The following is a 57,671-nucleotide window of genomic DNA, read 5'->3' on the forward strand; positions in this document are numbered from 1 at the left end:
TTGCTATACTTGCTATACTAAAGTAAGTTTGTCCCTTAGTTTTATCTGCCTACGGAGATAGCAGCTGGCATGCGTTTGGGCCTTCAGGTAAGTAATTTCACATGGCCCATTGAACAGGGTGCTCTTGGCGATACGTTTGCCCTGATTGCAGAACGAGCCGAGCGCGCCGGCCTCTCCAGTCTCTGGGTCATGGACCACTTCTTTCAGATTCCGGTGATGGGGCCAGCCGAGCATGAGATGCTGGAAGGCTGGTCGGCTCTGGCTTTCGCCGCCGGTCGGACAAACCGCATTCGCCTGGGGACGTTGGTCACCGGCGTAACCTACCGCCATCCCGGCCTTTTGGTGAAGACGGCTACGACGCTGGATGTGCTTTCGCACGGGCGCAGCTACTTCGGGATTGGCGCCGCCTGGAATGAGGAGGAGCATCGCGGCCTGGGGGTGCCTTTCCCACCACTGGCCGAGCGCTTCGAGCGCCTGGAAGAGACGCTGCAGATCGCGCTCCAGATGTGGGCCGGCGATGAGCGTCCTTTTCAGGGCAAGCACTACCAGCTCGAACGCCCCTTGAATTCGCCGCTCCCAGTCCAGCAGCCTCATCCGCCAATCTTGATCGGCGGCAGCGGCGAGCGCAAGACGCTGCGCCTGGTAGCTCGCTACGCCGATGCTTGCAATCTGTTCACGCATGGCGGCAGGGAGCAGCTGCAGCATAAGCTGGAGGTGCTGCGCGAGCACTGCGAGGCCATTGGCCGCCCTTATGAGCAGATCGAGAAGACGACGCTGAGCAGCCTGCGCCTGTCCCGTGATGGGCGCGCCGGCTCGCTGTCTCCCGCCGCTGCCGTGGACTTCTTCGGCGGCCTGGCCGAGCTGGGCATCGATCAGGCCATCTTTATGCTGCCCAATGACTACGAGCTGGAGCCTTTTGAGCTGCTGGCCACCGAGATTGTGCCCCAGGTAGAGAAAATTGCGGTGGCTGGTCGCTGACGGCAGGTCGGCGTGAGCTGGGGCAGATGGACCCGCTGTCGATGCTGAGCGAATAATAGAGGAGATTGCAAACGGCCAGAGGAGAGAGGGAGCGCTCTATGAGCAAGCGCACCGTGCTGACTGAAGAGGAACAGCGCTTTGTGCTCGGGCAGCGGGTGGCGCGCCTGGCTACAGCAGATGTGGAGGGCCATCCCCACCTCGTGCCGGTCTGCTACGCCTTCGATGGACGATGCTTCTATACGCCGCTCGATGAGAAGCCGAAGCGGGTGGCCGTGACGGAGCTGCGTCGGGTGCGCAATATCGAGGCGCGGCACGAGGCAGCTCTCTTAATCGATCACTACGAGGAGGACTGGTCACGCCTTGGGTACGTGCTGGTAGAGGGGGAGGCTCAGCTGTTGCCGCCGGGTGACGAGCGGCAGCAACAGGCTGTGGCCCTGTTGCGCGCGCGCTATCCCCAGTATCAGCGCATGGCGCTAGAGCGGTTGCCGCTGATTATGCTGACGCCACGGGCGGTGACTTCCTGGGGGCCGGCGCTGGCCCTGGCCCGCAGCTCTCCCAAGTCAGAGCAATCCTGAGCTGGTGATAGGCTACCCGCCCGCGCTCAGGAAGTGCGACGGTCGGCATGAGCAACCGGCAGCGTGAAAAAGAAGGTGCTGCCCTGGCCGACCGTGCTCTCGGCAAAGATGCGTCCGCCGTGGGCCTCGACGATGTGGCGAGCAATAGCCAGACCCAGGCCGCTCCCTCCCCCACCGGCTCCAATATGGTCGAATTTAGAGCGTGAGCGATCGACTTTGTAGAAGCGCTCAAAGATGCGCGGCAGGTCTTCGGGGCGGATGCCAACCCCTGTATCGCGCACAAAGAAGCGCTGGCTATGCCCGTCCGGCTCGGCAAAGGTTCCGACCACGACCTCGCCTCCGGAGGGCGTGAATTTGATGGCGTTGTGAATGAGGTTAACGAGCACACGCCCAATCTGCTTACTGTCGGCAGCGACCAACACCTGCCCATCGCGAATCTCGGTCCTCAGTCTGACCCGATGGCGCTGGGCTTGAGGCAGCAGACGGGCCATGCCTTCGCGTACCAGCTGCTGGGCCTCGACCGGCTCGATGACCATTGGCAGCTGACCCGACTCGATGCGCGATAGCTCCAGGAGCTCGGAGACGAGCGAGGTCAAATACTGGACCTCTTTCTCGATGCGCTCGACAAAGACCTGCGCCTGCTCGGGGTCCGTTTCAATAGTGTCCTCCAGGGTCTCGGCCAGCAGCCGCACGGAAGCAAGCGGGGTGCGCAGCTCGTGCGAGATGTTGGCGACGAAGTCGCGGCGGACGCGCTCCAGGCGCCGCAGCTCGGTGAGGTCCTCGATGGCCACGGCAAAGTAGTGGTACTCAGGCTGCCGCTCCAGACTCGCCGACGGCTTGTGATGCTCCAGGGGCGTGACCGAGACTCTCCAACAGGGACCAGAGGGACCTTCGTTGAATTCCGCGCTCTGAGGCCGCTGGTTGGCTATGCTCTCGCGCACCAGCTGGATCATGGCGACACTGCCGATGAGCTGATCAAGCTTGACCTTCTGCAGCGGCCCCGTGACTCCAAAGAGGCTGCCGACATGGCGGTTGTAATAGCGGATGGTCAGCGCGCGATCGATGACGAGCACCGGCCAGGGTGCCGCCTCTAGCAGCTGCAGGAAGAAGTGACGATAGTTGATGCTTGTTGTCTTCTCGGCTGTTGTGCGCTCTGTCAAGGCTGTTTCCTCGCTTCGCAGCATCACCAAACCAATCAGCCACCAGGGATGACTGGGCTGTGGGCCTTGTCGCTCTTGCCCTTCTCGTCCGCCTGCCCGTCTCTACTCCGGGTCCCCTGGCGCCCCAGCCCGTCTTACACGGAAGGCTGATCGGCTCCGTCCGCGCCCGTCCCGTTCTCGCTCGCAGGGGCCGGCTTGGTGGCAACGTGCACGGCTACAATGCCGCCGTTCAGGCGATGAAAGCGCACCTCGCTCCAGCCCACCTCTTCCATAATGGCCTTGAGCGTCGGCGCGTCGGGGAAGTGCGTCAGCGAGCGCGGCAGATAGCGATACTCTTCGGCAGCTTTGCCAATGATAGCGCCGAAGAGGGGCGCGATACGATAAAAGTACAGGTGAAAGAGCAAGCCAAGCAGCCTGCCAGGTGGATGGCTGATCTCCAGGCAGACCATGTGCCCACCAGGTCGCACGACGCGCAGCATCTCGCGCAGCGCCTGGCGTAGATCGGTGACGTTACGCATCATGAAGGCCGAGCAGCAGCCATCGACGCTGTTGTCCGGCAGATCGATATGCTCGGCATCGCCCACGCGCAGCTCGATGCGATCCTGTAATCCCAGGCGCTCCAGCTTACGCCGTCCCAGGTCGAGCATTTCGGGCGTGATATCCATGCCGATCATGCGCGCCCCCGGCCCGGCCTGCCGGATGACGGCAATGGCGAGATCTGCTGTGCCCGCCCCCAGGTCTAGCCCAATCTCGCCCGGTCCCAACGCCAAACAGCGAGCAGCAAAGGCTCGCCAGCGGCGGTCGAGTCCCAGGCTCATAAGGCGGTTGAGAAGATCGTAGACGCGGGCAATGCGCGCAAAGAGGCGCTGGACATAGGTGCGTTTTCCTCCAGCGCGCCTGAAGGACTCTTCCAGAACAGTATCCCCCGTGATAGGTTTTTCCATGCCTTCCTCATCTCCAATCCAGGGCGGCAGCAGCTACCCCGTCTTCCTTCGCTCCGACCTCAACTTAGAGACCAAGCGGGCGCAGCAACGCTGCGGCGGCAATCCCCAGGGCCAGCAGCAGGCCAAACTGCAGATGCAAAGCGGCGGTGCGCTTGAAACCAACAATAAAGGCGGCGCGTTCGCGCGCGCTGAGTACGGAGCGGACGTTGATAAAGGCCAGCGGGAAGCTGATCCAGACGATCAGCGTGTGTAGCGGCAGCAGGCCGGCCAGCGCGAAGAGGCTCACGGCCAGATAGCTGCCAATAACGAGCGCGGCATGATAGCGGCGGGCAAAGGTCTGGCCCAGACGCACGGGCAGAGTCAGCTTGCGCACGGCTCGATCTTCTTCGTAATCACGAATGTTGTTCATGTTGAGAATGGCCGTGACCAGAAAGCCCACCGGCACGCTGGCGGCAAAAGCCACCCACGACCAGCGCGGGATTTGTACATAGTAGGCGCCCCAGGTCATCAGCAAGCCCATCGCGATGTAGACCAGCGGATCACCCAGGCCACGCGCCGCCAGCTGGAACGGTCTGGCGCTGTAAAAATAGGCGATGACCATGCCAATGAGACCAAAGAGCAAGATAGCCGGCCCACAGAGCACAACCAGCACCAGACCGAGCAGCGCGGCCAGCACAAAGCAGGCAATCGCTCCACCCAAGACCTGGCCCGCTGTCATCTCGCCGCGAAAGATGACGGTACTGGCCCCGAGCGATTGCGGACTATCGAGGCCATAGCGATAATCGAAATACTCGTTAAAGTAGTTCGTACCGATCTGGAGAAAAAGGCTCGCCAGCAGGGCCAGGGCGAACGGCCCAGGGCGAAAGGTTCCCTCATAAGCGGCCACCGCCGTGCCGACGAACAGCGGACTGACAGTAGCCGTCAGCGAAAAAGGGCGGGCGTTCTTCACCCAGATCTTCCAGTCTTTCCAGGAGGCTGGCACGTCGTCTTTTCCCCCCTCGTAGCACGCTCTGCCTGGCTGCCTCCGTACTTCCTCTTCACCCTCCTCACCTCTCCTTCGTTCCTTCCTTTCCGCTCCCCCCGGTTCCAGCTCGGCCAAGGAAGCGAGAGCGGTGGTGGTGTGGCCAGGCCAGCCACCAGCAGCTAGACCTGGAGAGGCGCTGAGAGAGCGAGGCAGAGGCAGGCTGCTTTCTTCATCTCATTATCGTCATACATAAGGATAGTGCGCCAGCGGGAAAACGTCAAACAGATTCCAGCCGAGATGAAGCAGGATAGGGCGAGGTCGCCAAGAAGGCGCTGCCGAGGGCCGAGGGAGAAGAGCAGGTCAAAGCCGGTCAGGGGCAGGTCAGGCAGCATTGTGGTCGCGGGGAAGCTGTCACCAGCATGACCCCGCGACCTATCAAGCACTCAGGCGCGTCTCTTCGGCGGCGAGCTGGCGCTCGACCTCCTGGCGATAGGCCGCTTTCAGGCGCTGCAGCTGGTCGGGAGACCAGCCATGCTCGCGGGCCATCAGCGAGGCAACCGCCTCAAGGGCCTGCAGGCCACGCTGTCGATCCTCCAGGAGGAGCGAAGTACGGCGGGCCAGCACATCGGCGGGCGTCATCGCCATCTCATAGCGGCAGGCGTAGACAACTTCAGCCTGAATATAGGGCAGATCAGCCACCAGGCGCTGGGCGAGTGTCGGCTCGTTGGCAATCAGCTCTAATATCTTGCCTGTCTCGGTGCCATAGCTCTGCAACAGGTGAGCCGTAACATCACCCGCCAGACCGGCAGCTGCCGCCCGCTGCACAAGCTCAGGTCGCGCCAGCGACCACTCCTCGCCGCCAGCCAGGCGTAGCCGCAGCGTCGGATGACGAGGCTGGCGCCCCTCGCGCTCGTCGAGGCGATCCACCGTATCTTGAGCCATACGACGATAGGTCGTCAGCTTCCCGCCCACAATCGTCACCAGACCAGCCTCGTTCTCCAGCACGGCATGTGTCCGCGAGAGGCGGGCCGTGTCGCCCCCGCTCTGCTCGCGCGGCTTGAAGAGCGGACGATAGCCAGCGTAGCTGCTGATGATCTGCTCGCGCGTCACCTGCAGCGACAGGTAGCGGTTGAGATGCTTCAGCAGGTAGGAGATATCCGCGGCATCAGGCAAAGGATGATCGAGATCACCAGAGCCCGTGTCAGTCGTCCCCACAATGACGCGCGACTGCCAGGGAACAACGAAGAGAATACGGCGATCTTCGGTCTCGGGGAGCACAATGGCGGCCTCGCCAACATGCAGATCGTCGCGCGAAAAGACCAGGTGGACGCCCTTACTTGGCTCGATGCCCACTTGCGGTCTCAAGCCACAGAGAGCCTCGACCCGTTCAGCGAAGACACCGGCGGCATTAACCACATGCCGGGCCTGGACCGCAATTTCAGCCCCATCGAGCATGTCACGTACACAGGCCCCACAGACGCGCCCCTGCTCAAGCTGAAGGCTCACCACTTCAGAGTAGTTGGCGATGACTGCGCCATAGCGGGCCGCCGTGCGGATGAGGGTCATCGTCAGACGGGCATCATTGGTCTGGGCATCATAGTACAAGAAACCGCCTTTGAGACTGGTACTCACCAGGTCAGGGGCATAGCCTAGCACCTCCTGGCGGCTCAGGCGTCGATGACGCTCGATCCCGTAGCGACCCGCCATCAGGTCATAGAGCGTCAAGCCAACATCGAGGACGGCGCTCAAGCCCACCCCTCCAGGCGTGGTGAAGGGAATACCTACCGGATGACGGTCTCCGCGATAGAGCGGCAACACAAAGGCCAGCGGCTGCACCAGAAAAGGGGCATTGTGCAGCAGCAGGCCACGCTCAACCAGGCTTTCGTGCACCAGCGGAAAATCAAAGTTGGGCAGATAGCGTATCCCGCCATGAACCAGTTTGGTCGACTTACTGCTGGTGCCGCCGGCAAAGTCGGCCTTCTCGACCAACGCAACGCGGTAGCCACGCACGGCTGCCTCCAGAGCGACACCGGCACCGGTCACTCCGCCCCCAATGACCAGGACGTCGAAACGCTCCTGCTGCAGTGCGTTGAGGTTTTGACGGCGTGTGGTTGCTGATAGCAATTGCATGGCTCCCATCTGTAGAGATCTGGCCAGCGCCGGCCTGGGGCCGAACCACGTCCGCTGCTGGCGGCGCTTGCTCAGATGGCCACCACGCCACCTGAACAGGATCAGCCCCCAGCGCCCAGCCAGCGTACGCCCATTGCCCCACCAGCCCGCCCATCGGCGAACCAGTGGGGGCCGTCAAAGATGGATCGACCGACCGCTGGCGACTCTACGCTGCCCCCCACCGTCACCTCCACCGCTACGAGGCAGACATGCCACCCTGAATCAGGCCCCAACGACTCACTCGCCGCCAGAGGAGAGAGAGACCTGCCGGTCTCGCCCAGCGGACGAGTGAGCCGCTCAGCTACCCGAGCAGCCTGCAGCTGGCGGAACCTTGAGGATGTAGAGTAGACCGCTCATCATGATGCCATTCCAGGCCCACACAGCGGGATAGCCTTCGAGAGCGAAGGCCGTGCTGCTCTCCTCCCTGGCTGGACGATGCCAGCCCAGCGGAGCGGCGTGGAACAAGTGCACTTCCCGCCCCGACTGGCTCCAGCGACAGCGACGAGCACCCTTCAACGCTGCGTCGATCGATCCGATCTATGTCTCGGATCAGGTATCCTGCCAGCAGGTGGCGCAAGCGAATCAGCGAGCAAGGAGGAAGAGATGGGCCGAACAAGCGTATCTCTCGCTCGACCAACCCACCTCAGTGCGTCTCTGCCGACGAGCTACAGGCGCTGAGTATGGGCAGCCATTGATCAAGGCGAGTCACAGCCACCGCGCGGACCCCGCTGGCCAGCACGGCGCGCAACTGATTGGCCCCATAGAGCAGGCCCGACGCCATATACGGCAGATCAAGGGTTGGTCTGAGCGCAGGCATAATGTAAGGCACCACATGCGCCGGCGTGAAGTCCAGCATATCGACCACGTCACGGTCCACCGACTCCAGAGCCATCTCCAGCCCAGTCGAATCGACCGCGAAGATACGCTGGATGGCCTCCAGTCCCAGCTCATGAGCCAGCACCATCACTCTGGGGTGACTGGAAATGACGCCCCGGATGTGAAAGTGGCTCGCAAGATGGCGCAGACCCGCATAATCGGCATTGACGCCATCGATGTGATCCATATTCACATAGAGGGCATAGCCGCTGCGATGGGCGCGCTCAACCAGTGCCTTGAATTCAAACAGATTGCAGTGTCTGAGCAGAATAGCCCGCACCGCCGGCGTCTCCAGCGCCTGTACAAAGCGCGGGCGGGTTTCCACAACGGGCACCAGCACGCTGGAGGCCGGTAGGTTGAGCAGTGATACACCGGACTGCATACGCATCACCCATCTCGCACGTGCCTGGGACAAACGCCTGAAAAACAATAAAGTCCTGAGCCTGCCACACTCGTGGCAGCGCCAGGACTTCTCAAGTCTCTGTCCGGACGATATTCGCAATGATCAATCACACCGGGGAGAAGGACCCTCCTCCCCGCTGCGCTGTACCTGCTGGTTAGGACAGCCTTTACGCAAGTAATCATACCTGTCCCAGGTACTTTCTGTCAAGTGGCAGCCGTACCCTGGTAGGCGCCACGCTTTCTTTGCTACAATGAGAGCGGAATGACCAGAGAGGAGTTTCTCAGGCTGGCCCGCGTCCATCCTGTGGCCGCGGCCATCAAGGCAGAGGAGGACTGGACTCCGGCCCTGGAGAGCCGGGCCTGCCTGCTCTTTGCCCGGCACGGAGATGCCTTCGCACTGGAGCCACTGGTTGAGCAGGCCCATGCCCGGGGGAAGGGCGTTGTTGCGCATCTCGACCTGCTGGCCGGCATCGGCAAGGACCGCGCCGGTCTCGCCTATTTGCGCCACATCGGCCTTGATGCCGTGATTACCAGCCGCCCCTCCCTGGTAGGCATTGCCAGAGCCGAGGGCCTGCTGACCATCCAACCCCTGCTGTTGACCGAAGAGCTGGCCCTGACCAGCTGTATCCACCAGATTGCGCAGGCTCAGCCCGACCTGATCGAGGTCCTCCCGGGGATCATCTTCCCCGACTTCGCCCGCACTGTGCGCGCCCTCCTCCCCGGCCCTTTCATCGCCGGCGGCTTCATCCGCACCCCCCAGGAGGTCGCCCGCCTGCTGGCGACCGGCTGCGTGTTGATCAGCAGCAGCGCTCGCCAGCTCTGGCAAGCGGCAGCCTAGGCAGGGGCCTCGCTGGAGACTCCTGTAGTGCTCTCTCCCTGCCGCCTATCAGCTTCTTCTGCCTCGTCGAAGTTGCGCTGGACCAGCTCGGCAATGGAACGTACCGCCTCCTCGGCGTCCTCTCCCTCCGCGCGTACATGAATGGTGCTTCCACAGCGCGCTCCCAGTCGGAGTACGCCCACGATGCTCTTGGCATTGACCGTCTGCGTTCCATACTGGAGCAGGATCTGCGACTGAAAGAGGGCCGCAGTCTGCACCAGCAGGCGGGCTGGACGGGCATGCAGACCCACTTTGTTGGTGATAAGCAGATTGCGTTCTACAACGGGCATGATCGGTCTCTTTCTCCCTTCCTCTCACCTCTGCCCAGTGAGTGCTTTGCTCAGCGGGGCTCTCTCGGGGAAACCCGGCTGTTCTTCTCGTCCTGTTGTGAAACCTTCTGCCAGCAGGCTGGCCGGCCTTTTATGTCCTGTCCCCGGCGGGCTTATCGTCGGGGGCTGTCTCCTCGGTTGCCTGGCCTTCCGCCACAGGCAACTTTGGCAGGGTGGTGGCTGCCATCGCTGCCTCGGCTACCGCCGGCAGTGGACTGCCGATCGAGGCCTCCACAGCGGCCACCACTGCCCCTTCAACCAGGGGGGCGCTACTAATCATCACTGGGCAGTCATGATCTTGCTTGAAGAGTTCCAGCGCCATCTCGGCGGCAAGGCCAGCGCTGCCGAGATCGAGTAAGACCAGGACTCCCTCGGGACTGGCCGCCTGCCGCAGGGCCTGGAGGATTTTGTCGACCGAGGTGCCGAGTCCTCCTTCGGCAGTGCCTCCCGCCGGCGCAATCACGACCTTGCCCTGCGCCATCTGGCCCGCTAGCTCCACGACGCCCTCGGCCAGACGCGCACTATGCGAGACAATCACTAAGCCAACCGTCATTGGAATATTCTCCTCGCCATGAGCAACAGAGGAGGGCCAGCTCTGGGCCACCTGCCACGGTTTCGAAGCGCCGTCAGCTTAGCCTGCCTGTCTGCCTGATCTGACCTGGTCACAGCGACTCGCCCTTGCTCTACCCTCAAGGCCGATAGAAACCATTCCCCGCTTGCCTTGTGGAAGCGAGGCTCTCTCAGGTAGTCGTTCGATCGTTGCCACCTGTCCTGCGTCAACCTATCCCAGTGGGTCCCTCAAACCAGGTAGCGGGCCACATGGCTGGTAGCCAGGTGGCGCGATAGATAGAGAGGCAGGTAGGCTGACAGCAATGCTCAAGCCGACGGGGAGGCACCGGCTCAGTCAGCAACTTCGGCGAGCGTCTTCAGCAGCAGCCAGCTGGAGGTCGCGCCCGGGTCCTGGTGACCGATGCTGCGCTCGCCCAAATAGCTAGCCCGGCCCTTGGTGGCCTGCATGGGGATCGTCGCCTTCATGCCTTCCTCAGCGGCCTCAGCGGCGCGGCGCAGCAGCACGGCCAGGCCCTCATGCTGCTCCTGGGCCTTGCGGGCTGCTGCCAGAGCTGGCTCCAGGGCGTCGACCATTGTCTTCTCCCCCGTATGAGCCTTGCCGCGGGCTTTGATCCCATCCAGGGCCGCCTGCAGCATCTCGATGACGTCCGCCTCGTCCAGCTCATGCTTACCAGCGGTTACCATCCCAGCGCGCAGAAAGGCCGTTCCGTAGAGCGGGCCACTGGCGCCGCCCACCGTCGAAACCAGAGTTGTCCCGACGGTCTTCAGGATGGAACCGATATCCATGCCGCTCAGTGAAGGCAGCTTGTCGAGAACAGCGCGAAAACCGCGATCCATGTTGACGCCATGATCAGCATCGCCGATCGGAGCGTCAAGCTGGGTGAGATAATCACGCTGCTCGTGAAAAACCTGGGCCGTTTGCGTTATCCAGCGTAAGACATCCTCTGTTGTGATTGGCATAGCCTGCTCTCCTCCGTAGTGTTGGGGTGCGGGTGCGGGTCGCTCTGACAGCGCGAGCGTCATTGTCGTCGGAGCGGGTAATAGCGAGTGTGACGGGAGTGGCTTGCTGGCGCTCTTCTTGACGGAAGGCCAGGCCGCTGGCAGCAGCGACCGGCTGAGGCATAGAGCAAGGCAAGGGGTGGGCGCTAGCAGGTAGACCCTTGCCCCGCTCCTGCCCGGTTGGCCCTGTCAAGCCAGCCTGGACACGAGGGCAAGCCAGCCAACAAGCACAGCTCGACCGTCAGCCCGGTCCGGCTCAGATCCCCCAGCGCAGGGCTGGAGTCAGCACAGGGGCATCCCAGTAGCGCAGCATCTCGTCATCGACGCGCAGCAGCGTAATAGAGCAGCCAGCCATCTCTAACGAGGTGATATAGCTGCCTACCAGGGAACGGGCGATTGTAATGTTGCGCCCCTTGAGAATACGCGCCAGCTCGCGCGCGACAATGTAGAGTTCGATTAAAGGTGTGCCCCCCATGCCATTGACAAAGGCCAGGACGCGCTCGCCGGCCTTCAGGCCGAGGTCCTCGATAATGGGATTGGCCAGCATCTCGACGATGTCGGCTGCTGGGGCCAGTTTGACGCGCCGGCGCCCGGGTTCGCCGTGGATGCCAATACCGATCTCCATCTCGTCCTCGCCCAGCTCAAAGGTGGGCGAACCCTTGGCGGGAACGGTGCAGGAGGTCAGGGCCATGCCCATGCTGCGCCCCTGCTCGTTGACGCGCTTGGCCAGGGCCGCCACCTGCTCCAACGAGGCCCCGCTCTCAGCGAGACCCCCGACGATCTTCTCCAGGAGAACGGTGACACCGACTCCGCGCCGACCGGCGGTGTAGAGGCTGTCCTCAACAGCTACGTCATCATTGGTGATGACACTGGCGACTTCGATGCCTTCGGCCTGGGCTAGCTCCGCCGCCATTTCAAAGTTGAGGACGTCACCCGTGTAGTTCTTGATAATCTGGAAGACGCCAGCCCCGCCATTGACGGCCCGCATGGCTGCGAGAATCTGGTCGGGAACTGGTGAAGTGAAGATCGCGCCAGGACAGGCGGCATCAAGCATGCCTCTCCCCACAAATCCCCCATGCATTGGCTCATGACCGCTGCCCCCTCCCGAGACAACGCCTACTTTGCCCCGCACCGGTGCGTCTGCCCGCACAACGATCTGATTCTCCAGATCGACGCGGATCAGCTCGGGATGCATGGCAGCCATGCCTTCTAGCGCTTCTTTGACGACCGTCTCTGGACTGTTGATGAGCTTCTTCATGCTGCCTCCTTTTCCCAGAAGTCGAGGGCCGCTTCGTTGCCCTCCTCTGACCTCGACAGCGACTCCGCTGCTCCCTCCTTCCCCACGTCGCCCACCGCTCTCCGCTCCGCTTGAGAGCCGCTCACCGGTCTGCCATTGCCTGCGGAGACCTTCCTCCGCCGCCAATGGCCTTCTTCAGCACATCTGCTCGGCCAGGCAGGCGCCCACGCCCGCCTGCCCCCCACTCGCTAGAGATGAGAGCCTCTGGCTTTGCCTGTCTACTCTTTAGACATGCAAGATTCGTGCCAGCTTTCCCCGGCGCGTGGGAAGAGGCTCCCGACAGGTCACCGCACACCCACCCCACGCTCTGCCATCGCTTCAGGAGCGTTGCATCATTGCAACAGCTCGCTGGTTCAGTTTCATTATTGAAACATGCGTTGTTTCACTATGGCAACACCTCACCCGGGCCAGAGGCCGGGAAGGAGGAGGCGCCGGGAATGGGGCGCAAGCCGTAGCGCACCATCTTGCGCCACAGGGTCGTCCGGCTAATGCCGAGCAGGCGCGCTGCTTCGCCTGGGTGGCCATGACAGTGCTCCAGCGCTTGCAGAATGGCATTGGCTTCTGTTGAGCGACTGCGTTCTTTGAGTGGCTGGCGCCCTGGTAGAGCTGGCTGGGGTTGCCACTCCTTTGCGCCTGGCTGATCCTGGCCCATCTGCCGGACAAGAGACGGGACCTCGGGCGAGGCTGGGGCTGAAGATGTACTCGCCAGCTCAGTCTCGGCAGCCTGGCGGATCTCCGGCGGTAGATCCTGCACGGTAATAGTATCGGAGCGCGCCAGGTAGGTGAGGCGCTCCAGGAGGTTTTCCAGCTCGCGCACGTTGCCCGGCCAGCTATAGCGCTCCATCAGGGCCAGAGCCTCTGGTGTGATGCCAAAGGAGCGGCCCAGGGTCCGGCTCTGTCGCTGCAGAAAGTGCTCAACCAGCAGGGGCAGATCTTCCAGGCGCTGGCGTAACGATGGGATATGAATAGAGAGGACATTGAGGCGATAATAGAGATCGGAGCGAAAGGTTCCGCGCCGCACCTCTTCACGGAGATCCTTATGGGTGGCGGCGATGATGCGCACGTCGACGGGTATGACGCGCTGTCCTCCAATGCGCACAATGGTGCGCGTTTCAATGGCCCGCAGCAGGGTGGTCTGCAGGTCCAGGGGCATGTCGCCGATCTCATCGAGGAAGAGGGTGCCACCGTGGGCCTGCTCGAACTTGCCCGAGCGCCCCTGGCGGTCTGCGCCGGTGAAGGAGCCGCCTTCGTAGCCAAAGAGTTCAGTGTTGATCAGCTCGCGCGGAATGGCGGCGCAGTTGATGGCCACGAAAGGGCCGTCGGCTCGGGGGCTGTTGTTATGGATGCTCTGGGCAAAGATCTCTTTGCCAACGCCGGTCTCACCGTGCAAGAGAACCGTGGAGTTGCTATGCGAGGCCAGGCGTGCCAGACGCAGGGCTTCTTGCAGCGGGGCGCTGCTCCCTACAACGTTGGCAAAGGTCAGACGCGCCCGCGCGCCGGTCATTCTGTTGACGAGCTTTTGCACGCGCTCGATGCTGCGCAGGATCAGCACGAAGCCATCGGAGATCAGTGGGCCCCCCGATGTACTGCTACCGCCCACCGTCAGGCGCCCCAGGACCGGCTCGGGTTCGCCCGCAGTGAGGGCGATGGGCTTGAGCGAGCAGAGGCAGGTGACACGGCCCCGCGCTGTTTCAAAGACGACCTCTTCCTCGTTCAGGGGCTGCTGACAGGCGAGCGCTTGCTGGAGTAGTGGGGGCAGCGGCAGGACGTCGCGCAGGCGCCGCCCCATCACGCGCGCTGGCACCAGTCCAAGCAGGGTGCCGGCAGGCCCGTTCATCTGGGAGATGACGCCATCGCGCCGCAGCAGGAGAATGCCCTCTGGCAAGCTCTGGAGAATAATTTTGAGCTCCGCGAGCAGCTCGTTGGCGTTGCCGAGCCAGACCTGCATCTGAAGCTGACCGCTGATGACCTGGGCTGCGGCGGCCACCATCCCGAGGGTGTGAGGATGGCTGCGCTCACAGGGACCCGCTACCGCCAGAACTCCAATCGCTTGCCCGAGGGGATCGTGCACCGGTGCGGCAGCGGTGTAGAGAGCATGCAGGGCGGAGCGGTAATGCATGGCTCCCTCTAGCTGCATGGGGAATGACTCTTGTAGGGCCAGGGCCAGGGCATTCGCCCCTTGTTGCTCTTCATCCCACAGTGTTCCCACACGCATCCCCAATGGTTCCAACCGGGCGCGCACTTCAGGATCACCGATCAGCTCGATGATGCGCGCCTCGGCGTTGGCAAAGAGGACCAGCGAGTCCGATCCTTCGATGAATTGATAGAGGTCCTCCATCGCCGGACGAATGAGGGCCAGCAGGCGGCGTGAGAGCGGTTGCGGGGCCGCGGGGCCGGAGTCTGGCGCTGGTGGCTGGCCACAGGGATCAAGGCCCAGCGCCGCGCAACGCCGCCAGGACTGCGCCAGAGCCGGCGGCAGCAGCTCCTCGCGTAGACGCCCCTGCAGAACAAATTGTTCCCAGATCGCGCGATAATCCTGGACGCTGCTGAGCATGTTCCCTCCCTCCCTCTCCGGGCCGTTGGCGCGGCTGCGGTATCGCTCGCCTCCACTGGCCTCTGATCAGACAGCGGTCACGGAGGAAGCGACAGCTGGGACAGTCCGCGGCTTTGGCTGGTCTGGATAGTACAGTATAGCACAGCGCTGGCCCCACCAGAGTTCTTCCCTGGCAGAGCCAGCGCCTTCTTCCTTCATCGGCTCACAGGTCAACCAATCAGCCGCCTGGCTGATCTGCCCCGCGTGGCCTGGTGGTCAGGCTCAGTAGCCGCTATATTCGCCTTTGGCCGTCACCTTGCCCCAGAAGAGCCGGTAGGTAAAGACAAAGTAGATCACGGCCAGGACAATGCCGATCATCCACCAGATCAGGCCGACCGTCAGTCCGTAAGGGCTGCCGGAAGCATTATAAATGGTCAGGCTATGGGCCGGATCAACGGCGGGCAGTACGTCAGGATAAAGACCGAAGGCCGAGCTGGCCAGCATTCCAGCAATGAAAGCGCAAGAGGAGAAGAAGGCCGCCAGATCGCGATTGCGGAAGGCAAAATGGCCTATGCCCAACAAGCCCACAAAGGCGATCAGGGGGAAGATGGCCCCCCAGGGGCGGGCGTTGAAGCTGGCGTAGATCTGCGGCTGTACCGCGAAAGTGGCGATTGTGCTCACGATGGTCAGGACAATCGTCACCGGCCAGCTGATGCGCAGGATGCGTCGCGCACGCGCGTTGAGAGTGCCGTCGGTCTTGCGCGCGATGTAGGCCGATCCGTGCATGGTCAGGGTACTGGCGGCCATCAGGCCGATCAGGATGGTGTACCAGTCCAGGATGCCGGGGGTCTTGCTAAAGGGGTTGAAATCGGTCCACAGTGGCTCAAAGAAGACACCATGTGCATCCAGGGGCACGCCGCGGATCACATTGGCCAGGGCAGCGCCGTAGAAGATGGCCAGCAAGGTGCTGCCGAGAAAGAACATGCCGTCCCAGAAAGAGGCCCAGACAGGGCTGGGGACGCGCGAGCGCAGCTCAATGGAGACACCGCGCCACATCAGCAGCCAGAGTACAATACAGAGCGGCAGATAGAAGCCGCTGAAGCTAGAGGCATAGAGCACCGGGAAGGTGAAGAAGAGGGTACCGCCGGCGGCGATAATCCAGACCTCGTTTCCGTCCCAGACTGGACCTATGGCGCGCAGAATCAGGCGCCGTTCCTGGTCGCTGCGGGCAGCGATCAGGTGAATGATGCCGGCGCCCAGGTCGAAGCCGTCCAGCAGGACGTACATCGTCAACATAAAGGCGACAAGAATGAACCAGAGTGTTGCCATCAGCCTTGACCTCCCTCGCTCAGCTCAACCTTCTGCCACCGTACCGGTGGCCAGGCCGGGCAGACCGCCCTCTTCCGCGACCTCGGTCTCCTCTCCCTCGCCGCTCTCCGGCCCCTTGAGGGCCTCGGTAACTGAGAGAACCACGTAGAGCAGACCGAGCAACAGGTACATACCGGCAAAGCCGATCAGGGTAAAAAGCACGTTGCCCGCCGAAAGGTTGGCCGACGAGCCTTGCGCCGTCGGTAAGAGGCCGTAGATGATCCACGGCTGGCGGCCCAGCTCGGTGGTGAACCATCCGGCAGTATTGGCAATCACCGGGAACGGCATCGCCAGCATTAAGATCCACAGCATCCAGCGCGTCGTGAAGAGGCGCCGTTTCCAGAGCCAGAGCAGGCAGGCTACCCCCATGATCGGTATAAAGAAGGTGCCCAGGCCAACCATGATGTGATAGCTGTAGTAGAGCAGCTCGATCGAATCAGGTCGCTGACTCGGCGGAAACGCATCCAGACCTGTGACTACCGCCTCCCAACGGCGATAGGTCAGGAAGCTCAGCACCTTGGGCACAATCAGCGGGTTGTCAAGCTGGCCAGTCGCTGTATTGGGCTGACCGAGAATGACGATGCCGGCCCCCTGCTCGGTATGAAAGAGACCCTCAAAGGCCGCCAGCTTGGCCGGTTGATATTTAGCTACCTGCTGGCCCTCCAGGTCGCCGCTGGGATAGAGCTGGATGATGCTGGCGATCAGGCCGACAATGACTCCCAGCGTCACAAAGATGCGCCCGTAGTCAACGTGGCTCTTGGAGAGCAGATAGTAGGCCCCCAGGCCGGCCATGATGAAGGCCCCCGTGATCACAGCCCCACTCATGGTGTGCAGATACTGGGGAAAGATCCACGGATTGAACAAGACTTCCCAGTAGTTGGAGATGTGCAGGCGGTTGCCGACGATGGTGTAGCCTACGGGGTGCTGCATCCAGGCATTGGAGGCCACAATGAAGGCACCAGAGGCCCAGGTACCCAACCAGACCATGACGGAGGCAAACCAGTGCACCTTTTGCCCAAAGACCTTCTCGCCGAAGAGAAAGACGCCGAGAAAGGCTGACTCCAGGAAGAAGGCAAAGGCTCCTTCCATCGCCAGAGTCTGGGCGATGATGTCTCCAGCATAGGCCGAGAAGCGCGCCCAGTTAGTGCCAAACTGGAACTCCATCGGGATGCCGGTGACAACGCCCAGCACAAAGCTGGTGGCAAAGATCTTGGCCCAGAAACGGGCGCTGATGTTGTAGCGCTCTTCCTTCTTGATCAGGTAGAGTGTCTTTAAGAGCACGATCAAGAAGGCTAACCCCATTGTGATCTGGGGGAAGATATAGTGATAGCCTACGGTGAAGGCGAATTGTACGCGCGATAAGATGGTCGATAGGTCCATATGCAGACCAAACCTCCCACGAACTAACCGAAACGCCACTGCTACGACGCTGGAACCCACAGCCAGCCAGGATGGCGTACGGCTCACTCAGGCCACAGGCAACAGGGCGTTTTGCACTTCCCACAAACGTCGATAGAGGCCGCCTTGCGCCAGCAGTTGCTCGTGTCTGCCCCGCTCGACAATGCGCCCTCCATCCAGGACGAGAATTTCATCCATGCGCTCCATGTGCAGGAGACGATGGGTTACGAGCAGCGTTGTGCGACCTTGCATCAATCTATCCAGCGCCTCAAACAGGGCCTGCTCGGTAAGACGGTCCAGGTTTGCGGTAACTTCATCGAGCAAGAGCAGCGGCGCATCCTTGAGCAGGGCGCGAGCAATGGCCAGGCGCTGGCGTTCGCCGCCCGACAGCTTGAGGCCCTGCTCGCCGACCCAGGTGTCGAGGCCGGCGGGCAACTGGCGCACGAAATCGTCAAGCTGAGCCACCTCCAGGACGCGCCAGAGCTGCTCTTCGGTAGCGGAGGGCGCAGCCAGACGGAGATTGCCACGAATGGTGTCGTTGAAAAGGTAGGTCTCCTGCGTCACGACGCCCATCAGGCGGCGCAGATCAGCCAGCCCAAAACCCCGAATGTCCTGGCCCGCGAGCAGGATGCGCCCCTCTTGCGGGTCCCAGAAGCGCAAGGCCAGGCGGAGCAGGGTACTTTTGCCGGCGCCGCTGGGACCAACGATCGCCACGCGCGCGCCAGCCGGGACACAGAAGGAGATGTGCGCCAGGGTGAGCTGATGCCCTGCCTCTTCGTAGCGAAAGGTGACGTTCTCAAAGGCTAGCTCCAGCGATCTGCTGGTCGGGACAGGCAGCGGCTGCCCAGGATCGCTGACGGCGGGCGGGGTATCGATGATCCGAAAGAGGCGCTCGCCGGCGGCCAGCGAGTGGCCAAGCTGCCCGAAGGCTTGAGCCAGCGGCGTGATGGCTTCAAAAGCTGCCAGCACCAGCATGGCCAGAAAGCCCAGGTAGACGCTATTGATCTGGCTGGTCGCCGCCAGAGGAATGGCGAGCAGCAAGACTGACCAGACCGCCAGGCCCGTGAGCAGCTCCTGCAGCCCTTCTTGCAGGCCACCAGCCACGGCCAGCCGCTGCTGAAGCCGGTCGAGCCGCCTCTCCCAGGCGGCCAGCTGCTCGCGCCGCTGCTCTGCCTGACCATAGGCCAGCAGGTCGCTCATCCCTTGCAGGCTTTCCACGAGGTGGACGTTCACCCGACCACGCAGCGCCAACTGCTCACGTCCCAGGCCACGCGTCAGACGGAGGGCCAGCAATGGCAACCCCAGGCCGCTGATGAGCAGGAAGAAGAGGGCCGCCAGGGCCAGGACCGTATTGAAAATCGCCAGGAGCCAGCAGGTAATGACCGTGACCAGTGCCGCCACCAGCACCGGCGCCACTACGCGCAGGTAGAGATTCTGGAGTTCGTCAACGTCGGAGACCAGACGCGCCAGCACATCGCCGCTGCGCCACTGCCAGAGGCGCGCCGGTGCCAGCGGGGCCAGTCGGCGATAAACAGTCACCCGCAGATGCGCCAGCAGGCGGAAGGTGACGTTATGCGAGAGCAAACGCTCGCCATAGCGAGCGGCAGCCCGCACCAGGCCCATCAAGCGCACGATCGCAATTGGGATGCTCAGCAGGACGATCATGGCCACGATGGCTGCCCCGGCGATCAGGTAGGCGGCCATGCTCAACAAGAGCATACTGGCCACGACCATGACTCCGCCCAAGAGGACTGTCACAACGATCTGCAGCGTAAAGGGACGGAGAAAGGCCAACAGGCGCCAGGCCGTTCTCGTTGTTGATCGTTTGCTGGTCATAGGGCCTCGGCCTCCTTCTCGGGCACGGCTCCGGCTTCCTGCAGCCGGGCCGTCATCAATTGCGCATAGGCGCTCGTGGACTGCTGCAGCAGGGCCGCAGGCTGGCCAGATTCGACTAGGTGTCCACTGTCAAGGACAAGGACCTGATCGGCAGCGGCCACCGTGTTGATGCGATGGGCAATGACTAGAACCGTGCACTGACGGCGCAGGCGAGCCAGAGCCGCACTCAACAGGGCCTCACTCTCAGGATCAAGGCTAGAGCTTGGCTCATCCAGGATCAGGAGCGGCGCCTGCTTTAAGAAAGCCCGCGCCAGGGCGAGACGCTGAAGCTGACCGGCACTCAGCCGCAGACCTTGCTCGCCCACCTCGGTGTCATAGCCCGCCGGCAGCTCACGAATGAAGTCCGCCGCGCCCGCCAGTTCGGCAGCACGCTCCACCTCCGCGTCGCTGGCCCCAGGTCGCGCCAGACGAATGTTGTCGCGCACGCTGCCACTAAAGAGGTAGGGACGCTGCGGCACCAGCGCTACGTACTCCCGCCAGAGATCCGCCGGCAGGCGATCCAGAGATAAGCCATTAACCAGGATGGCCCCACTCTCGATCTCCATGAAGCGCAGTAACAGATTGACCAGCGTGCTCTTGCCCGCGCCGCTGCGGCCAACCAGAGCCGTGCAGGCACCCGCAGGCAGGGTAAAGCTCACATTTTGCAGGGCCGGGCGCTCGCTCCCAGCATAGCGACAGGTCACGTGCTCACAGGTGATCGTCAAGGGAGCAGCAGACCACGACGGCGCAATGGCTTCGCCCGGTTCGCTGACCGGCGGCATAGCAGCCAGGATCTCTCGCATGCGTCTGGCCGCAACTCGCCCCTCCATGCCGGCATGATATTGCGTGCCCAATTCACGTAGCGGTCGATAGAATTCAGGAATGAGTAATAAGACAAGAAAAGCTTGTTCAAAGGGTATCTCGCGATTGATCAGACGCACACCCAGAAAGACAGCAATCAGACCAATAGCCAGCATGGTCATGAATTCCAGGACTGCGCCCGAGAGAAAGGCGTAGCGCAGTACTTTGAGAGTGCGACGACGATATTCATCACTCAGTCGGGCCACGTGCGCTTCCTGGGCGCCGCTGCGACCAAAGAGATGAAGGGTCAGCAGTCCCTGGATGGTATCGAGAAAGTGCGCGCTCAGCCGCGCCAGGGTCGTCCATTGGCGCTGAATATGTTTCTGGGAATAGCTCCCCACCGCAATCATCAGGATGGGGATGACAGGGCCAGTGATCAGCAAGAGCATGGCGCTGAGATGATCCAGCGGCCAGATAATGACCAACAAGAGGAGCGGGATAACCAGGCTCCAGACGGTCTGCGGCAGGTAGCGAGCCACATAGGTCTCCAGGCGCTCGCAGCCCTCATTGAGGATGGCAACCAGCTCTCCACTGCGCTCGCCGCGTACGAAGAGAGGACCTAGACGCAGCAGATGCGCAAAGAGACGGCGCCGCATCTCGCTTTTGACCCGACTGCCAGCCCGACGCGCGCTGAATTCGCGCAGCCAGACGAGAGCAGCCCGCAAGCCGATGATCACGAGCAGGGCTATGAGGGCTGGCCCGACCTGCTGCAGATCAGCATGGCCAAGAAAGACACGCGCGATAACCCAGCTGAGCAAGGCCATCTGCCCCACAGTGGCCAGGAGCGCCAGCAGGCCCGCCAGGACACTCAGCGCTAACGGCCAGCGCGCCGCAGTACAGTAGCGCAATATCTGCTTCTCCATCGCACTCCTCTTGGCAAAATCAGCTATCCGATCTCTCAGGTCTCTCAGATGTGCTCTCAACACCCTATACTCTAGCGCAATCCCAGGCCCCTGCAATCGGGGGAGAACCTGAACTTTTTTGCGGAGAATACCGTATCCGCTCTGTCCTGAGAAATAGTAGAACACCTGAGAGGCAAAGTTGCAACGCCGCCGGGCAATCGAGAAAAGGCTCAGGCTCTTTTGTGAGGGGACCGTAAGGCCTCTCACCAGAGGCGGGCGAGCAGGAGAATAGACAAGCCCCTTGAGCAGCTATCAAAACTCTCACGTTTCAGCAGTGTTAAGAAAGCAATAAAAGATCTGTGAAATTGTGCCTGGCCACAGGAGCCATCTCTCGGTAGAATGGCTGGCACAGAGACCAGGAAAGGCCAGTAACTCTGACTGATCTGAAATCACTAGAAGTGGAGTAGTCAAGAAAGAGAGACTTTCACATGATCGACTGGTACCATCTCGTACTCTTCTTGCATATTCTGGGCACCCTCGGCCTCTTCATGGGGATAGCCGTACAGTTGATTGGCATGCTGAGAGCACGCCAGGCCCAGAGCGTAGAGGCTGTCCGTCTCTGGAGCAGCATGCTCCGGCCCCTAGGGAGATTTATGCCGCTGGCGTCCTTGCTCATCTTTTTCGCTGGCCTGGCCTTGTTGCTGGGGTCCTGGGGCTGGAGCCACGCCTGGCTCGATGTCTCGCTGGTTCTCTTTCTGCTCGCTGGCCTGGCGACCGCTCACGTCAATAGCACTCATGGGCACCGCCTCGGCGCTCTGCTGGCAGGCTCCGGAGCAGGACCGGTTAGCCCAGAGCTGCGCCAGATCCTGACGCATCCGCTACCCTGGACTACGACGATCACAAACTCGATCCTGGCCATCGGCATCCTCTTCCTGATGGTCATAAAGCCAGGTTGGCTCGGCTCGCTCCTGACAGTTGCCGCGGCCTTCGTCATCGGCGCGATCATCTCGGGTCTGGTGATCCGCCAGGGGAGAAACGATCCAGCCATGACTCCCCAGGATCAGGGACCGCTTCCGGCTTCACAGACCGCCAACCAGCGCTGAGGCAGGAGATCTGCCAGCCAGCCCTTTGGTTGTCTACGTAACCACGCTCATAGGGCAGATCTTGCTCAGGAGCCTGCCGCCAGGCTGACACCAGCCAGCAGGCTCAGGCAGCTCTGGCCAGGTTCTCTCGCTCCCGAAAAAAGGGTGTTGACTAATTGAGCCACCCGCGTTATAATAGTGTCGCAAGCCGTTGTGAGAGCCACATTCCTCGATAGCTCAACGGTAGAGCAACCGGCTGTTAACCGGTGGGTTGCAGGTTCGAATCCTGCTCGAGGAGCCTCACAAGAAGTGAGCCACAGAAGTCAGTGCTTCTGTGGCTCTTCTTTTTGCCGGCGCTGGCCTGCCTGTTTTTTTGGGGGCCATCGCTTCTCTCCAGAAGCGAGCCGCTCACCCCTCTGCTGGCCCAGCGCGGTGCTGGTCCTCGCCGCGCTCGACCGAGCCTGCGGCCAGATTGCCTTCTTCAGCCTCGGTCGGCGGGCTACCGGTCTCGGCGAAAATCGGGCGCAGCTCGCTGATAGTCGGCGGGCGACTTCCTGCTCCCCCGCGCCGCAGCAGGCAGAGCCGATAGCTGACACGATCAGGCCGATAGTAGCGCTCCTGTATGTAAATAGGGGCATTCCCCCCCGTGCAAGAGAGGCGACGGATCAGTAACAGCGCGGCACCCACCGGCACCTCCAGCAGGCGGGCCTGCTCGGGCGTAGCATTGGCCGCCGTGATCTCAAAGGTCCCTGCCTCAATGGGGATGCCATAGCGCGACTCTAGCAGGTGATAGATCGTCTCGCGGCCCAGCTCCTCCTCGGGCAAGAGTACGCCAAAACGCATCGGTAGCCAGGTCACATCGAAAGCCATAGGCCGGCCATTGGCCAGGCGCAGACGATCGAGGCGCATCACCTCCTCGCCCTCGCGCAGGCCCAAGGCGCTGGCCACCGCCCGGCTGGCCGCCTCGCGCTGGAAGGCCAGAACACGCGAGGATGGCTCAAGGCCAGCTAGCTCCATGTCCTCGACAAAATCGGTCAGACGGACAAGGCTCTGCTCGACGCGCTGCTCGGCTACATAGGTACCTTTCCCATGACGCCGCACGACCAGGCCCTCGTCTTCCAATTCGTTGAGGGCCTGACGCACGGTAATGCGGCTGACTCCGTACGTTTGCATCAGCTCCTGCTCGGTCGGTAGGCGATCACCAGGACGATAAACGCCGCGCTCAATCCCGCCACGCAGAATCTGCTTGAGCTGGTGATAAAGCGGCGTCGGCCCCGGCATCAATTGCTGTGGTGTTGGCATACTTCTCCTCAGCCTGGCCCAGTTCGCTTCCGTGGCAATGGTTATGACGATATGCTCACTGCGGAACACTCCCCTCATTATAGGATATCAGAGCACGTGCGGCAAGCCATTATGCGGAAGGAGCGCTGAGTGGAGCAAGTGCAGCGAGGGCACGCTGTAGCCGCCCTCTCGCCTCCTGCGCGATCTGTGCGAGCTGCGCGTTGCCGCTCACCGCCAGCATGGCCTGGGGATCGGCGATCTCGACCCGACTGCCGTCAGCAACGGCGCGCACGACGACATTGCAGGGCAGCAGGAGGCCGATCTCCGGTTCGATCTCCAGGGCCCGCTGAGCCAGGTGGGGATTGCAGGCCCCCAGAATGACGTAGGGGACAGTCTCCAGCCCGAGCTTGTCGCGCAGCGTGCGCCGCACGTCAATCTCAGTCAGGACCCCAAAGCCCTCCGCCTTGAGGGCCTCCTTGACACGCTCAATAGCCTGCTCATACGGTACAGAGAGCGTAGTACCAAAACCATAGGTCGCCATCGCTTTTCTCCCTCCTTTTCTGTTTACACTATTATCGCAGCAGCGATTGACACATTTGTCGACCTGCTGCTCGTCGGTCCGCTCCGCTTGACCGCTGTAGACACAGCTACCAGATGGACGTTTTTCTGCTCTCTCGCGCACACGCGCAGGCAGCAAGCCAGCGAACGGAAGCGCAGACCGGGCAGCAGGCGAGAGGAGAAGGCAAGGGCCGCATAGCAACGGCGGACTGGGCTGGCTGCGAGCGCCCGGCTCTACTGACGCAGACGGAGGTCCGGGCCGGCGGCCTCGCCCTCCTCTATCGGCTGCTCCTCCAGGGTCAACCCTGACCCAAGCTGGAGAGTTTGGGCCAGCGTCGTAAAACGCTCCTGGACGCCAGCACAGACAATGTCACACAGGGTCAGGACACTAGGGTCGGCCAGGGCATAGTAAATGCTGGTGCCAACCTTGCGCCGCTTGACTAGTCCTCCCTGCATGAGGGCTGCCAGATGCTTCGAAACATTCGGCTGGCTGGCCCCCGTCAGGGCAACCAGCTCGCCAACACTGCGCTCACCCCCCGTGAGGGCCGCCAGGAGCTTGAGACGCAGTGGCTCCCCCAGGAGACGGAAGCGCGCCGCAATAAGCTCAAGCAGCGGATCGGGAAAGCCTCCTTCGCTGCTGATCTGCTTCCAGCGCGTTGCGCTCTCGGGGTCAAGCGGCTGCCGCTCCTCCCTTCCTTGAACCGGCTGCAGTCTCTCCTTTGTCAAGATGCTCTCCTTTCTCGCTGCGAGTACTGGTCAACGGGTGAAAATCCATCGCCAACCACTTGACTTAATGACTATATAGTAATATAATTAGAAAGGAAAGTCAAGGAGAGCGAAGGCCACGAAAGACAGACCGCCTTCCCTGAAAGCGAGCGAAAGAGAGAGCAAAGCCAATGTTTGAACGCTTCCTACGACGCGCTGAAGAAGCGCAGACCGTGCCGACGATTGCTGTCCGCGAAGCCTGGGAGCGCCTGGCGCGCGCGGATGGCGAGACTGTCTTGATAGATGTGCGCGAGCCGTGGGAATATCGCAGCGGCCATGCGCCGCGCGCTGTCAATATTCCCCTCGGACAACTGGCTGCCCGCGTCAACGAGGTACCGCGCGATCGCGAGGTGCTGCTGATCTGCCTGAGTGGTCACCGCAGCGCTCAGGCAGCCAGGCTGCTTCAACGTTTGGGCCTCTCGCGCGTCGTCAATATCAAAGGCGGGATCACGAGCTGGCGCCTGCATGGGCTACCTATCGAATAGTGGGTCAACCGTCGGACCTACCAGGGAGCGCCGCACCAGGTCAGCTACAGCTCCCGCCCCAGAGAACGGGAGATCCAGCGTACTCCATTTTTTCAACTCTCCTGTGGTCATATCGACATAACGATTCAAGATGATATACTACTAGAGGCCAGCCGCTCCTGTGGGTGAAGAACGAGCAAGCGAGCGAGCGAGCGAGTGAGCGGCCCAGCCTTGGGCGAGCGCCACCCCCCCGAGGCTGGCAGCAGGCGGGTGGCTGTGAGGTGAGAACCATGCAAATCGAACAGTTCTTCATTGAAGGTCTGGGGCATCAATCCTACTTTGTCAGTGACGGGCGCAGCGGTCAGGCGGCGGTGGTTGACCCACGTCGCGACGTTGACGTCTACCTGGAAGCTGCAGCGCGCTCGCAGGCGCGCATTACCCACATTCTGGAGACGCACATTCACAACGACTACGTCACTGGCGGGCGTGAGCTGGCGGCGCGCACAGGTGCCACGATTGTCGCCAGTGCTGATGCCCATCTGCTTTACCCTCACCAGCCGGTGCGCGACGGCGAGCGCTTCCGCGTGGGCGAGCTGACTTTCCAGGCGCTGGCGACCCCGGGCCACACGCCTGAGCACACAAGCTACCTGGTTTATCAACCGGAGAGCAGCCAGCCCTATGCTCTCTTCAGTGGTGGCAGCATGCTTGTCGCCAGCGCAGGCCGCACCGACCTGCTCGGTCCAGAGTTGACCCTGACCTTGACGCGCCAGCAATATCACTCGCTGCTGCGTCTCCTGCAGACCTTACCCGACAGCGTGCTGGTTTATCCGACTCACGGGGCCGGCTCCTTCTGCGTGGCGAGCGCTGTTGGCGCCAGGCGCAGCACGACTATCGGCCAGGAGCGTCTGGCCAACCCCGTGGTGCAGGCGCGCGACGAAGTCGACTTCGTACGCCGCCAGCTTGCCAGCTATACTGCTTACCCGCACTATTACCGCTATATGCATGATATCAATCAGCAGGGTCCGCGTATCCTGGGCGGGCTGCCGGAGCTGCCGCCGCGCTCCCCCCAGGAAGTGCAGCATTGGCTGCAGCAGGGTCTACCGCTGATTGACGGTCGTTCCCGCACAGAGTTCGCGCGCGAATATATCCCTGGCTCTTTGAACATCGAGCTAGATAGCTCCTTCGCCACTTACGTTGGCTGGCTGCTGCCCTTCAATACGCCGCTCTTGCTGCTGATCGAGGACGAGGAGGGTCGACGCGAGGCTGTGGTGCAGCTGATCCGCATCGGCTATGAGCAGGCTCAGGGCTACCTGGCGGGTGGCATCGCGGCCTGGAAGGCTGCCGCTCTGCCCACGAGCAGCTTCGAGCGCATCGATATCGATACGCTCTATCGACGCTGGAAGAGCCAGCCCTCGCTGACCGTGCTGGATGTGCGCCGTGATGACGAGTGGCGGCAGGGCCATATTCCGGGCGCGCTCCACGTGCATATCGGCGACCTCCCCCAACATTTGGAGAGCCTGCCACGCCATACGCCTTTGGCGGTCGTCTGCCACTCCGGCCACCGCGCTTCGATCGCAGCCAGCATGGTGGCAGCCACAGGACGCGAGGTCCTGGCTGTCGATGGGGGCGTGCCCGCCTGGCAGGCGCGTGGTCTACCGCTAGAGTCCGAGCCCGCAGAGGAGCCCGCCCAGCCGTCGGCGGAGGATCTGGCGACGCATGCTCATCCGTGAAGCCCACGATCTCGCAGACCCTGGCACGGCAGAGCGAGAGCGGGCCAGCTGCCGGCACCCTCTGCCCTGGGCCTTCCTGGACATATGGTTGTGCATGCAAGGCGCCGCTGGACGCGGTAGAATGTGGCGGGCCTCTCCCCCACAGCGAGGGGATCTCGCCCTTTCCTGGGCCGACTGCGGCGCGCAACAGCGTCAGAGAGTAATAGAGAGCATCAGTAAACGAGAGAAGGTGGAACGATGGCTTTGATTGGAGAGAGCGATCAGGAAAAGATCCGCGATCTTTTCAAGGATCTGGATGGAGATGTGACGATTACCTACTTCACGCAGCGCGAGTCGCCGCTGCTGATTCCAGGCCACGAATGCCAGTTCTGCAAAGAGACCCGCGAGGTCCTGGAGGAGGTGGCCAGCCTCTCGGATAAGATCCATCTTCAGGTGAAGGACTTTTATCGCGATGAGGCCGAGGCCAGGCAGCACCAGATTGAGCGCATTCCGGCCTTTCTTCTGGAGGGCAAGGCCAAGGGACGCTTGCGCTTCTTCGGTATTCCGGCAGGCTACGAGTTCAGTACGCTGATCGAGGATATCCGCAGGCTGTCGCGTGGCGAAACAGCGCTCAGTCCCCAGACGCAGCAACAGTTACAGTCGCTGCAGCAAGACCTCCACATTCAGGTGTTCGTCACGCCAACCTGCCCTTACTGCCCACGTATGGCCCTGCTGGCCCATGAGCTGGCGATGGCCAGCGAGCGGGTGACAGCGGATGTCGTGGAGATTTCCGAGTTCGTCGATCTGGCCCAGCGCTATCGTGTCCAGGGAGTGCCGAAGACGGTGATCAACGACCGCTTGGAGATTTTGGGGGCGGTGCCTGAGACACGGCTGATGCAGCAGATCGTCCAGGCTTTTGCTCCTGCGGCGGTCCAGTCTTCTCAGCCCTCTCAGCCACAGCAATGAGTCAGGCAAAAGAGAGAGCAGAGCACAGACTTTCTTCCCCAGGGCAGGGCCTCCCAGAGCCAGAAATGAGCAAGTCAGCCTTTGCCTGACAGATTGCTTATCGGCTTGACATTGGCTACGCGATCTGCTACACTAAAAGCAATCCGAACAAAGGCGCATGCTACGCGCTCTAGAGAGTGACACAGACGCAGAACAGGAGGAGTAGGCGCTCTGGCCCCGGCAGAGAGGGAGGATCACCGGCTGCAAGTCTTCCCCGGATGGCAAGCGCTGAAGGTCGCCTGGGAGTCTGAATAAGGGAGCTTGTCGCGGTCCCGGCAGCGTTGAGCAAGGGAGAGAGCAATCGCGGAGGGGGCGGTCGGTAGGTCGGTACGAGCATACTGAAAGGGACGCGCGAGCTGCTGCGGTGTGCCCGTTAGCGCACAAATGAGGGTCAATCGTCCCCTGCCAGGATCAGGGGAGGAGAGCAGCAGCATTGCTCAAGATGGCGGTCTTTACTGGCCGGCAGAGCAGCCCACGTGTAAGCCTGAGCGCAGGGCGATTGACTGAAGCAAGGTGGTACCACGAGTATGAACCCTTCTCGTCCTTGACGGCGGGAAGGGTTTTCTGTTAGAACTGTGATCCGCCCAACTCCCCGCCTTGGGATAGTGGGCTCCCTGGTTAGTTCAAAGGCAGCCAGGCCCCGCCCGCTCTCAGTGCCGCGGTCTGAGCTGACAAAAAGTGGCCTGGCCGCGTCTGACCTGAGTACGCTTTGAGCCATCATTGCTATCATCATCATCGTTGCAGCTGTTCATCATAGCAGCCAGGGCAGTCCAGCCAGGCGATGATAGTGGAGTTCACCCACTACCGCAGGAGGGAACATGATTAAGCAGGAGAAGATAGCCAGTATCGAAGAGAAAAAGCAGTTGCTTGCGGCCCTACCCAAAGCCTATGAGCCGCAGGTGGTCGAGGGAAAATGGTATCGCTTCTGGGAGGAAGGAGGTTACTTTAAGCCGCGCCCGAATCCGCAGCGGCCTCCCTTTGTGATCAGCATGCCGCCACCGAACGTGACTGGCGTGCTGCATGTGGGGCATGCCCTCACCGCTACCATCGAGGATATTATGATTCGCTACCATCGGATGCGTGGCGATGAAACGCTGTGGGTGCCGGGCGAGGATCACGCCGGCATCGCCACACAGGCCGTGGTGGAGCGTGAGCTGGCCAAGGAGGGAACCGATCGCCATCGTCTGGGTCGCGCCGTCTTCCTCGAACGGGTCTGGCAGTGGGTTGGCCAATATAAGAAGCGCATCCAGAACCAGCACCGCCGCCTCGGCGTCTCCTGCGATTGGTCGCGTCAGCGCTTTACCCTGGACGAGGGCCTCTCGCGCGCCGTGCGCGAGGTCTTTGTGCGCCTCTACGAGGAGGGCCTGATCTACCGCGGCGAGCGCATCATTAACTGGTGCCCGCGCTGCATGAGCGCCATCTCTGATCTGGAGGTGGAGCACGAGGACACCCCTGGCAAGCTGACCTACGTGCGCTATCCGCTCAAGCCCGAGGCCGGGAGCAACGTTGAGGCAACCGAATATATCAGTGTGGCCACCACGCGCCCGGAGACGATCCTCGGCGATACGGCGGTGGCGGTCAACCCGCGAGACGAGCGCTATCGGCATCTGGTGGGGCGCACTGCCATTCTGCCGGTCATTGGGCGCGAGATCCCGATCATCGCCGATGAGGCCGTGGAAATGGGCTTCGGCACCGGCGCTGTCAAGGTGACCCCCTTCCACGACCCAACCGACTTTGAGATTGGCCAGCGCCACGGCCTGCCGCGCGTGCAGGTCATCGGCTTCGATAGCAAGATGACCCCCGAGGCCGGCCCCTACGCCGGTTTGGATCGCTTTGAGGCGCGCAAGAAGCTGGTTGAGCAGCTCCAGCAGGAGGGTCTGATCGTCAAGATCGAGGATTACACGGTCCCTCTGGGCCATTGCCAGCGCTGCCATACGGTGATTGAGCCGCTGGTCTCGAAGCAGTGGTTCGTCCATATGAAGCCGCTGGCCACGCCGGCGCTGAACGCGGTCAAGTACGGTCAGATTCGCATCCTGCCCGAGCGCTTCACGAAAATCTACTGTGATTGGCTGGAGAACATCCACGACTGGACGATCTCGCGTCAGCTCTGGTGGGGCCATCGCATTCCTGTCTGGTACTGCGATGACTGCGGCGAGACGATCGTCAGCCGCGAGGATGTGGTGCGCTGTCCCCATTGCGAGAGCGAACGCCTGCATCAGGATGAGGATGTGCTCGATACCTGGTTCTCGTCCTGGCTGTGGCCGTTCAGTACGCTCGGCTGGCCCGATGATACGCCAGATCTCCGCCGCTACTATCCGACCTCGGTGATGGAGACAGGCTACGACATCATCTTCTTCTGGGTGGCGCGCATGGTGATGGCCGGCATCCATTTCATGGGGACGATCCCTTTCCGTGTCATCTACCTCCACGGCCTGGTGCGCACCGCCAAGGGCGAGAAGATGAGCAAGTCGAAGAACAACGTCGTCGATCCAATCGATGTCATGGATCAGTACGGCACCGACGCCCTGCGCTTCACTCTGGCCACCAGCAGTACACCCGGCAATGATATGAGGCTGGTGCCCGAGCGCATTGTGGGCAACCGCAATTTCGCCAATAAGATCTGGAACGCCTCGCGCTTTGTCTTGACAGCGACCGCAGAGATCGAGGACGGTGTGCCTCCCCTGGAGGCCCTCCGCCCCCGCACCCTGGCCGATCGCTGGATCGTGAGCCGCATCTCACGGCTGATCAGCGATGTGACGCAATTGATTGAGGAGTTCCAGTTTGGCGAAGCCGGTCGCCGCATCCACGAGTTCTTCTGGACCGAATACTGCGACTGGTATCTGGAGATCGCCAAGGTGCAGCTCCAGGGTGACACCGAGGCTCGCAAGACGACGGCGGCGATCCTGCGCGCCCTGCTCGATACCGCGCTGCGCCTTCTCCATCCCTTCATGCCCTTTGTGACAGAGGAGGTGTGGCAGCATCTCTATCGCTTCAGCGAGCCGGAGCCAGAGCGCTGGCCGGCCCCGGCCCTGATCGTGGCCCCCTGGCCGCAGGCTCTGGCAGCCGCCAGAGATGAGGAGGCTGAGGAGGACTTCGCCCTCTTGCAGGAGCTGATCACGCGCATCCGCGACGCGCGCAATCAGCTCGGCGTGGAGCCGGCCCGCCGCATTCAGGTGCTGCTGGCCGCTGGTCCGAAGCTGGCCCTCCTCAGCGAGCAGGCGCCCTTGATTGAGTTTCTGGCGCGTACAGAGACGCCGCGCTTCTATGAGCATCTGGAGCCAAAGCCACAAGGGGCGATGAGCCTGCTGGCTGGACCAGTGGAGATCTACCTGCCGCTGGCCGGGATGTTCGACGTGGAGAAGGAGCTGGCCCGCCTTGATAAGGAGATCGCCCGTACGGAGCAGGAGATTGCCCGCTTCCAGGCGCGACTCGCTAACGAGGAGTTCGTGAAACGGGCCAAGCCCGAGGTGGTGGAGCGCGAGCGCGAGCGCCTCAGCGAGCAAGAGGAGCGGCTGGCCAAGCTGCGTGAGCGCCACGCAGCTCTGAGCAGCTAAGCCCCTCGCCAGCGCTTGCCAGCAAGGCCGGACCAGGCCGGGCCGAGGGCCCTGCAACCTTTGCCAGCCTGATCCAGTCAGCCGGAGGAAGAGAGCAGACAGTGACTCCCATGTTCCTCCTTTTTCGCGCGCACAGGCAAGGAGCGGCCCATCGCCTGCTGCGATGGGCCGCTCCTTTTCCAGACACGCCACCGACAAGGAGAGAAGCTAGTTTCCTTTTTCCCTCCAGAAAGCAGAGGCTAATCCGGCCTTAATTGAGCTGCTGCCAGCTTTGGCCGCCGTCGCTCGTCTTCAGAATATGGGTTTTGGCCGGAGGTGCCAGACACAAGGCCCAGCCGGTGCTGGCCGTCAGGAAATCCAGTTGAATGACGTCGCTGAAGGGACGAGCGGGTAGCTGCTGGCTCCAATGTTGTCCCCCATCGTGGGTCACATAGAGGGTCGTGCGGTCGGTCGCATAGCCGACATTGGCTGAGACAAAGGACGAGGCAATGACCGCAGCCGGCAGCGCCGCCCCAGCGCGCCAGGTTTTGCCACCGTCGTGGGTGGTGTAGAAATAGAGGCTCGCCTTGCCAGCGGCATAGACATTGACGGGCAGGAGGCCATCGCGACTGGAGAAGAAGCGCGGTGGCAGGGTAGCGATTTGGGCCTTCTCGCTTCCGGTGGGCAGTGGCAGAGACTGAGGTTGCCAGCTCTGACCCCCATCGTGCGTTACATAGAGCCAGGCCCGCTTGAGACCCGGCTCACTGCCGGTGGCCCAGCCGGTGGTGGTATCGATAAAGGCCAGCCCCGACTTGTTGCCGCTGTAGGGAAGGGTTGTCAGGCTCTGAGCCGTGCGCCCCTGGGCCGCGGAGACCTGCATGATGCGCTGCCAATGGCCGCCGCCATCGCTGGTGCGCCAGATAGCTACAGCCTCGGCATTGGTGGCCATGCCCAGATTGACCAGAAGCCAGCCGTGCAGGGCATCGATAAAGGTCAGTTGCACAACTCCGATCCCAGGAGCCGGCACATCTGTGCGCTGCCAGCTCTGGCCCCCATCGCTGGTGCGGTAGACGGGAGTCGTCGGCCCGTCCTGGAAAATCAGTGCTACCCAGGCAGTTTGAGCATTCAGATAGGCAGCGACAATACGCTCTACGGGTTCCTGCGGCACGGAGCCAGCTTCGGGCTGAGGCGTGACATCGTGCCAGTGCACTCCGCCATCTGTGGTACGCAGGACAGAGCGTTGGGTTGAGGCCCAGCCACGCCGTTCATCACACATCTGCAGCGCCTGCATCTGCTGCGCTGCCGCACTGAGCGCAGGCGAGGTCGGCGGGGGTGGGGCACTTCCCAAGGGAAGGCAGCCACTGCCAAGAGCCAGGAGAAAGAGGGTCGCCAGCGCCAGCCACTTTGAAGCAGCCTGCCGCTGCCGCCGGACATCGCCATATCCTGCTGCTTCTCTCATAGGGCAGCCCTTCCTTGTTGCGCTTGCTCGCCAACAGGCGACGGGTCCGTAGCCCATGAACTGAACTGATTTTGCAAGGTAGTGCTTGCGTTCACGGCGAAGAAGAAGAAGAGAGATAAAGCCAACCGGCCCATCAATCAGTGCAATCAGCCCCAGACGAGACCACCGCTACCGGTCGTCAGGACCTGGGGACCGTCCTCGGTCAGGGCAATGGTGTGCTCGAAATGGGCACTGAGCGAGCCGTCGGCAGTGACAATGGTCCAGTGATCGGGTAGAATACGGATCTTCTTGCCGCCCATGCCTACCATTGGCTCAACAGCGATGACCAGACCGGGCCGGAGGGGAAAATCCATCTCTCGATGGTAGAAATTAGGGACCTGCGGCGGCTCCCACATTTCTCGTCCGATACCATGCCCAATTAATTGCTCAAATACGGTAAAACCGGCCTGATGAATAGCCTGCTCCATTGCGCGCGCGACCTCAGACCAGCGTGACTTCTCTCCCAGTAGCTCAATGGCCAGATGCAGGGCATGCTCGGTTACTTGCAGCAGATGCCTGGCACCTGCATCGATCTGACCCACCGCATGCGTCACCGCGGCGTCGCCACACCAGCCGTCAAGACGACAGCCGATGTCGATGCTGACAACGTCTCCCTCTTGGAGACGACGTTTGCCTGGAATGCCGTGGACGATTTGCTCGTTGAGGGAGATACAGGTAGTTGCCGGATAGGGAACTGGCCCGGGAGCCCCTTTGAAGAGCGGCGCCGCCCCTTGCTCAGCCAGAAATGTTTCGACAGCCTCGTCGATCTCAGCAGTGCTCACCCCCGGCTTGACCAGCGAGGCCGCTACCTGATGGGCCCGCCAGACGATCTCTCCCGCCGCCCGCATGGCCTCAATCTCAGCGCGCGACTTCAGGCGATAGGTCACTCCCTTACTGCTCATGGCTCGTGCTCACTCTCAGCTCAGTTCGGTTCAATCAGTCGCCAGCCAGGCAGGCAGCAATCTTGCCTGACAGAGCAACGGATGGCCTGTCTGCCTAGATTGCCATTCGGCCTCGTCAGCGCTTCCCAGGGTCTTCCCGTCCACCAAGCGCAGGATTATCAGAACAGGCCCACTCTCGGCCTCAATGGGCCGCGCTCACTCCTCTGTACGTAAAGAGGTGATGAAAGGAGAAATTGTAGATCAGGACCAGGAAAATCGCGATGGCCTGCGACAGAAGCGCCGGCACATGCGCCAGGTTGGTCAGACTGAGCTCAATACAGAAATTCAACAGGCTGCCCACAACAGCCGTGAGGTGAAAGCGCAGGCAGCGCTGCCACCACGAGCGCTGGTGGCCTGGAAGATGGCGAAAGGTAAAGTAATCATTGGCCAGGAAATTGGCAATAATCGAGATTTCAGCGGCAGAGATGTTGGCTATGGCATTGTGCAGCGTACTACTCACCGGTATAGCCATGCGATAGAACATGATATAGAAAACAATCATATTGACAACAGCAGCTGCACCACCGATGAAGAGGTAAGTGAAGAGCCGCTGAAACCAGCCGGCCTTACCGCCAGTGAGGTCATCAACGAGGGAGAGGAAGCGATTCACCAGAGCCAGCGAGGTTGGCTGATAGCTCGGCAAGCCGGGAGCCGAGCCTTGAGAAGAGCCGGCCCCGGTCCCACTGGCCGCGACTGCCGGCTGTGGCTGCGTGCTGTGTTCAACCAGAGCAATCAAATCCAGTAGGTCATCCTGACGATCTTGCGCGATAGTATTCTTCATGCGTTCTCCGTGCCTACAATGGCCAATCAAAATTGTTACATTGGCACAAGCGAGTGAGGGATCGACAAAGTAACAGCCCCGTTTCCATCCAGGGATGTTAGTACCAAGGCTGGCCCTGCTCACCCTGACTTGCGTTCAGGGGTGGCCTGACAGAGCGGATCGCCTGCGTCTCCCTCTTTTCCCTGGTCGGTCCAGCTCGGGGTCGCACCCCTGGCGCCCCGTTGAGCGGACTGGCCCGGCTCGCCGGCCTGAAGTTCGTGGCTGAGGTTCTCTTTTTCAGCATAGGTGCCGCCTCTAATGATGAGCAACAATCTGGTACCTTCCGCAGGATTACGGTAGACAGGGGAGGCGAGAATACGCTTAACTACTGGCAGACTGGGGCCGTTTGTTCTGGCCTTTGCCCAGCTCATCGCCAGAAAACGGCCCCGGTGAGCTGAATGGAAGGAACGCTTATGTCGCGTTGGTTCTACAGTCTCTTGCTCTTCGCGGTTTTGGCAGTGGCCCTGGAGTTGCTGCGAGTGGAGATTCCTCCACTGCTGCGCTTTGGATGCGCTGCGTTGGGTATTCTTCCGCTGGCGGCACTGATCGGGCGGGCTGTCGAGGCTGTGGCTGAGCATACGGGCGAGCGCATCGGGGGCTTACTGTTCGCGACCTTTGGGAATGTGACCGAGCTGATTATCGGCCTCTTTGCGCTGAGTGAAGGACTGGTCGATGTGGTGCGCGCCTCGATCATCGGCTCTATTCTGGGCAATATTCTGCTGGTGCTGGGGGTGGCCACGATGGTTGGCTGCCTCAAGCATGGACGGATGCGTTTCGAAACGCGCCCGGCCAGCCAGTACGCTTCGCTGCTGGCGCTCTGTATCGCTGGCCTGCTGTTGCCAGCGGTTGCCGAGCTGCTGGCTTCGCGCGCCGGTCAGAGCCATATTGTCGAGCGCGGCATCCAGCTCTCCGACTTTATTGCCGTCTTGCTTCTCCTCGGCTATCTGGCCTCGATTCTCTTCAGCGTCTTCCGCTTTCGCGACCACCCCGCAGAGGGAGAGGAGGAGAGCGGTGAGAGCTTTGAGCCGGTGCTAGGAGCACGCTCTGAGGCAGCCCTCCTGCGTCTACTCAGCTATCGCCAGCGTCTGGCCCATAGCAATCTGCCCAACAAGAGCGGCGTCTTGCGCGAGCTGGACCGTACTCTTCAGGCGATGGTCTCGGCAGAGCGGGCGGAAGCAACTCCTGCGGCTGCCGCTGAATCACCGTCTCCAAGGCCGGCAGCCGGGGATGCACCCGGCGAACAGAGGGAGGTCACGCCCAGGGCTGGAGAGCGACAGCCGGCCCAGTCGGCCCCACCCTCACCGACAGCGGGCGAGAAAAAGCCCAATCTCTGGCTGGCATTGCTCTTGTTGGCCGCCGCCACCGCAGGAGTAGCCGTCGTCTCGGACATTCTGGTCGCCTCGATTGAGCCGTTCACAGAGCTGCTTGGCTGGAATCCAGCCTTCGTCGGCCTGGTCTTCCTTCCGCTTATTGGCGGCCTACCTGAATATTTCAATACCATTAATATGGCGCTGGATAAGCGGATGGGCATGGTGCTGGCCGCCTCCGCTGGCTCGTCTATCCAGATCGCGCTGCTGGTAGCGCCGATTTTGGTGCTGTGTAGCCTGCTGGCCCCTCAGCGTCTGGACCTGGTCTTTAGCATCGTGGAGATTGCGGTTTTGGCTCTGGGAGCTTTCCTGTTTAGCGAGATTACGCACGATGGTGAGCTGGTCTGGCTGGAAGGACTGCTCTTGATCCTGCTCTACGCGATCATGGGCGGCACCGTCTTTCTCTTCGGCGCCTGAAGCCCACTGAGCTGAGCGAGTGAGGGCAATCAGGCAGCTTTCGCCGGCCAGGCAGGAAAGGCAAGGAAGCGAGGAGCAACGGCGCTCCCCTTCGCTGCCTGGTACATGCCTTTCCTCTGGAGCATGAGGACGCTCCCAGGTTGAACCGGTGAGCGACGGCGGCGCTGCCTGGGCACAAGTCTATGTGTTGCGTTAGTAAGGAATGGGGAGGGCCTGGAGGCTCTCCTGACCGGGACGCACCAGCGGCGACACCAGGATTTCAATGGCAAAGGGTTTTTCATAGAGCGGACGTCGGTGCTCGTCGGAAAAGACAATGTGCAGACGCTCACGACGCCCTCCACGCCCCTTCAGCGGCGGCGGCATGGGTATAGTCACTTCGGCCACGTAGCCGCTGGCCGGTACCGTGATGACCGCTCGCTGCACGACGAAAGCATAGCGCTGGTAAATGGCTGAACGGACCTCGATATGAACGCGCTCGCCATGTGTGAGGGCGCTCAAGCCCACGGGTCGGCTGCCAGCTCGCGAGCCGGGCGGCGGCAGGGCACGGTCTCGCCCCATCAGTCGCACGCGAATGGCGAAGCGCTGACCGGGCTGCAGGCGCAGAGGCGTCTCGATAATGGCAGCGGCAGCGGTCCCACGCTGCTGCTCGCCAACGATGAAGCGCTGAATCTGACGCAGCAGCGAACGCTCCTGCAGACTCTCAGTGGAGCTGGCCTTCACGAGGGCGGTGCTGCTCGACTGGCCAGAAGGCAGGAGCTTCCCCTGCAGAGCCGGCAAGAGGCCCGTAATGCGCTTCTGCAGCTGTTGCGTCACACGCCGCGCCAGCTCGCCAATTTCCTCTAACTCGGAGCGACGACGATCCAGAATATAGGTAGGCAGGGCGGCGATGTCTTCCTGCGGGGCCGGCTCCTCTGGCCAGGTCTGATCTCTGGCCGCAGCAGGAGCCGACTGTCCGTCTCCTCCCCTAGCTTTGTCGGCGACAGAGGTCACATCCACAGCAGGCGCTTGCTGACCCTGGCCGCCACCAGCGATGGGCCCCGTACGACTGGCTGGGCGCCCGGAGCGCTTTCTGCCGCGTTCGCTACTTCCATCCTGTCTCTCGTGACCGGCACGGGCAGCCTGCTCTCCACGAGGAAGCGTCGTAGTCGGACGCGGATAGCGCGCTATTTGTGTGCTCACGTAGGGATTGGCCAGAGACTCGGCCAGCGAGGCGGCGCTCTGGAAGCGCTCGGAGCGCTCAAAGGAGAGCGCCCGCATAACAACAGCCTCAATTTCCGGCTTCACACGGGGATTCAGCTCGCGCGGCGAGCGCAAGTGAGGCGCCGGAGCAGCGGGCGGCGTTCCAGTCAGCAAGAGATAGAGCAAGGCCCCCAGACTGTAGACATCGGAGCGAGCTTCAACCTTACCCTGCTGGACCTCGGGAGCCGTGAAAGGGCCTGGCTTGAAGGGACGTGTAGCCCCAGTCAAGACCGGCAGCAGAGTACGGATATAGAGCGGCAGCCAGCAGAGCAGGAGAGCTGGACGACCGTGGTAATCCAGGCCACCCAGGACCAGAGCCTGGGGGTCCAGCTCACCAATCACAATCTGATGACCGTGGAGACGATCAACCGTCTCGCATAGCTCTTGAATCCATTGCACAGCCACCTGTTCACCAGGCAGCCCGATTCCGCTCTGCAGGGTGTTTTCCAGCGTGTAGAGCCGTCCTCCTTCATTAGCGCCAGCCTGCTTCCCCTCACCTTGAGCCTGGACGGCAGCCCCGTCGCGACCGGCCTCCTGCGCCTCACTCCGAGCGAAGGGATTGCCGGCAATGACATAGATATGGCCCTGATCGTATTCTTGCCGCAGAATAGGCGTGAGATGAGGGATAGCATGACGACGCAGCAGGTCGTACTCGCGCCTGACAAGCTGCGCCGCGCGCTGGCGGGCCTCGGCATCCAGCATACTGATATCGACATCACTGATGATCACCGTCTGCTGCAGACTGACATCGGTAGCCAAGAATAGGCTGATGTAGGGGCGACGGCGCACCAGCGAGGTAATACGATAGCGTTGGCGAAACTCGGCCTCGGCCTCGGCCTCCGCTGAGCGGGGTGAGGCAGCTCCCTCGATACGCCTCCCGCAGGCGCCACAGAAAGCCGCGTGGGGCGGCACAACAGCGTTACACTGGGGACAGCGCTGCGTTTCGGGAGAATCCCGCCTGCTGGTCGTCTGTGTCATGCTCATGGACAGGTGCCTTGCCGTGTGTTATTACACAGATTATTTCTTGCGAGAGAAATGACCACCAAAAGATTATAGCATAGCGAATGGGCGGAGCGTAGCTGAATTGGCCCCATCTCCATCAAAATTCGTCTCGGCTCTTCAGGGCCAGAGAGGTCAGCTCACGGCGAAAGCCGTGGGTACTTGACCGGAAAGCCCGGCATCGGCATGCATCCCCTCACGGCTTCTTTTGAAGCCCTCCTGGTTTTAGGATAGTCGAGTGTGGAATAGCCCAGCCCGCTCCTGGTCAGGCCAGGCTGAACCAGAACCAGGAAGGTTTCTGCCCTTGTCACCTCGTCAGGCTTTTGTTAGAATCTGACGGGAAACAGCGAGGAGTTGCTCACGTCGCACATACGCACGCACGCAAGAAACGAGACAAGAACAGGGCAGATAGATCCACCGCTTCAACGCCGGTCTATCCTGCTACAATGGGAGGGAGGGAGTATGCAGGGCAATAAAGAGGACACTGGCTCGTTTCAGACGAACCTGCTCTTGACCTGATTGATGCCTTCGCGTCGAGCATCGTGCTGTCTCCGCTTCGCCCCTCTCTCCTGCGCTCTGGCCGGCCTGCTGGCAGACCTGGTCAGTGAGGACAAGGCTTGCCTGACTGACGGTGCTCTCAGTGCCCGCTCGATGGAGGACATTTTTTTTATGGATTTAGCCAGCCTGATCTTTTGGATCATCGCCGTTGTGCTGGTTGCTGCGGCGCTGGTCGTCGTGGGCCAGCGAAATATTGTGCATAGCGCGCTGGCGCTGGTGGTGGTCTTTGCAATGGCTTCTGGCATCTTCCTCCTGCTCAATGCCGAGTTCATTGCAATTGTCCAGATCCTCATCTACGCCGGCGCGGTGACGATCTTGATCCTGTTCGCGCTGATGCTGACCCGCATTGCCGGGCAGCGGGTGACCAATCCCAACGCCCGCCCGCTGGCGATGGCGGTGGCGCTGGTGGTCTCCACCCTCGTCGGCCTGGGGATCATCTTCGCAGCAACGGTTAGCCAGTTTGCTCAGTCAGCTCCCGCCGCCCAGTTGCTTCAGGGAACGGTCTGCTCGCTCCCCTCAAATAATGTGATTGCGATCGGTCAGCTCCTCTATAGCCCCTCTTGCTATAGCTATGTGCTGCCGTTCGAAATCGCAACAGTGGTGCTGCTGGTGGCCATCGTGGGCGCGATCGTGATTAGCCGCGAGGAGGAGTAAGTTGCGATGGGCCTGACTCTGACACATTTTGTGGTGCTTGGCGCGGTCCTTTTCTGTATCGGCCTCTACGGCGCGCTCACTAAGCGCAATGCGGTCGCTATTCTGATGAGCATTGAGATTATGCTCAATGCGGTCAATATCACGCTGATCGCTTTCTCTTTCTTTAACCACGTCAAGCCCTACGCGAATCTGTTGACAGGACAGATCTTCGCCATCTTCATCATTACTGTCGCTGCGGCGGAGGCGGCGCTCGCTCTGGCGATGATTATCGCCATCTATCGCAAGCGCCAGACGGTGGATGTTGGCGAAATCGATATGCTGAAGTGGTGATTTGCTATGTACGGTCTGTATGAGTACGCCTGGCTCATTCTGGCCGCTCCGCTGGCGTCGTTCGCGGTGATCGTCTTCGGGACGCGCATGGCCGATCTGTGGAGCCGCCATCATGGGCAGACGGCGCAGGACTACGCGGCCTACCTGCGCGAGGCGGACCCGGCTTTCGCTGCCTGGGAGACGGCGCGCGGCTCCGGCGGCCACGGCGAGCAGCAGCACGCCGCTCAAGCAGCCGGGCATGCTGGCGAGGCGGCGCACGCAGGACATGGGGGAGAGGCCGGACACCACGGCGACCCCTATGATGATGATCCAACGGTGCCGTATTTGACTCCCTGGGCGAAGCTGAGCGGCTACGTGGGTGTCGTTTTGATGCTGCTCTCTTGCCTCTATTCCTGGGTGCTGCTCTTCGCTTCGCTCGGTCTGCTCCCCGGTACTCCTCGCTTGCCCGAGGAAGGGATCACGCTCTTCTCCTATACCTGGGGCAGCGATGCCGCTTTCCAACCCTATACGATCGCTTTCCATCTGGATAATCTGGCCCTGGCGATGACGGTGGTGGTGACAACCGTCTCGCTGCTGGTGCAGTTTTATTCACAGGGCTATATGGCGCAATCCGCCGGCTATGCCCGCTTCTTCGCTTACTTGTCTCTCTTCGCTTTCTCGATGCTGACCATCGTCTTCGCGGCGAATTTCCTGGTGATTTTCGTCGGCTGGGAGCTGGTCGGCCTGAGTTCTTACTTGCTGATCGGTTTCTGGATTAATAAGCGGGCTAAGCCCGCTGAGGAGCGCCCTGCTCCTTCCAGCGCTGCGCTGCAAGCCTTCGTCATGAACCGCATCGGTGACGTGGGCTTTATTCTCGGCATTATGATCCTGTTCGCGACGACGGGCACCTTTGATTTCGCAACGCTGGCCGGCAACGGCCCCCACGGGGTGGCTCAGGCTTTCGCCGGTAATCAGGCCCTGCTGACCCTGGCGATGATCCTGGTCTTCTGCGGCGCCATTGGGAAGTCGGCGCAGGTCCCGCTCCATACCTGGCTGCCGTCGGCAATGGAAGGCCCGACTCCGGTGAGCGCCTTGATTCATGCGGCGACGATGGTGGCCGCCGGCGTCTATATGGTAGCCCGGACGTTCGCGCTCTTCTCCGCTGCCGGCCCCCAGGCGTTCGAGGTGGTGGCCTGGATCGGCGGGATTACGGCGATCTTCGCGGCAACGATCGGCCTGACACAGACGGACTTTAAGCGGGTGCTGGCTTTCTCGACGATCAGCCAGCTCGGCTATATGTTCGTGGGCCTCGGGGTGGCCGGCACGGAGATCGGCCCGGGCGCCGGGATGTTCCATCTGTTTACGCACGCTTTCTTTAAGGCTCTGCTCTTCTTGGGTGCCGGTAGCGTGCTGCATGCGCTCCATCACGCCATGCATCGCGAGGTCCAGGATATGCGCCTGATGGGCGGCCTGGCCCGCTTTATGCCGGTTACGGCGGCTACCTGGCTGATCGCCGGCCTGTCGATCTCTGGCTTCCCCTTCTTGTCCGGTTTCTATAGCAAGGAGACGCTGATTTCGCTGGCTTTCGAGCATGGCAACTATGGGCTGTGGGCGATTACGCTGGTGACTGCCGGCCTGACGGCCTTCTATATGTTCCGCGCCTTCTTCCTGGCCTTTGGCGGTAAGGGTGGCGCGCTCGGTGGAATCTGGGGCGGCCCCTATCGGGGCGAGGGAACGCCGCATGAGTCGCCGGTGACGATGACGCTGCCGCTGGTGATTCTGGCTGTCTTCTCGATTTTTGCCGGCTACTGGGTGGGTTTCTTCCAGTATCTGGACCCGCATGCGCCGCTGCTGGATCTGGGCAAGATCTTTAGCGACGGCCTGACCTGGCTGGGGGTGGCGCTCTCTCTGTTGGGCATCGCCTGGGCCTATGTGCTCTATTGCGCGGTCGGGTGGGAGCGCGTCCATAAGGTGGTGGAGGCGAATGCGGTTCTGCGTTTCTTCCATCGCTTGCTGCTGCACCGCTATTATGTGGATACGCTCTATGACTGGATTGTGCGCTATGTGGTGCTGGGCCTCTGCCATGTGGCGGCGGCTTTCGATCGCTTTGTGGTGGATGGCATTGTGAATGGGGTGGCCGGCCTGGTTATGGAGCTGGGGAGCGGTCTGCGGCGCGCGGAGACTGGCAAGGTGCAGGCGTATATGACGGTCTTTTTCGGTGGGATCGCGGTTTTTGCCGTGGTTGTCTTTGTGCTGGCTACGCTCAGATAGAGGGGAGGGAGCGCTGTGATCTTTACCTACGATCTCACCTGGATTCTTTTGCTGCCGACGCTCGGCGGGGTGCTGGCGATGGCAGCGCCGGCGCGCCTCTCACGCTGGGTGGCGCTGGCCTTTAGTGCGGCGACGCTGGTCCTCTCGCTCTGGATTTTCTGGCGGATTGCTGCGGCTACCGGCTACCATTTCGGGTCGGTGACGGACCCGAAGGCCGATCCGGCTTCGATCGATGTGGTGCAGCTCCCCTGGATTGCGTTCCAGCTCGGGTCGGTCTCCTTCCGCATCGATTATTATCTGGGCGTGGATGGCTTGAGCCTGCCACTGGTGATCTTGAATGCTTTGCTGACTGTGCTGGCGGTGATCGGTGGCTGGGAGAAGCCCCGGGTGAAGGAGTATATGGCCCTCTTGCTGCTGCTGGAGGCGGGAGTGATGGGGGTCTTTATGGCGCTGGATTTGTTGCTCTTCTTCTTGTTCTGGGAGGTGGAGCTGGCGCCGATGTTCTTGCTGATCGGGATCTGGGGCAGCGAGACGGAGAAGCATGGGATGCCGGGCCGCATTTATTCGGCCTGGAAGTTCTTGTTGTATACCTTCTTCGGCAGTATCTTTATGCTGGCTGGAATCTTGCTGGTCTATTTCCAGGCCGGCCAGAGTACGGCCAGCCTGCCAGTGCTGATGCAGCATCTGCTGCCAGCCAGTACGGGGGTGACGCTCCCGTTGCTCGGGGTGACGATGGGGTCGCAGTTGCTGGCTTTCTTGCTGGTCTTTGTGGCCTTTGCGGTCAAGATCCCGATGTTCCCCCTGCATACCTGGCTGCCGGATGCGCATACGGATGCCCCAACTGAGGTGAGCGTGATTCTGGCCGGCGTGCTGCTGAAGATGGGTGCCTATGGGCTGATCCGCATCTGTCTGGGCCTCTTCCCGGATGGGCTGCAGCAGTTCGCGCCTCTGCTGGTGGTGCTGGCGGTGATCAATATTCTGTATGGGGCAGCGATCTGCCTGGTGCAGAAGGATATGAAGCGCCTGGTGGCCTACTCCAGTGTGAGCCATATGGGGGTGATTCTGTTGGGCGTGGCGGCGGCGGCAATGGCGATCCATACGAGTAATCCCGATGTGGCCCGCTTTGGGACGGCGGCTTTGATGGGGGCGACGGTGCAGATGATTAGCCACGGGTTGATTACCAGCCTGCTCTTCTTCTGCGTGGGTGTGATCTACGATCGGGCCCATACGCGCGAGATCGAGATCTTCGGCGGGGTGGCGAAACGGATGCCGCTGTGGGCGACTCTCTTTACGTTCGCCGGTCTGGCTTCGCTCGGTTTGCCGGGCCTGGCGGGCTTCGTGGCGGAGTATATGGTCTTTACGAGTAGCTACCGCATCTGGCCCGTGCCGACGGCGATCGCTGTCTTTACGATGATTCTGACGGCGGCTTATCTGCTGTGGATGCTGAAGCGGGTGCTCTTCGGCCCCTTCAATCTGCGCTGGAATTGGCTGCCCGATGCTTCGTGGCGCGAGGCGATCCCTCTGGTGACGCTGGCAGCCTTCATTGTGCTGGTCGGGGTCTACCCGGGGTTCTTGCTGGATGTGATCGTGCCGGCACTGCATCATTTGCTGCCGGTGGCTACAACGGCCCTGGGTCGCTAGGAGGCGCGTGCTATGGCTACGGGTTTCAAGGTTGCTGATCTCTACTTGCTCTCGCCGGAGCTGAGCCTGACGCTGTTGGCGCTGGTGGTGATGGCAGTCGACCTGTTCGTGAAGCGCCGCGCGATTACGGCAACGGTGGCACTGGTGGGCTTGCTGGTGCCGGCTTTCTTGACGATCTCTCTTATTCTGACGAATACCGGTACGACCCGCCATGCTTTCTTTAATATGCTGGTAGTCGATAACTACGCCTTGTTCTTTAAGGTGGTCTTTCTGTTGATCGCGGCGGTGATGATCTTGTCTTCGTACTCGTACGTTTCGAAGTACGTGCGGGGCGCGGGCGAGTTCTATACGCTGCTGCTTTTTTCGACGACCGGCATGATGTTGATGGCCAGCACTGGCGAGCTGATCTCTCTCTATATCTCGCTGGAGCTGACCAGTTTCCCGCTCTATGTGATGGCCGGGCTGCTGCGTACGGATCAGCGCTCGGCTGAGGCGGCGGTGAAGTATGTGCTGTTGGGGGCGATGTCGTCGGCGATCTTGCTCTATGGGCTGGCGCTGCTCTACGGGCTGACGGGCACGACGGATTTGTTGAGTATCGCCGGAACGTTCGCTAAGGGCCTGCAGGATGGAAATCTGTTGGTGATCGTGGCCGATATTCTGATCCTGGCGGGCTTTGGCTTTAAGATTTCGGCGGTGCCCTTCCATATGTGGGCGCCCGATATCTATGAGGGGGCCCCGACTCCGGCGACGGCTTTCTTCTCGGTCGGTTCGAAGGCGGCAGGCTTCGCCGGCTTGCTGCGCATTTTCTTCTACGGCGGGCTGAATCTGCGCGATCTTCCTCAGTTGGTGGTGGTGGTGGCGATTATGGCCATCTTGACGATGACGCTGGGCAATGTGGTGGCGGCGGTGCAGTCGAACGTGAAGCGTATGATGGCTTATTCGAGCATTGCTCAGGCCGGCTATCTGCTGGTGGGCTTCTGCGCTAGCCTGGCAACGGGTCGCCCGGAGGGCAATGCGGCTGTGCTCTTCTTTATCCTGGTCTATGTGCTGACGAATCTGGGGGCCTTCGCGGGGATCATCGCCCTGGCCAATGCGACGGGCGGGGAGCAGATCGAGGATTTCCGCGGTCTGGCGCGACGCGAGCCGCTGGTGAGTCTGGGAACGGCGCTCTGTCTGTTGTCGCTGGCCGGAATTCCTCCGGTGGCTGGCTTCTGGAGCAAGGTGTTTCTGTTCAGCGCGGCCTGGAGCCAGGGGGTGGAGATGAATCAGCCCTGGCTGCAGTGGCTGGTGATTATTGCTTTGCTGAATAGTGTGGTGTCGCTGGTCTACTACGGGCGCATTGTGAAGGCGATGTACTTCGATGCTCCGCCCAAGGAGGATCACCTGTCGACACCGCTGGGCTTGAGTTCGTCGATTGTGTTGGCGACGGCGGCTTTGCTGGTGTTGATTGTGGTGGCGCAGGTGGTGCTGAATTGGGCTTTGCCAGCAGCTTCGATGCTCTTCGCTTCAGCGCAGGGCGTGCTGACGGCTTTGGGGCACTAGCTTAGCTACTTCGCCTGTGTGCTTGGGAGTCTGGCAGGCTCGCAGTTCCGCTGACAAGGGAGGGGGACGCTTCACGCATGCGTGAAGCGTCCCCCTCCCTTTCCATAAAATTACGCTGCCACTCGCTGGATTTGACAGGATGTTTTCAGGATTCAGACAGGATCAGTTGACTCTGGTGAGAGGACAGCCTTCGAAGGGCGTAGTTCTTCTGGATGAAATGCACAGTAGAGCTTATGGGGCAGAAATTGATCGGCAAGTTGCTGCCACTGCTCGATGATGGCTCCTCCATCCGGTTGCTGGCTAAAGTGCAAAGGAATGAACTGATCGAGTGCATGGCGCACGGAAGCGATCAGGAAGAAGTCTCGCAGGCCAAGGTCGATTAACTCGTAGAGGCGTTGCTCTAAAGCGCGCAGCGGGGGCATGCCAGCCTGCGGCGTCGGTGTCAATTGGGCGATTTCACGCTTGAAGGCACGGTATTTCTCTTGCTGTGCCCCGCAGAGAGCTTGCGCCAGGTCTAGCCAGAGAGAGTTGAGGTTGCAGACGCAGGCTGCATAAGGCGATCGTGCGGGAAAGGCCCGCTCAACCCAGGTGGTTAGGAGGATGCTTAGGGCCTCAACGAGATCGATTTTTGCTGAATGAGTCATTGACTGATCCTTTCATCTAAAACTGGATATCAACATCCACTATACCAGAGGCAAAGTTACCTTCATAATCATAGACCGTTGCTGCCACACGCACCCCCCAAAGCTCACCTGGATCGATGTTTCGACTCCAGATATAAGCTCCTTTCCGAGGACACCAATAGGAGAGACCGGGGCGTGTATTTTGGTAGTTATATTCCGGCCCCATCTCACCCTGAACCCACCATAAGCAGCCCCATAGTTATCGGTTGACAGTAGATGGCATAGGCCTTAAGAACGATGACCCTGAGCCTTGCCGAGCAATTGATCATACCCTGACCCCACATCTTCAGCCTGCCAGTCCTCCCACCCAATGCTTGCAGAAAACACGTCCATATCGCGGGCCTGGTTGCGGCAGTCGTAGCATGAGGATGCAAAATGATGCTATGAGTGCTCTTCTCGAGAGCAGGGGACGCCGATGCTCGTTGATTTGTAGCCAGTAAGGTGGTGGCCAATATAATCAAAATCTTTGTCACCCACGACAGAGCACTTCCTACCTACCTGCCTGCCTGTCTGCTTGCTTGCTCGATGTCAATTGCTTCATTTTATAGAGCCTCCTCTTCATCATCTTAAAGAAGTTATATTGTTGGCACTATACACGTTAATATACTATGATTTATCTTACATTTCAATAGAATTTCAGGAGACGGATAGCCTTTGCAGATATTGAACTCAAACTGAGTCTTTTGGAGATCCCTCTTCTTCTGCTAACACCCCAGAGCAACATTCTTCGACCTCGGTTTTACGTACCTCCGGCTTCCGCCTCCCGTTCCTAGACTAGTAGATGCCGAGTGTGAGGCCGAGCCATTGCACGCTGGCATGGCCCGGCGCCTTCGCGTTCAGGCTGGCATACAGCCCCCTCAGCTCCGGCTCCACTTTCACCGACCCCATCTGCTGCGCCACATCCCACGCTCTCGCCCCCAGCCAGGCGCTCTGCTCTACCTCCCCCCACGTCAGAAACAGCTTCGCCTCCGTCACATCCAGATACATCTGCCAGGCTCCCACGTCACGCCCCAACCCTGAGCGCGCCTGCGCCAGCTCTCGATAGGTCTCCCCCAAACGCTCGCTTGCTCCCTGCCGCTGCACCAGTGTCAGCAGCAGCTTCGCTCTCTCGTGGTGCACCGCCGCCCGGTTCAGCTTCAACTGCGAAGCGTCCTCTTCTCCTCCCTCCACTCGCTCCACCAATTTGAGCGCCTCCTCCTGCCACCCTCGCCACTGCCGCTCGTCTCCCTCTCCCACCTCCGCCAGCACCGTCGCCGCCCGCAGGTACAGATTGCCCCCTAACGCCGGCCCTACCCGCTTCACCCAGCTCAGTCCCGCCTGCGCCGCATCTCTGGCCTGTGCTGCTGCTCCTATTTGTCGATAGAGATCCATTAGACGATAGAAGGCCAAGCCAATGAGCGTTGGCTCATCCTGCTCTTGACCCAGCCGGAGTAGTTCGCTGGCCAGACTCAAGGCTACGCTGCTCTGGTGATCCCCCTGCGAGTGTCTGGCAACAGAGCTGGCCCGCAGCAGGTAAAGGCCCAGCAGCCAGAGCCAGGCCTCGCGCTCGCTGGCTGGTGCCTCCTTCACCTTCTGCCGCAGCCTCCCCAGCCAGCGCGGCATCCTCTCTGCCAGTATGCGAAATTGACCGGCATACAGTAGCCGGCTCGCCAGCGTCAACAGATCCTCGTACTGATAGTAGCCCTCCAGGCTGACCACCTCGGCCAGCCGCTCGTAACTGGCCCCTGGCTCTCCCTCCTTGCCCACATAGGCCACCTGCTCCCAGGCCAGCCCCAACAACGCCGGCGGGATCTGTAAAAACCTGGCCAGTAACACGCGCCGCTCTGGATCTGCCAGATACATCGTCGCCTCCCAGTAGCTCACCGTCTGCTTCTTGACTCTCAATGCCTGCGCTACTTCTGCTCGACTGTAACCTCGCCGCTGCCGGTAGTCGCTCAGGACTGCCCCCATATGCGGTAGATTGTGTTTCCCCGGCGCATACTCCCCATAACGCCGCCACCAGTGCATACCACTCATCTCTTGCCTCCTTTGTCTGGCAGACACCCTGCACCTTGCATCGACGCCGCCTCTATACCATGCCGAGTGTGAGGCCGAGCCATTGCACGCTGGCATGGCCCGGCGCCTTCGCGCTCAGACTGGCATACAGCCCCCTCAGCTCCGGCTCCACTTTCACCGACCCCATCTGCTGCGCCACATCCCACGCTCTCGCCCCCAGCCAGGCGCTCTGCTCTACCTCCCCCCAGGCCAGAAACAGCTTCGCCTCCGTCACATCCAGATACATCTGCCAGGCTCCCACGTCACGCCCCAACCCTGAGCGCGCCTGCGCCAGCTCTCGATAGGTCTCCCCCAAACGCTCGCTTTCTCCCTGCCGCTGCACCAGTGTCAGCAGCAGCTTCGCTCTCTCGTGGTGCACCGCCGCCCGGTTCAGCTTCAACTGCGAAGCGTCCTCTTCTCCTCCCTCCACTCGCTCCACCAATTTGAGCGCCTCCTCCTGCCACCCTCGCCACTGCCGCTCGTCTCCTTCTCCCACCTCCGCCAGCACCGTCGCCGCCCGCAGGTACAGATTGCCCCCTAACGCCGGCCCTACCCGCTTCACCCAGCTCAGTCCCGCCCAGGCCGCCGCACCGGCAGACGTGCGATCCCCCACTTCCAGATGACGGTGAGCCAGGTGGAAGAAGGCCAGGCCCGTTAAGGTCGGATCATCCAGTTCGCGCGCCAGGCCCAGCAGCTCCTGTGTCAGGCCCAGCGCTTTCCATCTCTGAGCAGCCCCTGGCTGATGACTGGCTAGCCAGGCCGTCAGATGGAGATACTGACCCTGCAGCCAGAGCCAGGCCTCGCGCTCGCTGGCTGGTGCCTCCTTCACCTTCTGCCGCAGCCTCCCCAGCCAGCGCGGCATCCTCTCTGCCAGTATGCGAATCTGACCGGTATACTGCAGCCGGTTAGCAAGCGTCAATAGATCCTCGTACTGATAGTAGCCCTCCAGGCTGACCACCTCGGCCAGCCGCTCGTAACTGGCCCCTGGCTCTCCCTCCTTGCCCACATAGGCCACCTGCTCCCAGGCCAGCCCCAACAACGCCGGCGGGATCTGTAAAAACCTGGCCAGTAACACGCGCCGCTCTGGATCTGCCAGATACATCGTCGCCTCCCAGTAGCTCACCGTCTGCTTCTTGACTCTCAATGCCTGCGCTACTTCTGCTCGACTGTAACCTCGCCGCTGCCGGTAGTCGCTCAGGACTGCCCCCATATGCGGTAGATTGTGTTTCCCCGGCGCATACTCCCCATAACGCCGCCACCAGTGCACACCACTCATCTCTTGCCTCCTTTGTCTGGCAGACACCCTGCACCCTACATCGACGCCGCTCCTATACCATGCCGAGTGTGAGGCCGAGCCATTGCACGCTGGCATGGCCCGGCGCCTTCGCGTTCAGGCTGGCATACAGCCCCCTCAGCTCCGGCTCCACTTTCACCGACCCCATCTGCTGCGCCACATCCCACGCTCTCGCCCCCAGCCAGGCGCTCTGCTCTACCTCCCCCCAGGCCAGAAACAGCTTCGCCTCCGTCACATCCAGGTACATCTGCCATAAGCCTACGTCACGTCCCAACCCTGAGCGCGCTTGCGCCAGCTCTCGATAGGTCTCCCCCAAACGCTCGCTTTCTCCCTGCCGCTGCACCAGTGTCAGCAGCAGCTTCGCTCTCTCGTGATGCACCGCCGCCCGGTTCAGTTTCAACTGCGAAGCGTCCTCTTCTCCTCCCTCCACTCGCTCCACCAATTTGAGCGCCTCCTCCTGCCACCCTCGCCACTGCCGCTCGTCTCCTTCTCCCACCTCCGCCAGCACCGTCGCCGCCCGCAGGTACAGATTGCCCCCTAACGCCGGCCCTACCCGCTTCACCCAGCTCAGTCCCGCCTGCGCCGCCCCCTTCGCTGACGTCTCGTCGCCTCCCTCCAGATAGCAACGAGCCAGGTGGAAGAAGGCCAGGCCATGTAACGTCGGATCATCCAGCTCGCGCGCCAGGCCCAGCAGCTCCTGTGTCAGGCCCAACTCCGCCCCCATTTGCGGCTGATGACTGGCTACCCCAGCCGCCAGATGGAGATACTGACCCTGCAGCCAGAGCCAGGCCTCGCGCTCGCTGGCTGGTGCCTCCTTCACCTTCTGCCGCAGCCTCCCCAGCCAGCGCGGCATCCTCTCTGCCAGTACGCGAATCTGACCGGTATACTGCAGCCGCTTAGCAAGCGTCAACAGATCCTCGTACTGATAGTAGCCCTCCAGGCTGACCACCTCCGCCAGCCGCTCGTAACTGGCCCCTGGCTCTCCCTCCTTGCCCACATAGGCCACCTGCTCCCAGGCCAGCCCCAACAACGCCGGCGGGATCTGTAAAAACCTGGCCAGTAACACGCGCCGCTCTGGATCTGCCAGATACATCGTCGCCTCCCAGTAGCTCACCGTCTGCTTCTTGACTCTCAATGCCTGCGCTACTTCTGCTCGACTGTAGCCTCGCCGCTGCCGGTAGTCGCTCAGGACTGCCCCCATATGCGGTAGATTGTGTTTCCCCGGCGCATACTCCCCATAACGCCGCCACCAGTGCACACCACTCATCTCTTGCCTCCTTTATCTGTCAAGAGGGCAAAGAACATTTCCTACGAGGGAGTGTAGCATTCAGTTCAGCTCTTTTCAATGGATTGAAGCCCATAGCTTTCGCTACACAATTTTGCTTTTGGCAAGCTTTTGAGCGACGATCTCGGGGGAGGGATGAGAAGGGGATTCAGAGGGCCTCAGCTCTGCTCAGGCCCTCTGGCCAAACAAGGCCCGAATCTGAGAGACGGCTTCCTCAAGCGAAATCTGGCGATCCTGCACGCGCCGCAGAATATCCTCCAGCGCCGGCGTCTCCTCTCCAACGGCCTCAGCAGCGGTCGCAGCGGTCGTCGACGATGGCGTCGCCTCTGGCTCTGCTCCAGACCTGGCGGGCTGCACTTGCGCTGGTAGAGAGGAACCCAGGTTCGCGAGCACTCCGCTGCGCCGCGCCTGCCAGAGATAGGAGGCCAGCACGATTAGCCCGACCAGCAACCCTACCACACTCTCCTGCGTCAGCCGCGGCCAGTTCTCTACAGGGGAGCCAAGCGCCAGAGTCCCCAGGGAGAAAAGAAGGACCGCCCCGCCGACGGTGGTCGCCAGCACTCCACCGACCAGCGCAGCCAGAATGAAGCCCTGGCACGGTAGCAGAGCACGCTCTGGCTCCTCTCGATAGCGCCGCATCAAGAGCAGATTCAGCGGCAGCGTGCCCAGGCCAACCAGCAGCGGCGCCACCCCATCGATCCAGTCGCCAGGCTGCGGCAGGGCTCCTGTTGGAAACAGCGTGAAAAGGAGGGCCAGCAACAGACGCCCGCTCCCAGCCCAGAACAGCAGCGCCAGCAAGGCTGCAGTCATAGCCAGCAGGCTGTAGCGCAGCAGAGCCCGCGCCCGCAGTGGATCAGACACCTGCTTCACCTCACTCTGCAGCCAGAGCCAGGCGAAGCCAGCCACCAGCAGGCCGACCAGCACCATACCGGACGGCAGCGTGAAAAACAAGGCCCCAGGCGGCGACAGCAGAGCCGTTGCCTGGATCTTCTCCCCCGTCAGGAAGCGCAGGAGCAGATCCAGCAGAGCGGCCCACTCATCGAGAATTAAGAAGAGACCATAGGCCAGCACACCACCATAGAAGAGGCGCCGCAACCACGAGCCAGGGTCGTGACGATTGAGATAACCATAGACAAACCAGGCCAGCCCAAACCAGAGCGCCGTCGCCAATGGCCCTCTCAGATCGGCGTGACCATTGACGACAGCGGATGGCGCAACGTGCCCACCGCCGAGCAGGTAGGAATCAAGCGCCAGCGAGAGGAAATAATTCGTGGCGCTCACCAACGGGAAGAGAAGGATGAGCTGAACGCCGTAGACATGAAGACGCTGAAAAAAGCGCGCCAGCCCGGAGCCAACTGGCAGACGCCGCCGCTCCCACTCCAGAACCAGCAACCCGGCCAGCACCGCCAGACCAGTGGCCGCATAGCCACTTTGGAACTGGGTGAGCACCTGACCGAGCGAGAAGATCGCGATCGGAGCCAGCACCAGCTCACTCAAATTGAGAAAAAAAGCGCGCACAGCACCACTGCCAGCCGCCGGGTCCTGACGCAGATCGCGACGCAGCAACCAGTAATGCAGCCCCCCCAGGACAGCGACGAAGAGAAGGACCGTCACAGCAAAAACCAGCGCCTGTACCACCTCAGCCCGATCAGGGACCGCCTCATAGCCGGGCCGCAGCGGAGTCAGACGCCAGAGCGGATCAAGCAGGCCAGCGAGAGCATAGATGACAAGACTGAGCAGGAGAAGCAGGATCACATACAGATAGCTGCGGTAGAGATTGCGAGCCACGGTGCACGCTCCTTTCCCAGGCTGCCGATGGACAAACCTGGACTTACAGACACAGCGGGGTCTCTCTTGCTGTTGAGCTAAGCATACACGATAGCCGCGCGGACGGCAATGAATCGTTTTACCGTCGACCCACTGCCGCCTCGCCTGGCCACCAGATAGTCCGTGGCTCGCCTTACTCTCCCCTTGACTTAGACCCCAGCCAGCAGATCCAGCGGCTCGATCGGCTTCAGACCGGCCTCGATTCGCGCCCGGTACGGCTCCAAAAACGGTGGCAGAGAGAGGCGCTCGCCCAGATGCTCAGGGTCCTCGTCGACCGCGAAGCCCGGCAGGTCCGTGGCCAGTTCGAAAAGCACACCACCTGGCTCGCGGAAGTAGATCGAATGAAAGTAGAAGCGATCGATGATCGGCGTCACTGTGCGATTGACCGCCGCCACGCGCTCGCGCCAGGCCCGATGCTCCTCATCCGTAGGCACACGGAAGGCCACGTGATGGACGCCGCCGACGCCGACGAAACGATGGAAGGGAGCATCTGGCTGGATCTCTACCTGTACCAGCGTTCCAGGCCCTCCCGGACCAACCTCAAAGGCCACCACCTCGTAGCCATTGCCCTGCTGATAGCTCCCCACCTGACGGAAGCCCAGCACCTCGGTCAGGAAACGCGCCGATGGGGCCAACGCACGCAAGGTCAGCTGCACCCCATAGAAGCCCCAAATCGCATACTCAGCGGGCACAGGACTGCGGCGCCAGGCGACGCCCTGCAGCCGTCCACCGTCGTCGACCAGCTCCAGGCGCTGGCCCTCGGGATCACGGAACGGCAGACTAAGCTCCCCATCTGGACCACGGCGCCGCAGCTCATCATGCTCCACATGCAAGCGTGCAAAACGCTCCTGCCACCAGCGCAGCGCCTCCTCACCGCTGACCCCCAGCATGATCGTCGAAATGGTGCCCGCCCCGTGGCGATGACGCTCTAGCTCCGGCCAGTCGAAAAACGTCAGCTCGGTGCCGGGATGGCCCAGCTCATCGCCATAGAAGAGATGATAGGCCGAAACATCATCCTGGTTGACCGTCTTCTTGACCAGACGCATCCCCAGGACCTGCGTATAAAAGGCCACATTCAGCGAGGCGTTACCCGTCACTGCCGTCACATGATGAATACCTTGCAATTGCATTGCTCTTGCTTCCTTCCTTACTCCTGCTTCCGACCCGCTAGCTCTCACGCCTTGCCCTCCATAGAGAAGAGCGAAGGGCCAGCCAGCCAGCCAGCCAACATGCACAAGCTCTGGCACCAACTTCATAAGCATCTGATCTGACCAGCAGCATCAGGCCCGAGACCGCCTCTGCCAGATCGCCCCATTCGCCAGATAGTCTACTATAGGAAACACACCGGCCTTCCCAGAACTTCCCAGCGAACTAACGGCCCAGGACGACGCGACAGTCCTGCAGATCTCCCTTGTACGCATACCACCACAATAGTGGTGCATGGACCACCAGGCGGCGGTCCATGCACCACACCGGCCAGAGAGTTCAGAAGGAAGCGTGTATGACTAACTAATAGATCTCCAGATACTCCTCGCGCTCCCAATCGGTCACGTGGGCTTTAAAGCGTGCCAGCTCGCTGCGTTTGGCCCGCGTAAAGACCTCCACAAACTCATCGCCCAGCAACTGGCGGAACTCCTCATCGCGCTCTAACGCATCCAGGGCCTCATCGAGCGTCGTCGGCAAAGGCGGAAACTCGCTATGCTCTTCAGCCAGACCCGAGACCGCCGCCGGTGGCAACTCCTGGTCGCGCAGGCCCAGCACGCCCGCGGCAATCACCGCCGCAATCGATAGATAGGGATTACTCAAAGCAGTGGGCAAACGATTCTCCAGATGCGTACGCTCATCGCGGCTATTCTTCGCCCGAATCATCGCCGAGCGATCCTCGGGTCCCCAACTGATGTTAGAGGGTGCGAAATGGTGCGGCACGAAGCGATGGTAGCAGTTGGGCGTCGGCGCCATCAGAGCCATCGCCGCATTGGCGTGCTTCAGCATGCCCTGCGTAAAATAGTAGGCCGTAGGCGACAGCCCATATGGATCATTGGCGTCGAGAAAAGCATTCTGGCCCGTTGCCTTCGAGACCAGACTGACATGCGTATGGGCGCCACTGGCCGACTGATCGCTGAAGGGCTTGGTCATGAAGGTCGCATGGTAGCCGAGCTGACGGGCGATCATCTTGACGCCGTTCTTGAAGGTGAAGCCCAGGTCAGCGGCCCGCAGGCCAGTATGGGCCCCATAATTGATCTCGAATTGACCGGGACCGTACTCGCAGTTGGCCGTGATGATATCGATGCCGATTTGCGGCATCAGCTCGACGATGCGCTCCGTCACTGGTACCGCCAGGTTGCGCGACGTATTGAAGATATGCAGACCATTGAAGACCGGGGTCATGGTCATCGGATCAAGCAGATAAAACTCATATTCCAGGCCGATGACCGCCTCGTAGCCGAGCTTGTCCAACTCGGCCAGGACACGGCGCAGCACATGGCGTGGTGCCGCGTAAAGCGGAGTGCCGTCCTGCCAGTAAGCATCGCAGATCAGGCGCGCCGTGCCACTCAGCCAGGGCACCACGGCAGCCGTCGATAGATCAGGAATGAGCATCTGGTCGGCGTAATTCTTCTCTTCATTGTACCTGGTGCCCTGTACGACAAACGAGCGGCTATCGAGGGCAACGGTGCCGCCATACATATTCAGGCCCTTCTCGGCATAGCCACGCACCTTATTCAGAGGGATCAGCTTGGAGCGGGCCACGCCATGCATGTCGGGCAGCTCAAAGAGTACTGTGCGAATACCCTGCTCCTCCCAATCGGCCAGAAGCTGATCTAGAGAAATGGCGGTGCTCTGGTCCTTGTGCGTGATCGTCATCGCGCAAACCTCCATTCAGAGCAGCTGAACTGCTGAACACTGATGAATCGCCGGCTGGCCCCTCACTCAACCACCAGACCAGGACGCTGACTACAATGCAGTGTAGCTGATGAGAGAGGCTCACCAGCCTGGGTGCTGTCACGATGCGCGGGGACAGCAGTCCCTGTCTTCCCGCTTATACGGTAGTCTACTCAAGGGACAGGTAAATTGCAGGTTTGCCGCTCTCAGATGGCACAATGAGGTAGTTGCGGGAAGGAGAGACGGAGAGACGGGGAGGGAGGAGGCCAGGACGATGGCCTACGCCAGCCACTCGTCGAGCAGCCAGCGCAGGTCAGATGCATCGCTGTCAGTGAGAGCTAGAGCTGCCTGGGTGGCAGCTCTTTAGGAGGCAAGCACTCCTGTCCAGGTGCCTCTAGCCGAGGGGAGATAGTCCGTGGCCCCATGATCACATTGCAGCGACGTATAAGGGGCGCTGTAGTTCCCACTGGCAAGCTGACTGGAGGAAAAGTCTCCCACCAGCGTCATCGCCTCGAACGAGGAAGGCGCCGTACAGGTAATTTTCGTATTGCCTTTGGTGAAAACATAACTGTCCTCCACCATCAGGCGCATGTAACGGATGTGCCCTTGCCGATAGGTGCCGGAACAGCGTGCGATCCAGCGCTGATGGTAGGGAACCCCTTGAACGCTACCATCATAGGTATGAACGAGCTGGTCATCATCGCTGGTGCAGACGGTGCCACCAGCCGGATCAGGCTGCCCCGTCACAGCGAGCTGCATGGCGTACGAAATCGCTTGACCATCGCTATCCTTACCCCGGATCAGGACGTTGAGCTGAAAGGAGGTATCGTCGGGAGGCGCGCCGTGTGGCCCTGGAGTATGGGCCTGACCTTGCTGGACAATGTCAATAGCGACAGCCGCGGTCTTCTTACTTGTGCTCGTATCAATGGCAGTGAGCTGGTGAGTGCCTAGCGGCCAGAGACTATTGACATTCAGGTAGCAGGCCAGCTCTCCCTGGCTACTGCTCTGGCCCTGAAAGCTCCGACCAGTCATCACCTGCCCATCGAGGGCGAACTCGACCATCGCGGAGGGAGAAAAATGCTGACCAGAGACGTAGAGCTGGGTTCCACTGGCGGCAGCTGGCACGTTGCCTACAGAGTAGCGACTCTCAACGCTGATAGTCGGCTGCTCAGCAAGAAACGCCGAGTGCGCTCTCAAGTAGAGAAAGGTCGCGATGCAGGCGACAGGCACCACCACCAGAATCAGCACCAGACCGCTAATGAGCGCGGCCACCAGCGGCCCCGATCTGCGCTTAGGACGCTCCGGCCCGCTCGTAGCAAAGGGAGGGGGAAAAGCCGAAGGCGGCGGCCCATAGAACCAGCCAGAGGGAGGCGGCGGCGGGGTTATAGCTGGAGCTGGGGATGGGACTCCTGGACTGGCAGGCTCTGCCCTGGACACCGGATTCGGGACGGTGCTCCCAGTGGCAGCCGCCGGCCCGCTGCCAGTGCGCGCCTGCCCACACTGAGGACAGATCAGGGTCCCAGACGCCAGCTCGGCCCCACAAACAGTGCAGCGTTCCATTCCTTGCTTCCTTTTACTCTCTGTTACAGCCTCATTGCTCCAATTCCAAGACCACCCTCCCCTTCTACCGTTTCCTGCTAACGAGATCTTCGGCGGGTACTGTGTTGAAAAGCAACGATAGCATAAAACGATGCTCTTCTATTGACAGACGTGAATCATAGCACGGAAAACCTCCTCTGTACAGGGTCTGGTTCGCAGGTTTCGCACAGCAAAGCGCCGCGCTGCCTCCCCGCCACCGCCTGTGGCCGTAGTGCCGGCTCTGCTCAGCCCCCCCTCACAGCAGAAGCGTCTCCATCCGCCTTCTCTGAGCGGGATAGCAGCGCTTGCTCCCCCCGTCGCAGCATGCGGTGAGCGGGAACTGCGTTCCCGCTCACTGGTGACCATCGAGGAAGCACGTAAATACGGAGGTTATGGTGAAGGGCTGGCCGCCCACCGAAA

At 61.3% G+C, this 57,671-nt stretch carries 44 protein-coding genes and 1 tRNA gene; 15 read left to right on the plus strand and 30 right to left on the minus strand.

The annotated features are described in order from the left end of the window. The first annotated feature begins 69 nt into the window (after positions 1-69). Positions 70-978: an LLM class F420-dependent oxidoreductase gene (locus N688_RS18695; RefSeq protein WP_052890698.1), complete on the plus strand. Its 909-nt coding sequence runs from the start codon at positions 70-72 to the stop codon at positions 976-978. Between the two features lie 98 nt (positions 979-1,076). Continuing rightward, on the plus strand, positions 1,077-1,553 hold the full coding sequence (locus N688_RS18700) for a TIGR03668 family PPOX class F420-dependent oxidoreductase (protein WP_052890699.1): 477 nt from the start codon (positions 1,077-1,079) through the stop codon (positions 1,551-1,553). Between the two features lie 26 nt (positions 1,554-1,579). On the opposite strand, the gene N688_RS18705 is transcribed toward N688_RS18700, so the two are convergent. The 6 genes from N688_RS18705 to N688_RS18730 form a co-directional block, all read right to left on the minus strand. After that, on the minus strand, positions 1,580-2,713 hold the full coding sequence (locus N688_RS18705) for a sensor histidine kinase (protein WP_052890700.1): 1,134 nt from the start codon (positions 2,711-2,713) through the stop codon (positions 1,580-1,582). Between the two features lie 134 nt (positions 2,714-2,847). Beyond that, positions 2,848-3,657 (minus strand): class I SAM-dependent methyltransferase, encoded by an 810-nt coding sequence (locus N688_RS18710; RefSeq protein WP_052890701.1) that lies wholly within the window; start codon positions 3,655-3,657, stop codon positions 2,848-2,850. Between the two features lie 64 nt (positions 3,658-3,721). Beyond that, positions 3,722-4,639: a 1,4-dihydroxy-2-naphthoate octaprenyltransferase gene (gene menA, locus N688_RS18715; protein WP_052890702.1), complete on the minus strand. Its 918-nt coding sequence runs from the start codon at positions 4,637-4,639 to the stop codon at positions 3,722-3,724. Between the two features lie 417 nt (positions 4,640-5,056). Then, positions 5,057-6,751, minus strand: coding sequence for a glycerol-3-phosphate dehydrogenase/oxidase (locus tag N688_RS18725; protein WP_052890704.1), 1,695 nt, complete (start codon positions 6,749-6,751; stop codon positions 5,057-5,059). Between the two features lie 101 nt (positions 6,752-6,852). Further along, complete coding sequence (locus N688_RS23035) at positions 6,853-7,023, minus strand: hypothetical protein (protein ID WP_156025515.1); 171 nt, start codon at positions 7,021-7,023, stop codon at positions 6,853-6,855. 410 nt (positions 7,024-7,433) lie between these two features. Further along, on the minus strand, positions 7,434-8,048 hold the full coding sequence (locus N688_RS18730; RefSeq protein WP_052890705.1) for a glycerol-3-phosphate responsive antiterminator: 615 nt from the start codon (positions 8,046-8,048) through the stop codon (positions 7,434-7,436). 282 nt (positions 8,049-8,330) lie between these two features. Here N688_RS18730 and N688_RS18735 point away from each other — a divergent pair, with 282 nt between their 5' ends. After that, positions 8,331-8,906: a glycerol-3-phosphate responsive antiterminator gene (locus N688_RS18735; protein WP_052890706.1), complete on the plus strand. Its 576-nt coding sequence runs from the start codon at positions 8,331-8,333 to the stop codon at positions 8,904-8,906. On the opposite strand, the gene N688_RS18740 is transcribed toward N688_RS18735, so the two are convergent. From N688_RS18740 to cydD, 9 genes are all read right to left on the minus strand, one after another. After that, positions 8,903-9,235: an HPr family phosphocarrier protein gene (locus N688_RS18740; protein WP_052890707.1), complete on the minus strand. Its 333-nt coding sequence runs from the start codon at positions 9,233-9,235 to the stop codon at positions 8,903-8,905. The two genes, N688_RS18735 and N688_RS18740, sit on opposite strands and share 4 nt — an antisense overlap. Positions 9,236-9,365: 130 nt before the next feature. Beyond that, on the minus strand, positions 9,366-9,827 hold the full coding sequence (gene dhaM, locus N688_RS18745; protein ID WP_081839005.1) for a dihydroxyacetone kinase phosphoryl donor subunit DhaM: 462 nt from the start codon (positions 9,825-9,827) through the stop codon (positions 9,366-9,368). Positions 9,828-10,174: 347 nt separating this feature from the next. Then, complete coding sequence (dhaL, locus tag N688_RS18750) at positions 10,175-10,804, minus strand: dihydroxyacetone kinase subunit DhaL (protein WP_052890708.1); 630 nt, start codon at positions 10,802-10,804, stop codon at positions 10,175-10,177. A 295-nt stretch (positions 10,805-11,099) separates the two neighbouring features. After that, on the minus strand, positions 11,100-12,101 hold the full coding sequence (gene dhaK / locus N688_RS18755) for a dihydroxyacetone kinase subunit DhaK (RefSeq protein WP_052890709.1): 1,002 nt from the start codon (positions 12,099-12,101) through the stop codon (positions 11,100-11,102). A gap of 424 nt (positions 12,102-12,525) precedes the next feature. After that, positions 12,526-14,694, minus strand: coding sequence for a sigma-54-dependent Fis family transcriptional regulator (locus N688_RS18760; RefSeq protein ID WP_052890710.1), 2,169 nt, complete (start codon positions 14,692-14,694; stop codon positions 12,526-12,528). A 261-nt stretch (positions 14,695-14,955) separates the two neighbouring features. Beyond that, positions 14,956-16,002 carry a cytochrome d ubiquinol oxidase subunit II gene (gene cydB, locus N688_RS18765; RefSeq protein WP_052890711.1) on the minus strand — a complete coding sequence of 349 codons (1,047 nt, stop codon included), beginning with the start codon at positions 16,000-16,002 and terminating at the stop codon, positions 14,956-14,958. Between the two features lie 24 nt (positions 16,003-16,026). Continuing rightward, positions 16,027-17,421, minus strand: a complete 1,395-nt coding sequence (locus tag N688_RS18770; RefSeq protein WP_052890712.1) for a cytochrome ubiquinol oxidase subunit I — start codon at positions 17,419-17,421, stop codon at positions 16,027-16,029. 87 nt (positions 17,422-17,508) lie between these two features. Then, entirely contained in the window at positions 17,509-19,275 is a 1,767-nt protein-coding gene (gene cydC / locus N688_RS18775; protein WP_081839006.1) for a thiol reductant ABC exporter subunit CydC, read from the minus strand. Further along, positions 19,272-21,038: a thiol reductant ABC exporter subunit CydD gene (gene cydD, locus N688_RS18780; protein WP_081839007.1), complete on the minus strand. Its 1,767-nt coding sequence runs from the start codon at positions 21,036-21,038 to the stop codon at positions 19,272-19,274. Before cydD ends, cydC begins: the two co-directional genes overlap by 4 nt. 467 nt (positions 21,039-21,505) lie before the next feature. Here cydD and N688_RS18785 point away from each other — a divergent pair, with 467 nt between their 5' ends. Together N688_RS18785 and N688_RS18790 are read left to right on the plus strand one after the other, a co-directional pair. Continuing rightward, on the plus strand, positions 21,506-22,120 hold the full coding sequence (locus tag N688_RS18785; protein ID WP_052890713.1) for a DUF2269 family protein: 615 nt from the start codon (positions 21,506-21,508) through the stop codon (positions 22,118-22,120). A gap of 205 nt (positions 22,121-22,325) precedes the next feature. Continuing rightward, positions 22,326-22,397 (plus strand) — tRNA-Asn (locus tag N688_RS18790). Positions 22,398-22,507: 110 nt separating this feature from the next. Here N688_RS18790 and N688_RS18795 read toward each other — a convergent pair. The 3 genes from N688_RS18795 to N688_RS18805 all read right to left on the minus strand — a co-directional run bounded on the left by N688_RS18795 (position 22,508) and on the right by N688_RS18805 (position 24,664). Continuing rightward, on the minus strand, positions 22,508-23,401 hold the full coding sequence (locus N688_RS18795) for a GntR family transcriptional regulator (protein ID WP_081839008.1): 894 nt from the start codon (positions 23,399-23,401) through the stop codon (positions 22,508-22,510). 109 nt (positions 23,402-23,510) lie between these two features. Then, entirely contained in the window at positions 23,511-23,921 is a 411-nt protein-coding gene (locus N688_RS18800; protein ID WP_052890714.1) for a DUF302 domain-containing protein, read from the minus strand. Between the two features lie 251 nt (positions 23,922-24,172). Then, the gene (locus tag N688_RS18805; RefSeq protein ID WP_202901970.1) at positions 24,173-24,664 is read right to left on the minus strand and encodes an ArsR/SmtB family transcription factor; all 492 of its coding nucleotides are present in this window, start codon (positions 24,662-24,664) and stop codon (positions 24,173-24,175) included. Positions 24,665-24,834: 170 nt separating this feature from the next. On the opposite strand from N688_RS18805, the gene N688_RS18810 reads away from it, so the two are divergent. The 4 genes from N688_RS18810 (at position 24,835) to N688_RS18830 (ending at position 31,435) form a co-directional block, all read left to right on the plus strand. Beyond that, the gene (locus tag N688_RS18810; RefSeq protein ID WP_081839009.1) at positions 24,835-25,188 is read left to right on the plus strand and encodes a rhodanese-like domain-containing protein; all 354 of its coding nucleotides are present in this window, start codon (positions 24,835-24,837) and stop codon (positions 25,186-25,188) included. Positions 25,189-25,457: 269 nt separating this feature from the next. Beyond that, positions 25,458-26,897 (plus strand): MBL fold metallo-hydrolase, encoded by a 1,440-nt coding sequence (locus N688_RS18815; RefSeq protein ID WP_052890715.1) that lies wholly within the window; start codon positions 25,458-25,460, stop codon positions 26,895-26,897. 237 nt (positions 26,898-27,134) lie between these two features. Further along, positions 27,135-27,842: a protein disulfide oxidoreductase gene (gene pdo, locus N688_RS18825; RefSeq protein WP_052890717.1), complete on the plus strand. Its 708-nt coding sequence runs from the start codon at positions 27,135-27,137 to the stop codon at positions 27,840-27,842. Positions 27,843-28,699: 857 nt separating this feature from the next. Next, positions 28,700-31,435, plus strand: coding sequence for a valine--tRNA ligase (locus N688_RS18830; RefSeq protein ID WP_052890718.1), 2,736 nt, complete (start codon positions 28,700-28,702; stop codon positions 31,433-31,435). A gap of 250 nt (positions 31,436-31,685) precedes the next feature. Here the strand turns inward: N688_RS18830 and N688_RS18835 are convergent, their stop codons facing one another. The 3 genes from N688_RS18835 to N688_RS18845 form a co-directional block, all read right to left on the minus strand. Beyond that, positions 31,686-32,873, minus strand: a complete 1,188-nt coding sequence (locus N688_RS18835) for a VPS10 domain-containing protein (protein WP_052890719.1) — start codon at positions 32,871-32,873, stop codon at positions 31,686-31,688. A 146-nt stretch (positions 32,874-33,019) separates the two neighbouring features. Beyond that, entirely contained in the window at positions 33,020-33,814 is a 795-nt protein-coding gene (gene map, locus N688_RS18840) for a type I methionyl aminopeptidase (protein WP_052890720.1), read from the minus strand. 181 nt (positions 33,815-33,995) lie between these two features. Next, a complete protein-coding gene (locus tag N688_RS18845; RefSeq protein WP_052890721.1) occupies positions 33,996-34,634 on the minus strand; it encodes a GtrA family protein in 639 nt (212 codons plus the stop codon). Between the two features lie 452 nt (positions 34,635-35,086). Between N688_RS18845 and N688_RS18850 the strand changes: the two genes are divergently transcribed. After that, a complete protein-coding gene (locus N688_RS18850; RefSeq protein WP_052890722.1) occupies positions 35,087-36,457 on the plus strand; it encodes a calcium:cation antiporter in 1,371 nt (456 codons plus the stop codon). 192 nt (positions 36,458-36,649) lie between these two features. Here N688_RS18850 and N688_RS18855 read toward each other — a convergent pair whose 3' ends face one another. Continuing rightward, positions 36,650-38,680 (minus strand): inactive serine/threonine-protein kinase VRK3, encoded by a 2,031-nt coding sequence (locus N688_RS18855; RefSeq protein ID WP_052890723.1) that lies wholly within the window; start codon positions 38,678-38,680, stop codon positions 36,650-36,652. A gap of 684 nt (positions 38,681-39,364) precedes the next feature. Here N688_RS18855 and N688_RS18860 point away from each other — a divergent pair. The 5 genes from N688_RS18860 to N688_RS18880 are packed head-to-tail and all read left to right on the plus strand — an operon-like array spanning position 39,365 to position 45,670. After that, on the plus strand, positions 39,365-39,907 hold the full coding sequence (locus N688_RS18860; protein ID WP_162179589.1) for an NADH-quinone oxidoreductase subunit J family protein: 543 nt from the start codon (positions 39,365-39,367) through the stop codon (positions 39,905-39,907). Between the two features lie 12 nt (positions 39,908-39,919). After that, positions 39,920-40,237: an NADH-quinone oxidoreductase subunit NuoK gene (gene nuoK, locus N688_RS18865; protein WP_052891559.1), complete on the plus strand. Its 318-nt coding sequence runs from the start codon at positions 39,920-39,922 to the stop codon at positions 40,235-40,237. 6 nt (positions 40,238-40,243) lie between these two features. Further along, positions 40,244-42,487: an NADH-quinone oxidoreductase subunit L gene (gene nuoL / locus N688_RS18870; protein WP_052890725.1), complete on the plus strand. Its 2,244-nt coding sequence runs from the start codon at positions 40,244-40,246 to the stop codon at positions 42,485-42,487. 15 nt (positions 42,488-42,502) lie between these two features. Then, a complete protein-coding gene (locus N688_RS18875; protein WP_052890726.1) occupies positions 42,503-44,128 on the plus strand; it encodes a complex I subunit 4 family protein in 1,626 nt (541 codons plus the stop codon). A gap of 12 nt (positions 44,129-44,140) precedes the next feature. Continuing rightward, positions 44,141-45,670: an NADH-quinone oxidoreductase subunit N gene (locus N688_RS18880; protein ID WP_052890727.1), complete on the plus strand. Its 1,530-nt coding sequence runs from the start codon at positions 44,141-44,143 to the stop codon at positions 45,668-45,670. A 152-nt stretch (positions 45,671-45,822) separates the two neighbouring features. Here the strand turns inward: N688_RS18880 and N688_RS18885 are convergent, their stop codons facing one another. The 8 genes from N688_RS18885 to N688_RS18920 form a co-directional block, all read right to left on the minus strand. Next, positions 45,823-46,314 carry a hypothetical protein gene (locus tag N688_RS18885; protein WP_052890728.1) on the minus strand — a complete coding sequence of 164 codons (492 nt, stop codon included), beginning with the start codon at positions 46,312-46,314 and terminating at the stop codon, positions 45,823-45,825. Between the two features lie 813 nt (positions 46,315-47,127). After that, complete coding sequence (locus N688_RS18890) at positions 47,128-48,369, minus strand: helix-turn-helix transcriptional regulator (RefSeq protein ID WP_052890729.1); 1,242 nt, start codon at positions 48,367-48,369, stop codon at positions 47,128-47,130. 52 nt (positions 48,370-48,421) lie between these two features. Continuing rightward, positions 48,422-49,663 (minus strand): helix-turn-helix transcriptional regulator, encoded by a 1,242-nt coding sequence (locus tag N688_RS23840; protein ID WP_052890730.1) that lies wholly within the window; start codon positions 49,661-49,663, stop codon positions 48,422-48,424. A 52-nt stretch (positions 49,664-49,715) separates the two neighbouring features. Continuing rightward, the gene (locus tag N688_RS18900) at positions 49,716-50,948 is read right to left on the minus strand and encodes a helix-turn-helix transcriptional regulator (protein ID WP_052890731.1); all 1,233 of its coding nucleotides are present in this window, start codon (positions 50,946-50,948) and stop codon (positions 49,716-49,718) included. 186 nt (positions 50,949-51,134) lie between these two features. Then, positions 51,135-52,754, minus strand: a complete 1,620-nt coding sequence (locus tag N688_RS18905) for a hypothetical protein (protein ID WP_052890732.1) — start codon at positions 52,752-52,754, stop codon at positions 51,135-51,137. Between the two features lie 188 nt (positions 52,755-52,942). Continuing rightward, entirely contained in the window at positions 52,943-53,923 is a 981-nt protein-coding gene (locus N688_RS18910; RefSeq protein ID WP_052890733.1) for a ring-cleaving dioxygenase, read from the minus strand. 379 nt (positions 53,924-54,302) lie between these two features. Further along, positions 54,303-55,655 (minus strand): glutamine synthetase family protein, encoded by a 1,353-nt coding sequence (locus tag N688_RS18915; protein WP_052890734.1) that lies wholly within the window; start codon positions 55,653-55,655, stop codon positions 54,303-54,305. Positions 55,656-56,036: 381 nt separating this feature from the next. After that, on the minus strand, positions 56,037-57,233 hold the full coding sequence (locus N688_RS18920; RefSeq protein WP_052890735.1) for a hypothetical protein: 1,197 nt from the start codon (positions 57,231-57,233) through the stop codon (positions 56,037-56,039). Positions 57,234-57,671: the final 438 nt, after the last annotated feature.

The organism is Thermogemmatispora carboxidivorans, assembly GCF_000702505.1.
Classification (GTDB): Bacteria; Chloroflexota; Ktedonobacteria; order Ktedonobacterales; family Ktedonobacteraceae; genus Thermogemmatispora; species Thermogemmatispora carboxidivorans.

Bases quoted from the DNA above. Each gene is read 5' to 3' on its own strand.
- N688_RS18695 (WP_052890698.1), top strand. From the start codon at position 70: ATGCGTTTGGGCCTTCAGGTAAGTAATTTCACATGGCCCATTGAACAG.
- N688_RS18700 (WP_052890699.1), top strand. From the start codon at position 1,077: ATGAGCAAGCGCACCGTGCTGACTGAAGAGGAACAGCGCTTTGTGCTC.
- N688_RS18710 (WP_052890701.1), bottom strand. From the start codon at position 3,657: ATGGAAAAACCTATCACGGGGGATACTGTTCTGGAAGAGTCCTTCAGG.
- N688_RS18725 (WP_052890704.1), bottom strand. From the start codon at position 6,751: ATGCAATTGCTATCAGCAACCACACGCCGTCAAAACCTCAACGCACTG.
- N688_RS18730 (WP_052890705.1), bottom strand. From the start codon at position 8,048: ATGCAGTCCGGTGTATCACTGCTCAACCTACCGGCCTCCAGCGTGCTG.
- N688_RS18735 (WP_052890706.1), top strand. From the start codon at position 8,331: ATGACCAGAGAGGAGTTTCTCAGGCTGGCCCGCGTCCATCCTGTGGCC.
- N688_RS18740 (WP_052890707.1), bottom strand. From the start codon at position 9,235: ATGCCCGTTGTAGAACGCAATCTGCTTATCACCAACAAAGTGGGTCTG.
- dhaM (WP_081839005.1), bottom strand. From the start codon at position 9,827: ATGACGGTTGGCTTAGTGATTGTCTCGCATAGTGCGCGTCTGGCCGAG.
- dhaL (WP_052890708.1), bottom strand. From the start codon at position 10,804: ATGCCAATCACAACAGAGGATGTCTTACGCTGGATAACGCAAACGGCC.
- dhaK (WP_052890709.1), bottom strand. From the start codon at position 12,101: ATGAAGAAGCTCATCAACAGTCCAGAGACGGTCGTCAAAGAAGCGCTA.
- N688_RS18760 (WP_052890710.1), bottom strand. From the start codon at position 14,694: ATGCTCAGCAGCGTCCAGGATTATCGCGCGATCTGGGAACAATTTGTT.
- cydB (WP_052890711.1), bottom strand. From the start codon at position 16,002: ATGGCAACACTCTGGTTCATTCTTGTCGCCTTTATGTTGACGATGTAC.
- N688_RS18770 (WP_052890712.1), bottom strand. From the start codon at position 17,421: ATGGACCTATCGACCATCTTATCGCGCGTACAATTCGCCTTCACCGTA.
- cydC (WP_081839006.1), bottom strand. From the start codon at position 19,275: ATGACCAGCAAACGATCAACAACGAGAACGGCCTGGCGCCTGTTGGCC.
- cydD (WP_081839007.1), bottom strand. From the start codon at position 21,038: ATGGAGAAGCAGATATTGCGCTACTGTACTGCGGCGCGCTGGCCGTTA.
- N688_RS18785 (WP_052890713.1), top strand. From the start codon at position 21,506: ATGATCGACTGGTACCATCTCGTACTCTTCTTGCATATTCTGGGCACC.
- N688_RS18795 (WP_081839008.1), bottom strand. From the start codon at position 23,401: ATGCCAACACCACAGCAATTGATGCCGGGGCCGACGCCGCTTTATCAC.
- N688_RS18800 (WP_052890714.1), bottom strand. From the start codon at position 23,921: ATGGCGACCTATGGTTTTGGTACTACGCTCTCTGTACCGTATGAGCAG.
- N688_RS18810 (WP_081839009.1), top strand. From the start codon at position 24,835: ATGTTTGAACGCTTCCTACGACGCGCTGAAGAAGCGCAGACCGTGCCG.
- N688_RS18815 (WP_052890715.1), top strand. From the start codon at position 25,458: ATGCAAATCGAACAGTTCTTCATTGAAGGTCTGGGGCATCAATCCTAC.
- pdo (WP_052890717.1), top strand. From the start codon at position 27,135: ATGGCTTTGATTGGAGAGAGCGATCAGGAAAAGATCCGCGATCTTTTC.
- N688_RS18830 (WP_052890718.1), top strand. From the start codon at position 28,700: ATGATTAAGCAGGAGAAGATAGCCAGTATCGAAGAGAAAAAGCAGTTG.
- N688_RS18835 (WP_052890719.1), bottom strand. From the start codon at position 32,873: ATGAGAGAAGCAGCAGGATATGGCGATGTCCGGCGGCAGCGGCAGGCT.
- map (WP_052890720.1), bottom strand. From the start codon at position 33,814: ATGAGCAGTAAGGGAGTGACCTATCGCCTGAAGTCGCGCGCTGAGATT.
- N688_RS18845 (WP_052890721.1), bottom strand. From the start codon at position 34,634: ATGAAGAATACTATCGCGCAAGATCGTCAGGATGACCTACTGGATTTG.
- N688_RS18850 (WP_052890722.1), top strand. From the start codon at position 35,087: ATGTCGCGTTGGTTCTACAGTCTCTTGCTCTTCGCGGTTTTGGCAGTG.
- N688_RS18855 (WP_052890723.1), bottom strand. From the start codon at position 38,680: ATGAGCATGACACAGACGACCAGCAGGCGGGATTCTCCCGAAACGCAG.
- N688_RS18860 (WP_162179589.1), top strand. From the start codon at position 39,365: ATGGATTTAGCCAGCCTGATCTTTTGGATCATCGCCGTTGTGCTGGTT.
- nuoL (WP_052890725.1), top strand. From the start codon at position 40,244: ATGTACGGTCTGTATGAGTACGCCTGGCTCATTCTGGCCGCTCCGCTG.
- N688_RS18880 (WP_052890727.1), top strand. From the start codon at position 44,141: ATGGCTACGGGTTTCAAGGTTGCTGATCTCTACTTGCTCTCGCCGGAG.
- N688_RS18885 (WP_052890728.1), bottom strand. From the start codon at position 46,314: ATGACTCATTCAGCAAAAATCGATCTCGTTGAGGCCCTAAGCATCCTC.
- N688_RS18890 (WP_052890729.1), bottom strand. From the start codon at position 48,369: ATGAGTGGTATGCACTGGTGGCGGCGTTATGGGGAGTATGCGCCGGGG.
- N688_RS23840 (WP_052890730.1), bottom strand. From the start codon at position 49,663: ATGAGTGGTGTGCACTGGTGGCGGCGTTATGGGGAGTATGCGCCGGGG.
- N688_RS18900 (WP_052890731.1), bottom strand. From the start codon at position 50,948: ATGAGTGGTGTGCACTGGTGGCGGCGTTATGGGGAGTATGCGCCGGGG.
- N688_RS18910 (WP_052890733.1), bottom strand. From the start codon at position 53,923: ATGCAATTGCAAGGTATTCATCATGTGACGGCAGTGACGGGTAACGCC.
- N688_RS18915 (WP_052890734.1), bottom strand. From the start codon at position 55,655: ATGACGATCACGCACAAGGACCAGAGCACCGCCATTTCTCTAGATCAG.
- N688_RS18920 (WP_052890735.1), bottom strand. From the start codon at position 57,233: ATGGAACGCTGCACTGTTTGTGGGGCCGAGCTGGCGTCTGGGACCCTG.